General features: G+C 72.6%; 51 protein-coding genes and 3 pseudogenes (1 of these 54 only partly in view). 30 read left to right on the top strand and 24 right to left on the bottom strand.

The features are described 5' to 3' along the window. Positions 1 to 1,098, top strand: the 3' portion of a protein-coding gene (locus ACWDBB_RS22095) for a glycosyltransferase (protein ID WP_449791239.1). 105 nt of this gene lie to the left of the window's left edge; only the last 1,098 of its 1,203 coding nucleotides appear in the window; its start codon lies off the left edge, out of view; it ends in the stop codon at positions 1,096 to 1,098. Between the two features lie 101 nt (positions 1,099 to 1,199). Here ACWDBB_RS22095 and ACWDBB_RS22090 read toward each other — a convergent pair whose 3' ends face one another. Beyond that, positions 1,200 to 2,678, bottom strand: a complete 1,479-nt coding sequence (locus ACWDBB_RS22090; protein WP_449791238.1) for a purine-cytosine permease family protein — start codon at positions 2,676 to 2,678, stop codon at positions 1,200 to 1,202. Positions 2,679 to 2,887: 209 nt separating this feature from the next. Beyond that, complete coding sequence (locus tag ACWDBB_RS22085) at positions 2,888 to 4,411, bottom strand: S8 family serine peptidase (protein WP_449791237.1); 1,524 nt, start codon at positions 4,409 to 4,411, stop codon at positions 2,888 to 2,890. Between the two features lie 438 nt (positions 4,412 to 4,849). Here ACWDBB_RS22085 and ACWDBB_RS22080 point away from each other — a divergent pair, with 438 nt between their 5' ends. Beyond that, entirely contained in the window at positions 4,850 to 5,170 is a 321-nt protein-coding gene (locus tag ACWDBB_RS22080; protein ID WP_449791236.1) for a hypothetical protein, read from the top strand. A 202-nt stretch (positions 5,171 to 5,372) separates the two neighbouring features. On the opposite strand, the gene ACWDBB_RS22075 is transcribed toward ACWDBB_RS22080, so the two are convergent. From ACWDBB_RS22075 to ACWDBB_RS22065, 3 genes are all read right to left on the bottom strand, one after another. Continuing rightward, the gene (locus ACWDBB_RS22075; RefSeq protein WP_449791235.1) at positions 5,373 to 5,870 is read right to left on the bottom strand and encodes a phosphoribosyltransferase; all 498 of its coding nucleotides are present in this window, start codon (positions 5,868 to 5,870) and stop codon (positions 5,373 to 5,375) included. Positions 5,871 to 5,999: 129 nt separating this feature from the next. After that, positions 6,000 to 6,695, bottom strand: a complete 696-nt coding sequence (locus ACWDBB_RS22070; protein WP_449791234.1) for an alpha/beta fold hydrolase — start codon at positions 6,693 to 6,695, stop codon at positions 6,000 to 6,002. A gap of 245 nt (positions 6,696 to 6,940) precedes the next feature. Then, on the bottom strand, positions 6,941 to 7,705 hold the full coding sequence (locus ACWDBB_RS22065) for a sporulation protein (RefSeq protein WP_449791233.1): 765 nt from the start codon (positions 7,703 to 7,705) through the stop codon (positions 6,941 to 6,943). Between the two features lie 351 nt (positions 7,706 to 8,056). Here ACWDBB_RS22065 and ACWDBB_RS22060 point away from each other — a divergent pair, with 351 nt between their 5' ends. The 4 genes from ACWDBB_RS22060 (at position 8,057) to ACWDBB_RS22045 (ending at position 13,723) form a co-directional block, all read left to right on the top strand. Further along, positions 8,057 to 8,392 carry a helix-turn-helix domain-containing protein gene (locus ACWDBB_RS22060; protein ID WP_449791232.1) on the top strand — a complete coding sequence of 112 codons (336 nt, stop codon included), beginning with the start codon at positions 8,057 to 8,059 and terminating at the stop codon, positions 8,390 to 8,392. A 7-nt stretch (positions 8,393 to 8,399) separates the two neighbouring features. Then, positions 8,400 to 10,577 (top strand): hypothetical protein, encoded by a 2,178-nt coding sequence (locus ACWDBB_RS22055; protein WP_449791231.1) that lies wholly within the window; start codon positions 8,400 to 8,402, stop codon positions 10,575 to 10,577. Then, positions 10,574 to 11,281: a helix-turn-helix domain containing protein gene (locus tag ACWDBB_RS22050; RefSeq protein ID WP_449791230.1), complete on the top strand. Its 708-nt coding sequence runs from the start codon at positions 10,574 to 10,576 to the stop codon at positions 11,279 to 11,281. The genes ACWDBB_RS22055 and ACWDBB_RS22050 overlap by 4 nt, the downstream gene beginning before the upstream one ends. 72 nt (positions 11,282 to 11,353) lie before the next feature. After that, positions 11,354 to 13,723 (top strand): Helicase associated domain protein, encoded by a 2,370-nt coding sequence (locus tag ACWDBB_RS22045; protein WP_449791229.1) that lies wholly within the window; start codon positions 11,354 to 11,356, stop codon positions 13,721 to 13,723. Positions 13,724 to 13,933: 210 nt separating this feature from the next. Here the strand turns inward: ACWDBB_RS22045 and ACWDBB_RS22040 are convergent, their stop codons facing one another. After that, positions 13,934 to 14,314 carry a hypothetical protein gene (locus tag ACWDBB_RS22040; protein WP_449791228.1) on the bottom strand — a complete coding sequence of 127 codons (381 nt, stop codon included), beginning with the start codon at positions 14,312 to 14,314 and terminating at the stop codon, positions 13,934 to 13,936. Positions 14,315 to 14,567: 253 nt separating this feature from the next. Here ACWDBB_RS22040 and ACWDBB_RS22035 point away from each other — a divergent pair, with 253 nt between their 5' ends. Together ACWDBB_RS22035 and ACWDBB_RS22030 are read left to right on the top strand one after the other, a co-directional pair. Next, on the top strand, positions 14,568 to 15,158 hold the full coding sequence (locus tag ACWDBB_RS22035; protein ID WP_449791227.1) for a TetR/AcrR family transcriptional regulator: 591 nt from the start codon (positions 14,568 to 14,570) through the stop codon (positions 15,156 to 15,158). 26 nt (positions 15,159 to 15,184) lie between these two features. Further along, positions 15,185 to 15,550: a VOC family protein gene (locus ACWDBB_RS22030; RefSeq protein ID WP_449791226.1), complete on the top strand. Its 366-nt coding sequence runs from the start codon at positions 15,185 to 15,187 to the stop codon at positions 15,548 to 15,550. Between the two features lie 166 nt (positions 15,551 to 15,716). On the opposite strand, the gene ACWDBB_RS22025 is transcribed toward ACWDBB_RS22030, so the two are convergent. The 6 genes from ACWDBB_RS22025 to ACWDBB_RS22000 all read right to left on the bottom strand — a co-directional run bounded on the left by ACWDBB_RS22025 (position 15,717) and on the right by ACWDBB_RS22000 (position 25,092). Next, on the bottom strand, positions 15,717 to 17,345 hold the full coding sequence (locus ACWDBB_RS22025; RefSeq protein WP_449791225.1) for a thiopeptide-type bacteriocin biosynthesis protein: 1,629 nt from the start codon (positions 17,343 to 17,345) through the stop codon (positions 15,717 to 15,719). 62 nt (positions 17,346 to 17,407) lie between these two features. Continuing rightward, the gene (locus ACWDBB_RS22020; RefSeq protein WP_449791224.1) at positions 17,408 to 19,321 is read right to left on the bottom strand and encodes a TOMM precursor leader peptide-binding protein; all 1,914 of its coding nucleotides are present in this window, start codon (positions 19,319 to 19,321) and stop codon (positions 17,408 to 17,410) included. Continuing rightward, positions 19,318 to 20,976, bottom strand: coding sequence for a hypothetical protein (locus ACWDBB_RS22015; protein ID WP_449791223.1), 1,659 nt, complete (start codon positions 20,974 to 20,976; stop codon positions 19,318 to 19,320). The genes ACWDBB_RS22020 and ACWDBB_RS22015 overlap by 4 nt, the downstream gene beginning before the upstream one ends. Next, positions 20,973 to 22,151: a lantibiotic dehydratase C-terminal domain-containing protein gene (locus ACWDBB_RS22010; protein ID WP_449791222.1), complete on the bottom strand. Its 1,179-nt coding sequence runs from the start codon at positions 22,149 to 22,151 to the stop codon at positions 20,973 to 20,975. The genes ACWDBB_RS22015 and ACWDBB_RS22010 overlap by 4 nt, the downstream gene beginning before the upstream one ends. Then, the gene (locus tag ACWDBB_RS22005) at positions 22,144 to 24,780 is read right to left on the bottom strand and encodes a lantibiotic dehydratase (RefSeq protein ID WP_449791221.1); all 2,637 of its coding nucleotides are present in this window, start codon (positions 24,778 to 24,780) and stop codon (positions 22,144 to 22,146) included. Before ACWDBB_RS22005 ends, ACWDBB_RS22010 begins: the two co-directional genes overlap by 8 nt. Before the next feature lie 105 nt (positions 24,781 to 24,885). Then, entirely contained in the window at positions 24,886 to 25,092 is a 207-nt protein-coding gene (locus tag ACWDBB_RS22000; RefSeq protein ID WP_449791220.1) for a thiazolylpeptide-type bacteriocin, read from the bottom strand. A 766-nt stretch (positions 25,093 to 25,858) separates the two neighbouring features. Between ACWDBB_RS22000 and ACWDBB_RS21995 the strand changes: the two genes are divergently transcribed. Beyond that, the gene (locus ACWDBB_RS21995) at positions 25,859 to 27,676 is read left to right on the top strand and encodes a glycoside hydrolase family 15 protein (RefSeq protein WP_449791280.1); all 1,818 of its coding nucleotides are present in this window, start codon (positions 25,859 to 25,861) and stop codon (positions 27,674 to 27,676) included. Positions 27,677 to 27,722: 46 nt separating this feature from the next. Here the strand turns inward: ACWDBB_RS21995 and ACWDBB_RS21990 are convergent, their stop codons facing one another. After that, on the bottom strand, positions 27,723 to 28,529 hold the full coding sequence (locus ACWDBB_RS21990) for an SDR family oxidoreductase (RefSeq protein WP_449791279.1): 807 nt from the start codon (positions 28,527 to 28,529) through the stop codon (positions 27,723 to 27,725). Positions 28,530 to 28,987: 458 nt separating this feature from the next. Here ACWDBB_RS21990 and ACWDBB_RS21985 point away from each other — a divergent pair, with 458 nt between their 5' ends. Genes ACWDBB_RS21985 through ACWDBB_RS21975 form a run of 3 tightly spaced genes read left to right on the top strand, consistent with a single transcriptional unit; the run spans position 28,988 to position 31,840 of the window. Beyond that, positions 28,988 to 29,215: a ferredoxin gene (locus ACWDBB_RS21985; protein WP_449791219.1), complete on the top strand. Its 228-nt coding sequence runs from the start codon at positions 28,988 to 28,990 to the stop codon at positions 29,213 to 29,215. Beyond that, positions 29,212 to 30,603 carry an NAD(P)/FAD-dependent oxidoreductase gene (locus tag ACWDBB_RS21980; protein ID WP_449791218.1) on the top strand — a complete coding sequence of 464 codons (1,392 nt, stop codon included), beginning with the start codon at positions 29,212 to 29,214 and terminating at the stop codon, positions 30,601 to 30,603. Before ACWDBB_RS21985 ends, ACWDBB_RS21980 begins: the two co-directional genes overlap by 4 nt. Positions 30,604 to 30,616: 13 nt before the next feature. After that, the gene (locus ACWDBB_RS21975; RefSeq protein WP_449791217.1) at positions 30,617 to 31,840 is read left to right on the top strand and encodes a cytochrome P450; all 1,224 of its coding nucleotides are present in this window, start codon (positions 30,617 to 30,619) and stop codon (positions 31,838 to 31,840) included. Positions 31,841 to 31,850: 10 nt separating this feature from the next. On the opposite strand, the gene ACWDBB_RS21970 is transcribed toward ACWDBB_RS21975, so the two are convergent. From ACWDBB_RS21970 to ACWDBB_RS21955, 4 genes are all read right to left on the bottom strand, one after another. Beyond that, entirely contained in the window at positions 31,851 to 32,528 is a 678-nt protein-coding gene (locus ACWDBB_RS21970) for a GAP family protein (protein WP_449791216.1), read from the bottom strand. Between the two features lie 383 nt (positions 32,529 to 32,911). Continuing rightward, a complete protein-coding gene (locus ACWDBB_RS21965) occupies positions 32,912 to 33,703 on the bottom strand; it encodes a DUF3050 domain-containing protein (protein ID WP_449791215.1) in 792 nt (263 codons plus the stop codon). A 244-nt stretch (positions 33,704 to 33,947) separates the two neighbouring features. Next, positions 33,948 to 34,304 (bottom strand): hypothetical protein, encoded by a 357-nt coding sequence (locus ACWDBB_RS21960; protein ID WP_449791214.1) that lies wholly within the window; start codon positions 34,302 to 34,304, stop codon positions 33,948 to 33,950. After that, complete coding sequence (locus ACWDBB_RS21955) at positions 34,301 to 34,843, bottom strand: DUF6232 family protein (RefSeq protein WP_449791213.1); 543 nt, start codon at positions 34,841 to 34,843, stop codon at positions 34,301 to 34,303. Before ACWDBB_RS21955 ends, ACWDBB_RS21960 begins: the two co-directional genes overlap by 4 nt. 214 nt (positions 34,844 to 35,057) lie before the next feature. On the opposite strand from ACWDBB_RS21955, the gene ACWDBB_RS21950 reads away from it, so the two are divergent. Continuing rightward, the gene (locus ACWDBB_RS21950) at positions 35,058 to 36,119 is read left to right on the top strand and encodes an ATP-binding protein (RefSeq protein WP_449791212.1); all 1,062 of its coding nucleotides are present in this window, start codon (positions 35,058 to 35,060) and stop codon (positions 36,117 to 36,119) included. After that, complete coding sequence (locus ACWDBB_RS21945) at positions 36,050 to 36,787, top strand: hypothetical protein (protein ID WP_449791211.1); 738 nt, start codon at positions 36,050 to 36,052, stop codon at positions 36,785 to 36,787. Before ACWDBB_RS21950 ends, ACWDBB_RS21945 begins: the two co-directional genes overlap by 70 nt. A gap of 66 nt (positions 36,788 to 36,853) precedes the next feature. Here ACWDBB_RS21945 and ACWDBB_RS21940 read toward each other — a convergent pair whose 3' ends face one another. Then, complete coding sequence (locus ACWDBB_RS21940) at positions 36,854 to 38,305, bottom strand: alpha/beta hydrolase (protein WP_449791278.1); 1,452 nt, start codon at positions 38,303 to 38,305, stop codon at positions 36,854 to 36,856. 483 nt (positions 38,306 to 38,788) lie between these two features. After that, positions 38,789 to 38,929 (bottom strand): annotated as a pseudogene (locus ACWDBB_RS21935) (ATP-binding protein); the annotation flags it as partial. A 716-nt stretch (positions 38,930 to 39,645) separates the two neighbouring features. Here ACWDBB_RS21935 and ACWDBB_RS21930 point away from each other — a divergent pair. Then, positions 39,646 to 39,924, top strand: a complete 279-nt coding sequence (locus ACWDBB_RS21930) for a helix-turn-helix domain-containing protein (protein WP_449791277.1) — start codon at positions 39,646 to 39,648, stop codon at positions 39,922 to 39,924. Positions 39,925 to 40,587: 663 nt separating this feature from the next. On the opposite strand, the gene ACWDBB_RS21925 is transcribed toward ACWDBB_RS21930, so the two are convergent. Beyond that, positions 40,588 to 41,205: a TetR/AcrR family transcriptional regulator C-terminal domain-containing protein gene (locus ACWDBB_RS21925; RefSeq protein ID WP_449791210.1), complete on the bottom strand. Its 618-nt coding sequence runs from the start codon at positions 41,203 to 41,205 to the stop codon at positions 40,588 to 40,590. Positions 41,206 to 41,270: 65 nt separating this feature from the next. Between ACWDBB_RS21925 and ACWDBB_RS21920 the strand changes: the two genes are divergently transcribed. Beyond that, positions 41,271 to 42,533 carry a beta-ketoacyl-[acyl-carrier-protein] synthase family protein gene (locus ACWDBB_RS21920; protein WP_449791209.1) on the top strand — a complete coding sequence of 421 codons (1,263 nt, stop codon included), beginning with the start codon at positions 41,271 to 41,273 and terminating at the stop codon, positions 42,531 to 42,533. A gap of 38 nt (positions 42,534 to 42,571) precedes the next feature. Next, positions 42,572 to 42,853 (top strand): annotated as a pseudogene (locus ACWDBB_RS21915) (IS630 family transposase); the annotation flags it as partial. A gap of 93 nt (positions 42,854 to 42,946) precedes the next feature. On the opposite strand, the gene ACWDBB_RS21910 reads toward ACWDBB_RS21915, so the two are convergent. Both ACWDBB_RS21910 and ACWDBB_RS21905 read right to left on the bottom strand, forming a co-directional pair. Further along, positions 42,947 to 43,594 carry a response regulator transcription factor gene (locus ACWDBB_RS21910; RefSeq protein ID WP_449791208.1) on the bottom strand — a complete coding sequence of 216 codons (648 nt, stop codon included), beginning with the start codon at positions 43,592 to 43,594 and terminating at the stop codon, positions 42,947 to 42,949. After that, the gene (locus ACWDBB_RS21905) at positions 43,579 to 44,838 is read right to left on the bottom strand and encodes a sensor histidine kinase (protein WP_449791207.1); all 1,260 of its coding nucleotides are present in this window, start codon (positions 44,836 to 44,838) and stop codon (positions 43,579 to 43,581) included. Before ACWDBB_RS21905 ends, ACWDBB_RS21910 begins: the two co-directional genes overlap by 16 nt. Positions 44,839 to 44,988: 150 nt before the next feature. On the opposite strand from ACWDBB_RS21905, the gene ACWDBB_RS21900 reads away from it, so the two are divergent. After that, positions 44,989 to 45,429: a hypothetical protein gene (locus ACWDBB_RS21900; RefSeq protein WP_449791206.1), complete on the top strand. Its 441-nt coding sequence runs from the start codon at positions 44,989 to 44,991 to the stop codon at positions 45,427 to 45,429. Here the strand turns inward: ACWDBB_RS21900 and ACWDBB_RS21895 are convergent. Continuing rightward, on the bottom strand, positions 45,365 to 45,598 hold the full coding sequence (locus ACWDBB_RS21895) for a hypothetical protein (protein WP_449791276.1): 234 nt from the start codon (positions 45,596 to 45,598) through the stop codon (positions 45,365 to 45,367). The genes ACWDBB_RS21900 and ACWDBB_RS21895 overlap by 65 nt on opposite strands. A 200-nt stretch (positions 45,599 to 45,798) precedes the next feature. Here ACWDBB_RS21895 and ACWDBB_RS21890 point away from each other — a divergent pair, with 200 nt between their 5' ends. The 12 genes and pseudogenes from ACWDBB_RS21890 (at position 45,799) to ACWDBB_RS21835 (ending at position 54,629) form a co-directional block, all read left to right on the top strand. Then, positions 45,799 to 46,347, top strand: a complete 549-nt coding sequence (locus ACWDBB_RS21890) for a TetR/AcrR family transcriptional regulator (protein WP_449791205.1) — start codon at positions 45,799 to 45,801, stop codon at positions 46,345 to 46,347. Positions 46,348 to 46,375: 28 nt separating this feature from the next. Further along, positions 46,376 to 46,729: a hypothetical protein gene (locus tag ACWDBB_RS21885; RefSeq protein WP_449791204.1), complete on the top strand. Its 354-nt coding sequence runs from the start codon at positions 46,376 to 46,378 to the stop codon at positions 46,727 to 46,729. A 78-nt stretch (positions 46,730 to 46,807) separates the two neighbouring features. Next, a complete protein-coding gene (locus ACWDBB_RS21880) occupies positions 46,808 to 47,779 on the top strand; it encodes an alpha/beta hydrolase (protein WP_449791203.1) in 972 nt (323 codons plus the stop codon). Between the two features lie 490 nt (positions 47,780 to 48,269). Then, positions 48,270 to 48,674: a RidA family protein gene (locus ACWDBB_RS21875; RefSeq protein ID WP_449791202.1), complete on the top strand. Its 405-nt coding sequence runs from the start codon at positions 48,270 to 48,272 to the stop codon at positions 48,672 to 48,674. A gap of 74 nt (positions 48,675 to 48,748) precedes the next feature. After that, a pseudogene (locus ACWDBB_RS21870) lies at positions 48,749 to 49,066 on the top strand (helix-turn-helix domain-containing protein); the annotation flags it as partial. A gap of 328 nt (positions 49,067 to 49,394) precedes the next feature. Further along, a complete protein-coding gene (locus tag ACWDBB_RS21865) occupies positions 49,395 to 50,027 on the top strand; it encodes a TetR/AcrR family transcriptional regulator (RefSeq protein ID WP_449791201.1) in 633 nt (210 codons plus the stop codon). Further along, positions 50,017 to 50,634, top strand: a complete 618-nt coding sequence (locus ACWDBB_RS21860) for a hypothetical protein (RefSeq protein ID WP_449791200.1) — start codon at positions 50,017 to 50,019, stop codon at positions 50,632 to 50,634. The genes ACWDBB_RS21865 and ACWDBB_RS21860 overlap by 11 nt, the downstream gene beginning before the upstream one ends. After that, the gene (locus ACWDBB_RS21855) at positions 50,627 to 51,229 is read left to right on the top strand and encodes a GNAT family N-acetyltransferase (protein ID WP_449791199.1); all 603 of its coding nucleotides are present in this window, start codon (positions 50,627 to 50,629) and stop codon (positions 51,227 to 51,229) included. Before ACWDBB_RS21860 ends, ACWDBB_RS21855 begins: the two co-directional genes overlap by 8 nt. Before the next feature lie 386 nt (positions 51,230 to 51,615). Beyond that, complete coding sequence (locus ACWDBB_RS21850) at positions 51,616 to 51,741, top strand: hypothetical protein (protein ID WP_449791198.1); 126 nt, start codon at positions 51,616 to 51,618, stop codon at positions 51,739 to 51,741. 210 nt (positions 51,742 to 51,951) lie between these two features. Continuing rightward, a complete protein-coding gene (locus tag ACWDBB_RS21845; protein ID WP_449791197.1) occupies positions 51,952 to 52,134 on the top strand; it encodes a hypothetical protein in 183 nt (60 codons plus the stop codon). Between the two features lie 123 nt (positions 52,135 to 52,257). Further along, the gene (locus ACWDBB_RS21840; RefSeq protein ID WP_449791196.1) at positions 52,258 to 53,466 is read left to right on the top strand and encodes a hypothetical protein; all 1,209 of its coding nucleotides are present in this window, start codon (positions 52,258 to 52,260) and stop codon (positions 53,464 to 53,466) included. Positions 53,467 to 53,825: 359 nt separating this feature from the next. Then, positions 53,826 to 54,629 (top strand): hypothetical protein, encoded by an 804-nt coding sequence (locus tag ACWDBB_RS21835; RefSeq protein WP_449791195.1) that lies wholly within the window; start codon positions 53,826 to 53,828, stop codon positions 54,627 to 54,629. Positions 54,630 to 54,690: 61 nt separating this feature from the next. Here the strand turns inward: ACWDBB_RS21835 and ACWDBB_RS21830 are convergent, their stop codons facing one another. Next, positions 54,691 to 55,284: a transglutaminase domain-containing protein gene (locus ACWDBB_RS21830; protein ID WP_449791194.1), complete on the bottom strand. Its 594-nt coding sequence runs from the start codon at positions 55,282 to 55,284 to the stop codon at positions 54,691 to 54,693. Positions 55,285 to 55,773 lie beyond the last annotated feature (489 nt).

Raw genomic sequence — 55,773 nt, 5'->3', positions numbered from 1 at the left:
TGGGACTGGTCCGCCGACGCCCACCACGGCGCCGCGCACGCGCTCACCGCCATCGACGACGACCGCGTCCGCACCAGCACCGCCCGCCTCGCCGACGACCCCGCCGACGCCACCGCCGCCGCCCACCTCACCGCCGCCCTCACCGACCTGCTGCGCCGCCCCGAGGGAGCGGATGCGGCACTCGACGCGCTGCGCGCCGCCGCGGCCCGCACCGAGTCGCTGTCCCGACTGATCGTCCAGCCGGGCCCGCCCGCGGCGCCGGCCCCCGCGGCGGCCCCCGACACCGCCGAGCTGCTGGCCGCGCTCGCCCGCAAGCCGCACCGGGCCGCCCACCCCGTCGACGCGGCGGTGGTCATCCCCTTCCGCGCCCCCGACGACGCCACCGGCCGCGTCCGCAACCTGGCCGCCGTCCTCAACGCGCTCGCCGACCAGTCCCACCCGCGCGAGCGCTACCGCGTCGTGGTGGTCGAGAGCGACGAACGCCCGCGCTGGCGCGAGCTGTTCGCCGACGCCTGCGACACCTACCTGTTCGCGCCCGACCCCGGCCGGTTCAACAAGTCCTGGACCGTCAACGTCGGCGTGGTCCACGGTGCCAGGCCGGCCGAGCTGGTCTGCGTCCTGGACGGCGACATCCTCGTCGACCGCGACTTCGTCGCCCGGGCCGTCGAGCGCTTCCAACGGCCCGGCACCCAGGCCCACTGGCCGTTCGAGGACATGCTCTTCCTCGACCCCGCCTCCAGCGCCCGGGCGGTGCGCACCCGATGCCTCGACGCGGCCCCCGACCCCGGCCCGGACCGGCTGCGCGGGGTCCACCTGCGCCGGCCGCCGGGCGGCTGCGTCTGGCTGCGCGAGGACCTCTTCACCCGCATCGGCGGCATGGACGAGCGCTTCTGCGGCTGGGGCGGCGAGGACCAGGACTTCGTGTGGCGCGCCGAACGCTACGGCCCGATGGACCGCCACCGCGACCCCGTCGTGCACCTCCACCATGACCGGGCCGCGCACCGCGGCGACGACGGCACCCCCTTCTACGAGGAGGTCGAACGCGCCGGCTTCTGCAGCTGGCCCTGCGACTCCGACTTCGGCCGCCTCGACCGCTGACCGCCCTGCCGTCCGTCCGCTGCCGGCGGGCCCGGGAACGAACCCGCCCCGCCGGCTCGATCGAGCCGGCGGGGCGGGGGAGTGCGGGTCGCGCCGTGCGGTCAGACGGTGACCCGGTCGGTCCGCTCCGCCGGGGCGTCGGCGCCCTGCCGGCCGGCGGCGGGGGTGTTCTCCCGGGGAGTGGGGAGCACGGCCATGATCACGCCGGAGATCACGATGGTCGCCGCCCAGGCGAGCCCGTACTTGCCGACGAAGGTGCCGGAGAGCGGGCCGGCGAACCAGTCGCACTTGGTGAAGGCGAGGCCGAACAGCAGCGCGACGACCCAGGACACCATCGCCTGCCAGCAGAAGCCGCCCTTGTACCAGTACCGGCTGCCGCTGGTGGTGTCCATCAGCGCGGCGGCGTCGTAGCGCACCGCACGCGAGCGGCGACGGAACATGTCCACCGCGTAGACGCCGATCCAGGCCGAGAAGGAGACGGCGAGCAGGATCAGGAAGGTGATGAAGGAGCCCAGGAAGCTCTTGGCGACCAGCATCAGCAGCAGGCCGCCGACCAGCGAGATCACGGCGTTGATGCTGACGGCCATGGCGCGCGGCAGCTTGACGCCCATGGTCTGGGCGGTGAAGCCGGCCGAGTACATGGACAGGCTGTTGATCAGCAGCATGCCCACGATCGCGGTCAGCAGGTAGGGCACGGCCAGCCAGGTCGGCAGCAGGTCGCCGAGGAAGGAGACCGGGTCGGCGGCGTCGGCCAGGCCGGGGGAGGCCACCGCCATCACGGCGCCCATCAGCACCATCGGCACCATCACCAGGCCGGCGCCGGAGACCGTCACGCCGGCGATCTTGCGGCCGGAGGCGGCGTGCGGCAGGTAGCGGGTGAAGTCCGGGCCGGTGGGCACCCAGCTGATGCCGCCGGCGGCGATGGTCCCGATGCCGGCGATCATCATCGCGGTGGTGCCCGCGGGCTTGGCGAAGACCTCGCTCCAGTGGATGGTCGCGACCAGGTAGCCCAGCACCAGGACGCTGAAGACGCCGAAGAGGTACGTCGACCAGGTGTTGCAGACGTTCAGCGCCTTGCGGCCCATGCCGGAGACCAGGAAGGTGCAGGCGACGAAGGCGAAGAGCGTGATGACGATCAGCGCGGTGTTGCTCTTGACGCCGAAGAGCAGGTCGAGGACGGTCAGCACCGCGTACGCGCCGGTGACGGCGTTGATCGTCTCCCAGCCGAACCGGGCGATCCACAGGATCGCGCCGGGGAACAGGTTCCCGCGCACCCCGAAGGTGGCCCGCGAGAGCGTCGCGCCCGGCGCCCCGCCCCACTTCCCGGAGACCGACAGCACGCCGACCATGCCGAAGGAGGCGAGCGCGGCGCACGCGGCGACGACCAGGACCTGCCAGAAGTTCAACCGGTTGAACACCACCAGGGCCGCACCCATGGTGAGCAGCAGGACGCTGATGTTCGCCGCGACCCAGGTCGGGAAGAGCTCGCGGACTCTGCCCCGGCGCTCGTGGTCCGGAACGGGTTCGATACCGCGGGTCTCTATCGCGCCGTCGACGTCGACGGTGGACAGGTTGTCCATGAGGGTGGCTCCGTGCGTGTGAAGCGGGAGAAGAAAACAGACAAATAGAACATTTATGGAACTCTTCGCGCGTAGCGCGGGAGTTCGGCCATCCTACGTTGTCCAGTTCCCCGACCCCGAAAGCCCCCAGCACACCACCGGATACGGTGCGTGACCGCGAGCGCTCGGCGTACCCGGCCGGGACACCCCGGCCGGGTACCCCCCTACGCCTACTCGACCGCGCGCAGCGCGTCGACGACGCCGAAGCCGTAGAAGCCGTTGACGCGCCCGCCGCCCGCGCAGACGGCGTCCACGACGCCGTCGCCGTTCCAGTCGTACGGGTCGGCCGGGCACCCCGGGTTGGCGGCCTGGGCCTTGAGCAGCGTCTGCAACTGGGCCGGGGTCGCCTGCGGGTGGGCGGACTTCAGCAGCGCGGCCACCCCGGCGACGTGCGGCGTGGCCATGGACGTGCCCTGCTCGTAGCCGTACTGGTTGTTCGGCAGCGTCGACAGGATGCCGCCCGACCCCGACGGCGTGTCCGAGGCCACGTACTGGTCGCCGCCCGGCGCCGCGACGTCGATCACACCGAGGCCGTAGTTGGAGTAGTACGCCTTCGCGCCCTTGGCGCCGGTCGCGCTGACCGTGGCGACGCCCGGCAGCTGTGCGGGCAGGTCCCAGCACCTGTGCGGGTCGACCGTCCGGTTCACGGGGGTGGAGTCATTGGGGCTGCCGGCGTCGGTGAAGCCCCCGGAGGCCAGGTCGTGCCTGGCGTTGCCGGCCCCGGCGACGTTGAGGGTGCCCTTGCGCTGCGCGTAGAGCTGGGCGCGGTCGACCGCGTCGACGACGGCCTTCTGGTCGGGGTCGTCCAGGCAGTTGTACTGCCACGGGTCCACGTAGTAGCTGTTGTTGGTGATCTGCACACCGTGGTCGGCGGCGAACACGAAGGCGCAGACGACGCTCTCGGCGTAGATCAGCTGGCGCCCGGTGGGCTGGGAGACCGTGATGCCGGAGACCTTCACGCCGGGTGCCACGCCCGCGACGCCGACGCCGTTGCGGGCCGCGGCGATCGTGCCCGCCACGTGCGTGCCGTGGAAGTACTCCGGGTCCGCCGGCCGCCAGGAGCCGTACGTGGTGTCGGCCCTGCCGCTGGCGCAGTTCGCGGACTGCGCGGGGGAGAAGTTCGCGGCGAGGTCGGGGTGGGTGTCGTCGACGCCGGTGTCGATCACCGCGACCGTGACGTCCCGGCTGCCGGGGTTGACCTTCGCGGCCCTGTCCGCGCCGATCGCCCGCAGGTCCCACTGCTCGGCCTCGAGGGGCTCGCCGCCGTCGGACGCCTTCGCGATCCTCGCGGCCTCGGCCTCGGAGAGGCGGCGCACCGCGCCCTCCTCGGTCGTGCCCACCACGCTCAGCGCCGCGGTCCTGGTGGCCCCCGCCGACTCCACTCCGCGCACCGCGCGCATCCGCTTGCCGAAGTCGGGCTCCGCCGAGTGGGCGACGATCACGCCGATCGCGTCGTACGTGACGACGATGCTGCCGCCGGCCGCGGTGACGGCCCGCCGCACCTGCGCGATCGTGTGCCGGTCGGTCCCGGTGTTGACGACGTACGCCAGGGCGGGCGCGTCCCCGGCCCGCGCGGCGGAGGGTATTCGGGACGTCGCCGAGGCCGACGCGGGGAGGAACCCGAGCGAGGCGGTCAGCGACAGCACGACCGGTACGGCCAGGCCGAGCCGGGGCAGGGAACGTCGTCGAGCCATGTGGTCTCCACATCATCCGGGGGCAGGGCCCAGCCTCGTCCACCGACGCCTGCCGCGACTATCCGAAAAGTCCCCCGCGCCGGCGCACCGAAACGGCTTGCCCTCCACCCGCCCGTCACCCGTCTCCTCGGACCTTCCGGCCCCGGAGGCCGTGGATTCGCCCTGGCCCACGGCGCAGCGCGATGTCCTGCGCGACACGATCGCCCTGGACGGCTACGCGCCTTGCGCCACCGAGGAGTTGGAGTGCCGCCGGGGTGAGTGCCGAGGGGCCCGAACACCACCGACCTCCCCGGAACGCCGTGGTTCGGCCTGGTCCGAATCACGTTGAGCCCGGCCGGGGGCGCGGCGAACCTGATTGCGCGACGCACCCGGGAGCCATGTCTCGCGGAGAACCGACTTCCGAGGCTCCAGGGCGCGGACCGCGTCGAAAGGAACACCATGCGAGCAACGAAGTCCCGGATCCTCGCGGGCTCGGCCGCCCTCGTGCTGGCAGGTCTGGGCGGTGCCGTGCCGGCCCAGGCCGCTTCGGCGCCGCTGGCCGCCGGGGGTACGGCGCCGGCCTGCATCGACCGCAGCGGTGTCACGAACATGGCCGGCGGTGGGATCGCGGGCTATGTGTACAACAACTGCGGCAGGACGATGAACGTCAGGATCATCGTCAACTACTGGCGGGACACCTCGTGCCAGTCGATCCCGAACAGGCAGAGCCGGTACTTCCACACCGTCGGCGGGACCTACGACCGGACCGCGGTCTGCTGAGAAGCGGATGACGGCCGGCCCGAACAGCGGTTGGCACCGGCCGGGGCACGGCAACGTGCCCCGGCCACCCGACCGCCGCCCGGCAGGCCACCCGTCGCCGCCGCGCCCGAAGTCCCTTCGGCGACCGGCCCGTTCACATCACGGTGCCGCCCGGCCCGAGGGCGGCGGTCATGCCGCGTGCTCCCGCGCCCGCCGCCTCCGGTCAGGCGTCGAGCACCTGCCCGGCGCGCCTGACGACCGGTCCCTCCGTCGACCACGGGAACTCGATCCAGTCGTCGGTCCTCTTCCACACGTACTCGCACTTCACGAGGGAGTGCGACTTCTCGTAGATGACGGCGGACCGGACCTCGGCGACATGGTCGAGGCAGAAGTCGTGCACCAGCCTCAATGTCTTGCCGGTGTCGGCGACATCGTCGGTGATCAGGACCTTCTTGTCGGTGAAGTCGATCGCGGCGGGAACGGGCGCCAGCATGACGGGCATTTCGAGAGTCGTGCCCACGCCCGTGTAGAACTCGACGTTCACCAGGTGGATGTTCTTGCAGTCCAGCGCGTAGGCGAGACCGCCCGCCACGAACACCCCGCCGCGGGCGATGCTCAGGACGAGGTCGGGCTCGTAGCCGTCGTCGGCGATCGTCTGCGCGAGTTCGCGCACCGCCCGTCCGAAGGTCTGGTAATCCAAGGTCTCGCGCACATCAGTCACGGCGACCAGTGTCCTGGGCTGCCGCCCGGGCGGCGAGCACCGGCACGCCCAGGGCCGGAAGTGTGGCGTTTCCCACGCCGGCCGCCCCGTCGGTCAGGACCCTCGGCTCCCGGACCCCTCCGCCACCGGTCACCCCCCGGAGGCCGCGATCCGACCCAACAGGGCGGCGAGTCGCCGGGGCATCGAGAGGAACGGCGAGTGGCCGCTCGCCAGCCGATGGACGGTGCCGGCCCGGGTGGTGAGCTCGTGCTGCCGGGCCGGGGCGAGCGCCTGGTCGTGCTCGCAGACGACGTAGCTGGAGGGTACGGTGCGCCACCCCGCCGTGGTCACCGGCTCGGTGAGGGAACGGATGCTCTGCGGCCGCAGCCGGGCCACGGCCCGCTCCGCCTCGGCTTCGGGAACGTCGGCGAACAGAATGCGCCGCGCGTCCGGGTAGGGCGGGGCCTGGCCGCCGCCGTCGTCCGGCACGGGCGTGCCGAGAAAGGTGAACATGCTCTCGCCCACGTCCAGTTGGAACCCCGCCACGTACACCACCCGAACCACGTCGGCGGCATCCGCTACGGCCTCCGTCGCGGGCACCCCACCGTAGGAGTGGGCGACCACCACCACCGGTCCGCCGATGCGCCGCAGGCCGTCCCGGATGGCCTGCGCGTCATCCAGCATGCCGACCGACCGGCCGGCCGGGGAGTTGGCACTGGGCAGGTCGACGGCGTGCGACCGCCAACCGTCGCCCTCGAGCGCCTCGCGCACCGGGTCCCAGCACCAAGCCCCGTGCCAGGCCCCGTGAACCAGCAGGAAAGCCGGCCGGTCGGCGTCAACTCCCATGTGCAGCACCTCCGTTGCCCATCGATCATGTCCAGCGCTCCCGACGATACCTCCGGGACCGCGCCGATCGCGGGAACGGGCTGCCGCACAGCCGCCTTGCCGACCGATGACCGACGACCAACGACCGACGACCGATGACCGATGACCCGGTCCAACCGGACACCGGGTCCCCGCCGAGCCCACGGCGGCCGCACTGTCGGTCGGATCAGCCGTGTCCGTGAAGGCACCGCAGGCGCGGCGTGCGGTCAGTGGCCCAGCACGCCGCGGATCCAGCCGTCCACGGTGCCCGTCAGGTCGTGCTGCCCGGCCGCATGGTCCAGCACGAACGTGCGCACCGAGTCGCCGCCACGGAACATGCCGCGCTTGTCGAACTCCAGCACCACCTCGACCCGGTGCGGGTCGGTGACGAAGGACAGCTCGATCTCGTTGCAACGCCGGGCGAACTGCGGCGCCGCCTTGTACTCGATCTCCTGGTAGAACGGCAGCGTCTGGCCCGTGCCGTGGATCCGGCCGGCTTCCAGATCGGCCCGCTGGAAGTGGAAACCGAGCGCCGCCAGCGCCTCCAGCACCCGTTGCTGCACCGGCAGCGGCTGCACCGCGAGCGGATCGGTGTCCCCGCGGTCCAGCTGGCCGGCGATGTCCACGTCGGTGCGGACCCCGAGCACCATGCCCGCCAGGTGGTGGCCCCCGATCGCGGTCAGCGGCGTCTCCCACGGCACGGGCAGGGCGAACGGGACGGCCCGCTGCTCCTCGGCGGCCAGCCGCAGCGGGCCGCAGACCTGCGCCCGGGCGAACTCCTTGACGGTGTGGCTCTCGCCGTCCTCGTGCTCGACCTCGACCCGGGCGGCCAGGCAGAGCGTGATGCCGTTGATGTCGGCGTCCCGGCTGCCGCCGACCAGGTTGACCTGGCCGTGTACGGTGCCGCCGGGATGGACGGCCGGGGTGGACAGCACTGTGTCGACGGTGGGTCCACCGACGCCCAGGGCACCGAGAAGCCGCTTGAACACCATCCGAGGACACTCCTCACAGAACCGGGGGACCGAGCGCACCGATCCTACTTTGCCTGCGCTTTGCCACCGACCGGCCGCATCCGAGAGCACCTCGGCCTCCGCGAAGACCGGGTCATCGGCAGCAGGCATGGCCTCATCCCGCTCCGCCGGCGGACTCCTGTCCGGCGAACCGGTCACCGGATGGTGACGCCCCGTCATGCCCACGGAATCCGAGGGCGTACGCGACGTGCAGGCGCCGCGGCCCCAGCGCGCCCGGCGAAGTCCATGAGGTCATTGTGTTACCAACATGCGGCGAAAAGTGATGCGTATCAAGAGGTGATCTATGCTGCCTGTCTCGTCAGGAGGTGTGTGATGTCCGAGATCTACGCGGCAGTGGACGCGCTGCTGGCCAAGGCCCGGGACGGCGGCGACCTGCCGGAACCGGCCGAGCGGGAACGGCTGCGCAAGGCCGCCGGCCTGACCCAGATCGAGGTCGCCGAGGCCTTGAAGACCCGGCGCGAGACGTTCGCCAAGTGGGAGAACGGCGCCGCTCAGCCACGGGCCCCCAAGCGCGGTGCCTACGCCTTCCTGCTCGCGGGCCTGGCCGACATCCACGGCACCCGGGGCCCGGACGGCTGGCTCACTCTCGCCCGACAGGCCCGCCCCCTCGACACCGGCACCAGCACCGACGCCACGGAAGGGAAGTGACACCCTGATGGACCGCAAGACGTACACCGCGAAGGTCGCCGAGCTGCGCCCGCTGCGCGAGGAGATCGGCAAGGCCGAGAAGACGGTCGCGGCCGCGCAGGCCGCGCTCGACAAGCTCAACTTGCAGCGCGCCCGCCGGATCACCGAACTCGCGGGGTACGAGGGCGCGAAGGCCGATGCCATCGCGAAGGCCTCGGGCCTGTCGGTCGGCGACGTCGTGCGGATCGCCCCGCTGCTGGACCCGACCCCGGCCGCCGTCCGCGCCGCCAAGGCCGAGGACCAGGCCGCCGCCGCCGCTGCGCCCGCGCCCGCGCCGGTGGCCGAGTCCGCGCCGGTGCCGGTCGCCGAGCCCAGCGTCGCCGTGGCTCCGGCGCTGACCCGCCCGGCCGTCGTCGTCGAGCAGGCCACCCCGGCCGCGCCCGTCGCCGCTGCGTCGGCCGTCCCGACAGCTCCGGTCGCTGCCGTGCCGCGTCCGGTGGTCGAGGCCGGTCCGCGCGAGCTGCCCACCCTTCCCGAGGGTCCGGCCGGCGCACGGTTCGAAGCGGTGACGACCGGCCTGCTCTCCAAGCGCCCGAACTTCGTCCAGCAGGCCCGCTCCACGGTGTTCCTGGACGCCGCGACCGGCGACCTCGCGGTGCGCGACCGCGTGGTCCGCCTCGACCTCGGCGCCCGCACCCCGGGCGAGATCCTGGACGCCGTCCTCGCCACCGCGCCCGGCACCGAGCGGATCTACATCACCGCCGGCGCCCCCTGGCACGACGGCGCCGAGCGGTACAGCACGCTCAAGGACGCCGTCGCCGCCTGGCTGAACACCCCGTCGCAGCGGTGGACGACCGCCGTCGGCTCCGGCCGGGACAAGCTGGCCGGACACTTCGTCCACCAGCGCCAGCCGGTCGGCCGCTACGCCCCCGCGAGCGCGCCGGACAGCGGGACGACCGAGATCCGGAGCATGGGGGAGTGGTTCGACCCGGACGGCGCCGACGTCGTCACCTGCCGCCAGGCGTTCGCGCTGCTGTGGCAGGCGCTGCGCCGCCACTGGGACGACGCCGTGTTGATGGGCTCCCCGTCGCAGACCGGCCGGGACCTGTGGTCGCGCACCATCCCCACCACCGGGAAGTGGGCGGGCGGCTACCCGGTCCTCAGCGAGGAACTCCGGGGCCTCCTGCACGCGACCGGCGGCCAGGGCCGCACCGAGCTGATCCTTCCCCCGCGCGTGCCGGAGCAGCTGCCCGCGCTGGTGGAGTACGACCGCACCTTCGCCTACGCCAAGCACCTGTGGAAGTCCCCGGTCGGCACCCCACGCCGCATCACCGCGGCCGCGTTCGCGGCGATGACCGGGCAGGAGCAGACCAAGGCCCTGATGTCCTGCTCGCACTGGAACGTACGCGTGACCGTCCCGGACGGGTGGAAGCACGTCGGCCTGCTCCCCGCCCCGGTCACCGGTGACCGCGCCTGGATCTACCCGTCCGAGCCCGGCGCGACGTTCACCACGTGGGCGGGCGGGGCCGAGATCCACCTCGCGCTGTCCAACCACATCGCGCCGTGGCGGATCGAGATCCTCGGCGGCCTGCTCTTCGAGGACGGAAAGCCCCTGGACGAGTGGGGCAAACGGCTGAAGGCGGCCTGGGCGGACCTGACCAACCTCTCGAAGCTGCACGCGGACGAGCGGCAGCGGCAGGCCGCCTACCTCGCCTCCCGCGCCGTCCGGTCGGTGCTGCTGTTCGGCCTGGGCGGCTTCGCCCAGCGCCCGCGCCTGGTCTCCGGCACCACCCCGGTCGGCGAGGCGCTCCCGGCCGGGGTCGAGATCCTCGGCCAGGACGACCAGGTGGTGACCTGGCAGCGGCAGGCCGGCTTCTCCCGCGACCCGTACGCGCACCCGGAGTGGGCGGCGTACGTCTGGTCGGGAGCGCGGGCGGCGCTGCTGGACATGAAGTACCGCCAGGGCAAGGACATCATCGCCCACGCCGGCGCCCTCCACGCGAAGCCCGGCACGGTCGTGTACTTCGGCACCGACGGCATCGCCCTGACCGAGCGCCAGCCCTGGCCCTACCGGGGCGAGCCCGGCGACTACCTCCTCAAGGGCCACCTCACCGGCCCCATCGAGCACCCGACCAGCCAGGAGCAGTACCTCTCGCTGCGCGGCCTCGGCCGCGCCGAACTCGCGCAGACGGGGGCTGACCAGTGAGCCCGGCCGACCCGGACAACCCCAACGAGGCCGCGAGGCTGACCCAGGAGCTGATCGACCACGGCTACACCAAGCGCCAGGTTGCCAAGATGCTCGGCCGCGACGCCTCCCTCGTCTCCCAGTTCTTCACCAAGGGCAAGGGCGCGGCGTTCGTGAACGCGCTGCGCCAGGTCGTGCGCGCGGTGCGCGGCGGCGAACGCGACACCGAGACACTCGGCGCCGTCGCCCAGGAGAACATGGAGCGGCGCCGCACCAAGACCGGACAGAAGGCCCGGGTGCGCGGTAAGGACGTCGTGGGCGAGGCGGGCGGCAGCATGGCCGGCCGCGCCGGGAAGCAGGCCATCAAGTCCGGCGCCTCCCACCTCGCGCCCGTGGTCCACGCCACCGGCCAGGCCGGCGGCCGCCTCGCCTTCACCGTCCGGATGAAAGCCGACCAGTACGTCTACAGCGCGGGCTCGGAGAAGGACTCCGGCGGCATCCGCCGCGGCTTCATCCCCCGCTCCGACGGCACCGAGGAACGCACCTACGGCTCCGCCTCCACCGGCGGGTTCGACGCCGCCGAATGGTCCCAGCGGGTCGCCGACCACCACGGCGACGTCACCGAGGCCATGAAGGAGTGGCTGGTGGAGACCGGCCGCGCGGTCGAGGACGCCGACATCGCCTACCTGGAAGTCCGCGGCTGGATCCCCGAGGACCAGCAGTAGGTCCGGCCGGCCCCTCCCACAGCCCCGCCCGCCCCGCCGAGCCGCCTCAGCATCCGAAGGAGAAGCACCGCCGTGGAGACCACCACCGCCACCGCCGAGCAGAACGTGCCGGCCGCTCCGCGCGCCCAGCCCGAGCCGCCGCTCCCGGCCCGGCCGCTCGGCACCGCCGTGAACCCGCTGCCGCTGCACTGGTTCCAGAAGGACGCGGTCGCGGCCGCGGTGCGCGAGGTGAAGGACGGCGGCCGCGCCACCGTCATCGCGGCGACCGGCTCCGGCAAGACCCTCATCGCGGCCGGCTGTGCCCGGCGCCTGGCCGCTCGGGGCCGGGTGCTGGTGCTGGTGCCGACGATCGAGCTGCTGGAGCAGACCGCCGAAGCCTGGTCCCTGCGCGGCGGGCGCCGGGGCCTGGCGGTGGCGGCCTGCTCGCGGGAGGAGGCGCTGGAGAGCGCGGAGGCCGGCGGCCGCGTCCACGCCCAGGTGACCACGCAGGCCGCCCGGATCGCCGACCTGGTCGCCGCCGAGAAGGCCGGCGAGCCGGTCACCGTGTACGCGACCTACGCCAGCCTGGAGCGCATCGTCCAGGCCCACCGCGACTTCGGCCTCCCAGCCTGGGACCTGGTCGTCATCGACGAGGCCCACCGCACCGCCGGGGCGGAGGGCAAGGCCTGGGCGGCCGTCCACGACGACGCCCAGGTCCCCGCCGCGCGCCGGCTGTACTTCACCGCCACGCCCAGGATCGCGGACGACCGGCGCGCGAAGGACGGCCTGGCCGACCTCGCCGACACCGACGGAGAGGGCGTGGAGAAGCTGCCCGCGCTCTGCTCCATGGACGACGAGACGATCTACGGCAGAACCGTCTTCACCTGGACCCTCGGCCAGGGCATCGAACACGGCTACCTCGCCGACTACCGCGTCCTTGTGCCCGTCGTCACCGACGAAGAGCTGCGCGAACTCCTCAACCTCCCGGCCGTCGCCGACCTCCGCTCCCAGCGCACCAACGAGGAACTCCTGCGCCTGGCCCTGCAGATCGCGGTGCTGCGCGCCGTCGCCGACCTCGGCCTGCGCCGCGTCATCACCTTCCACTCCCGGGTAACCGCGGCGCGGGAGTTCGCGAACACCCTGCTGGACGCTTCCCAGCTGCTGGAGGACAAGGACCGTCCGGAGCGGATCTGGGCGAAGGCGGTGGCCGGCACCGACCGGCTCAAGGACCGCCGCGCCGCGTTCGCCGAGTTCAAGGCCCACACCGGCGAGGACGGCGAGGAGTGCGGGATCCTCTGCAACGCTCGGCTCCTGTCGGAAGGAATCGACGTCCGAGCCGTGGACGCGGTGTGCTTCGCGGACCCGAAGTCCTCGGTCATCGACATCGTCCAGGCCGTCGGCCGGGCGCTGCGCCAGTCCTACCGCCAGGGCAAGGTGTCCTGGGTCGTCATCCCGGTGTACCTCCCGACGCCGGAGGTCGGCGACGACACGGCGGCCGCCGACCCGGCCGAGGTCCACGACGCCGGAGAGGCCGTGAAGGCCGAGGCCGACGCCGAGATCGAGGCCGGCTCCTTCCGCACCATCTGGCGCGTCCTGCGCGCCCTGGCGGCCCACGACGCCCGGGTGGTCGGCCGGATCACCGAGCTGCGCGCCCACCGGACCCAGCCGGCCCTGCTCGCCACCACGGCCTCGCCGGAAGAGGAGGGCGCGGCCGCCGAGGCCGGAGAGGCCAGCCAGGGGGAGCCGCCGGCGGTGGCGGAGTCGCCAGTGGGCTGGCTGCGGATCGATGCCCGCCGCCACGCGGCGCGGATCCTGCAGACGGTGAAGCTGCGGGCGTTCAACCCGCGCGCGGTCGAGTGGCAGCGCATGCACGCGGTCGCCGCCGTGTTCCACCTCCAGCACGGCCACCTCGACCCGACCGACAAGACGAAGCACGCCGAGCTGATCTCCTGGCTCACCCGCCAGCGCCACCTCCACGGCCAGGGCCTCCTCGACCCGGCCCGCGTCAACGAGCTGGACGCGCTCGGCATGATCTGGTCGAAGAACGCCAACGCCTGGGAACGCGGCTACGCCTACGCCGCCGCGTTCCACCACCAGCACGGCCACCTCGCGATCCCCACCACGGCGAAGCTGGACGACTACGCCGTGGGCGCGTGGATGCGCCGCCAGCGCAAGGCCGCGGGCCTCACCACGGCCCAGGTCGCCAAGCTCGACGCCCTCGACGAGCTGTGGCGCCTGGAACCGGACTGGAACCGCTCCTACCGCCGCCTACTCGCCTACCTCGCCGCCGGCGGCACCCTCACCGGCCCCGTCAACCGCACCGGCGGCGAAGCCGACCCGACGTTCCGGCCCGGCACCTGGCTGCGCAAGCAGGACAAGGCCCGCACCGACGGCAAGCTGACCGAGCAGCAGAGCGCACTCCTGGACGCGCTCACCCGGCACGCCGAGACCGTCACCGGCTGAACCGACCGCACCGGCACCACCCGCTTCCGATCCCGGAGGCCACCACGGGATGACCGACGCCAACGGGGAAGGTCACATGGCTCACTCCGCGACGAACCTGCCAAGCGCCGTTCAGGGGGCACCGCTACCTGCTGCCCGCGGGGACACCCACCGGACCGCGGCCCAGGCCGTCACGGACCTCGCCGAGGCTGTTCCCGAGGCACCGGCCGGTCAGCGGCCGCTATCTGACTGGCCGGGTTCCTGCGGGTCCACACCCGTGCGGGCCTTCTGTGAATAGCCGCCGGCCGGACGCCCGGACGGGCCCTTGGTCCCGTGGTCGCGCCGGTGCTCCGAGGGGCCCTGCTCCTCACCGCGCGGGCCTGCGCTCTGCACGGCCTGCCCGGGCACCCCCTGCTCCTCCTCCTTCGAGGGCTCGCGCCCCTCACCGGGCTCCGGAGCGTACTTCTCGGGATGGAAGGAGCGGTGCGCGCTGTCGTTGCGCTGCTGCTCCTGCGCGTCGATGTCGCCGGACCAGCCGTGCTGCTCGCCGTCGAAGCGACTGGCCTGGCCCTCGTCCATGGACGTGTGCCGGGCGGGTTTGCTGGAAGTCATCACCGGTCTCCTTCCACATGTGGTTGCTGTCGGTTGGGCGTCTGTCCGGCTTCCGGCGTCTGACACCCGGATCAGGCCGCCGCCGACGCGACCACGGCCGGCGCGAGCGGGATCGACCGGGGGCCGGGCGGCTACACCGGCATGAGGACACGCTGATTCACGCCGCGCTTCCCGAACCACTTGACCGGAGTGAGCGCTCACTCCGATACTTGCGTCCATGCCAACAACACCCAGTCGGCGAAGAGCACCGGCGATGTCCCCCGGCAGCCGCCGGGAAATGATCGTCCGGGCAGCGCTTCCCCTCGTGATCGAGCACGGCAGCGCGGTGACGACACGCCAGATCGCTCGGGCCGCAGGCATCGGGGAGGGCACCATCTTCCGTGTCTTCGCGGACAAGGACGAACTCCTGGAGACGTGCGTGTCCGAGGCGCTGAGCCCGGCCCACGCCCTGGCCGAACTCGCCCTGGTGTCCATGGACCAGCCGCTCGCCGACCGGCTGACCGAGGCCGCCTCCGCGCTGCACGCCCACCTGGACCGGGTCGGCGCGGTGGTCGGGGCCCTTCATGCGGCGGGCAGGCGGGGACGAAGCGACCCATCTGGAAGCGCAGAGGCCCCGCCTGATCGTGCGGCCGGTTCCCTGCCCGTACAAGAGGCGCTGGCCGAACTCTTCGAGCCCGAGCGGGAGTCGCTGCGGTTGTCTCCCGAGCAGGCAGCGTTGATCTTCCTGGGTCTCCTGTTCGTCGGGGTCGGCGGGCCGCCCGCAGGGGGCGAGCCGGCGGATCCGGCGCTGCGCGTGGGTGTGCGTGACCTCGTTGACGTCTTCCTGAACGGCGTTCTGTCCTAGCCAGTCGAGATCTCAAGAGGCGGAGCATGTCCATCACGCTGAACCACACCATCGTCCCAGCCGTCGACAATGAGGCGGCAGCGCGCTTCTTCGCCTCCATCATGGGACTGGACTACCGAGGCGCTGATCGGCATTTCGCGCCGGTGCAGATCAACGAGTCCCTGACGCTGGACTTCATGTCCGTCGAGAATCCGGTGGGCCACCACCTGGCCTTCGACGTGGATCCGTCGACCTTCGACGGGATCCTCGCCCGGCTCCGCGCTGCCGGGGTGCCCTACGGCAACGACCCCAGTGAGCCCGACAACGGCCGGATCGACCACCCGTTGTGTGCACGGGGCCTGTACTTCGCCGATGAGGCCGCGAACCTCTACGAGGTCATGTCGCCCAGGTAGCCGTCACCCGGCAACTGCGATCGCACATCGGCATGTGGTGCCAACTGTTCTCAGCCATCGGCGGCTTGTCGGCGGTCATGGCTGGCCTGGGCTCGGGGCCTGGTGGCGGCGTCGCCCCGGTGCGGCCCGGGCGGCGCCCGACGGCGACGCCGCGCCCGAGAGCGCGTCAGGCCGTCGCCGGGCGGCCCAGCGGCAGCAGGTACTGGATCGGCTCGTCCAGGTCGTCGAGGCCGAGGAGTTCGTGGGCGAGGTCGTCGTAGAGGCCGCCGAGGGGGGTGGTGCCGAGGCCGAAGGCGGCGGCGGTGAGGAGGAGGTTCTGGGCCAGGTGCCCGGTCTCGACGAGCCCGAGGCGCAGCGCACGCAGGCCGTAGCGGCGGCGCAGGTGGGCGAGGTCCAGGTGCAGGGCGAGGACGGCGGGGGCCTCGTCGACGGCGATGTGCTGCGGGTCCGAGTCGGGGAGGGTGAGGTAGTAGGACAGCGCTCGGAGCTGGTCCGGATCGGGCGCCGGGCCGATCGGGCGCAGGGAGCGCAGCGCCGGCACGCACTGGTAGGTGCCGGAGGGCAGGCCGTCGACGGCGAGGGCGACCAGCCGGACCCGGGCGGCGTGCATGGCGCCCGCGCTGGGGTAGGGGCGGTGGCCCGAGCCGCCGTCCGGCGCGTACGCGGACCAGAGCAGGCCGCCCAGTTGACCGGCGGTGAGCGGACCGGTCAGCCGGCCCCGCGTGGAGCGGCGCGTGCGCAGCGCGTCGGCGAGGGTGACGGCCGGCAGCGGGTCGGCGGACAGGGGCAGGTCGCCGGGCCACGGCCGCGGGGGCTCGGCGGGCGGCACGTCCGGCAGCGCGGTGTCCTCGGGGCGTCCGACCTGGAACTTGCTGTCCTCCAGGTACTGGAGGTCCGGGGCGCGCCGGTCGTCGGGGAAGAAGGTGAAGGGCCGGTCGGTCTCCAGGAGCGTTCGGCCGGCGAGCCGGCAGACGGCCCGCTCCTCGTCGGGCCCGATCCCCAGGCGGTTGAACAGCATGTGCAGCTGTGAGGCCCACACCCAGCGCAGCCGCTCCTCGGCCCCGTCCGGCGCGGTGGCTCGCATCCGGGCGTCGGCGTCGGCGACGGCGGCCGACCAGTCGGTGAGCCAGGACGTGGCCGTCCCGGCGTCGAGTGCCTTCCGCAGGGCCCCGGCCCGGTGCGCGAGGGCCTGCCGCTGCCGGGCGAACACCGCGTTCACCTTGCTGTGCACCGCGAGCCCGGGCAGCGGCCGGAAGTCCGTCACCCAGCGCCAGGAGGCGGAGTGGCGCCGCAGCCAGCGGGCGGCGGCCAACTCGTCGAGTCCCAGGGCGTGGGCGGTGGTGTGCGCCAGGTCCAGGGCGAGGGGCAGCCGGGCGCCGGGGGAGGCGTCGAGGGAGCGCAGGGCGTGGACGGCCGTGCGGGTGGAGCGGGTGAAGAGTTCCTCGGCGATCGGCAGCAGCGCGGGACCGCCGTAGCGTTCGGTCTCGGGTTCGTACGGGACGGCGGTGACCTCCCCGTGGCGGGCCGTCCACGGGCCGTCGGGCGGAGTGTGCAGGGACGCGAGCCGGGTGAGCTCGCCGGCCAGGGCGCCGGGGTGCGTGTGCGCCCCCCGGAAGCGCACGCGCAGGTGCGGCCCGCCCTCGCCGTAGCGGATGAAGAACCAGTCCTCGCCCGCGAGTTCGTCCATCAGCGGCGCGAGGTCCGCCGTGACGAAGGCGTCGGTCCCGTGTGCGGGCAGTGGCAGGGTGAGGTGCAGGCTGTGCCAGGGGGCGGCCGGTGGCTGTCGGGTCGTCATCGCGTCCTTCCCGGACGGCAGGGGGAGTGGGGAGTGGGGCGGAACGGGGAGGGCCGAGGGGCTTACGGGAACGGGTGCGGGTACAGCGGCAGTTCGTCGTGGCGCAGCGGGCGCGGGGTGCGGCCGAGGCGGTACGGGACGTCCAGCAGGCGCGGCAGGCCGTGGGTGCGCCGGTTGGCCTCGCCGAAGGTCATCGGGAGCGTCCCGGGAACGATCACCTTGACGCAGTACAGTCCGAGCCGGTCGCGTACCCCCGGTTCGTCCTGGCGGACCACCACCACTTCCAGGCCCTCCCCGGCGAGTCGGTCGACCGTCCGCCCCAGAAGCCCCGTGAGGTCGCTCACCGGCTCGGGGGCGGCGGGCCAGCGCTCCTGCCAGGGCACGGGGGGCGGGCCCGCGAACAGGAAGTCCAGGCGCGGCTGAGCCTCGGGCAGGGTGTTGAGGCCGACGTGGTCGTCCAGCACGGCCACCAGCTCCGGCCGCTCCAGCATCGCCCGCAGGCGCCGCGGGTCGCGTGCGCCGCCGGGGGCGGTGGAGCGGCGGGGGGCGTCCTGGACGTTGGTGACCACCTCGGCGACGGCGGAGCGGATCGCCGTCCTCGGGTCGTGGTGGGCGCCGGCGGCGAGCAGGACGCGCGGGGCGTCGGGATGCGTGCCCCGGTAGCGGCAGACGGCGATCACGGCGGGGATGCCGAGGTCGTCGGTGGCGTCGAGCAGGGTGAGCCGGTAGCCGAGCAGGTGGGCGCGGTCGGCGAGGTCGGCCGTCTCCCGGTCCTCGGTGGGGACGGCGACGGCGGGCAGTGGGGTGCGCGCGTACCAGGCCATCAGGAAGGCGTCGCGTTCGGCGACTTCGAACAGGCCGTAGAGCGCGGCTTCCTGAGGGCTGTTGCCCAGCCCGCAGCCGTTGGAGGTCTCGTGCGCCACGCGGGGGCGGTCGCGGCCCGGCGGGTCCCAGTAGGCGAGGTGCTCGGGGACGGCGATCGGGCGGTCGTGGGTGAGGGACCATCCGTGCACCCAGTCGAGCACCAGGTCCGGGGTGTACGGGACGGTGGTGCGCGCGGGGTGGTCGCCGGGGTCGGGCAGGCCGAGCCGGACGGGGTCGAGGACGGCTCCGGGCCCGTGCTCGGCCACCAGGTCGGCGTAGGAGGACCGCAGGGTGCCGCGGCGGCCGAGCGGCCGCATCCCCGCGAGGCGCTCCACGCTCTCGAACAGGGCCACGCGCTCGCTGGAGCGGAAGTCCACCGCCCGCCCGTATCCGCCGTCGTCCTCCAGGCGGCCGTCGGTGACCAGGGCGGTGGTGAGGGCGAAGGCCGAGTCCTCGGTGCGGTAGAGGATGCGGACCGGGCCGAAGCGTTCGTCGTGGAGTTCGGCCCGCAGCCGCTCGGCGGTCGTACGGCCGTTGGCGCCGCGCAGTACCGCGGGGTCGGGGAGGGGGAGGGGCTCGGAGGGCAGGCGGGCGGCGTCGGGCGTGTCCTCGGGCAGCGGGTGGCAGACGGGGCAGCCGCCGACCGGGCGGACCCGGTGGGTGGACCAGGTGGCGCGGTCGCCGTGGACCAGGTGGACGGTGGCGTGGCTCGCGGCCTCGGGGGACCCGTCGCCGCCCGGCCCGTTGCCGCCCGGCCCGGCGGCGGCCTCGGCCAGGTCGGCCGCGAGGGCGACCACCGCCTCGGAGAAGGCCGGGGTGCCGGTGCCCGCGAGGGCCAGGACCGGGCTCTGCCAGGGCACCCTGCCGCCGGCGGTGGCGAGGCGCTGGTACTCGGTGCAGCTGAGGCAGGCGGGCGAACCACGGTGGAGGACGGGCCCGATGACGGTCAGCGCGCCGTCCTCGCGCACGGGCACCAGGCGGACGGGGTGCGCCAGCGCGTGGCGGCTGAGGCGTTCGGCCAGGCCGAGGGTCCAGCTGGTGAGGTGGACGACGGCGGTGCCGCTCGTGAGCGCCAGGGCCTGGTCGGGGTCGAGAACGGGGAGGTCGGTCATCGGTCGTGTCCCGCGGGTACGAGGACGGTGAAGCCGCAGCCCCCCAGGGCGTCGGCCAGAGGGCGGGCGGCGCTGGTGCCGGGCCTCCAGGGGGTGGTGCGCAGGCCGGTCAGGCGGTCCAGTGCGGCCCGCAAATCCGGTTCCCGGTCAGCGAGTCCGGCGAGCCAGCGGATCGTCCAGCCCTCCTCCACCCAGGCGGGGAGCTGCTGCCCGGTGGCGGCCAGCGGGGCGACGGCGCCGCTGGGAGTGGTGAGGTGGGCGGCGGACAGGCCGAGGTCACGGACCGTCAGCCGGGTGAGGGCGCCCAGGGCGGCGACGGACACCGCGTCGGCGGGCCCGGCCTCGACGGCCCGGGCTCCTTCCACGGTGGCCAGGAAGGCGTGACCGGCGAGTCGGCGGACCGTGACGCCGGCGTCACGGCCGAGGCGCCGCGCCAGCGCCGCCACCCAGTGCGCGGCCTGGGGATGCTCCCGCCACACCGCCTCGGGCAGCGCCTCACCGCCGCCGGGGACGGCGAGGGCGGCGCGCCGCAGGGCCCGGCCGAGGGCGTGCCCCGGGTCGGCGCCGACCGTCGCCGTGACTCCCGGATCGGCGGCCGCGAGGTGGAGTTCCGCGGACCGCAGGGCACCCGCCAGCCGCGCGAGGTCGGCGCGGGCGGCCCCGGCCACCAGGGCCCCGGACGGTGTGCGGCAGGCGGCCAGGGCGACGGGCGACTGCGGAAGTTCGCCGGGGGAGGGTGCGTCGAGCACGCCGAGCAGCGGGTCGCCGAGCGCGGCGGCGCGGCGCAGCGCCGTTTCGAGGTCCGCGGGCGGCTCGGCCGCGGGCCCGGGCGCCGCCGCCCAGGGATGGTGCTCGGCGCGGGGCGGGCGGGCCCGGGCGACGAGGACGGAGGGCCGACCGGCGAGCAGCCGGGGGTCGTCGTCCGGGTCACCCGGGTTCGGCAGCCCGGCGACGGCGCAGAGCAGGCGCTGGGCCGTCGCGGCGGCGAGCAGCAGCGGGAGCGTCCTCGGCGCGGAACCGCCGCCGCTCGGGCCTGGGCCGCCGCTCGGGCCGGGGCCGGAGCGCAGGCGGTCCGCGATCGCGGCGAGGTCCGCGCGGGTGCGGTCCGGATCGGCGGGCGCGGTGACGAAACCGCCGTCCGCGTCGCACTGCATGCCGACCGCCACGGGTGGATCACCCGCGACGACCAGCACCTGTCCGGCGGGCAGTGCGGCCCCGGTGACGACCGGTGCCGTCCCGCCCCGGGCCAGGGCGCGCGCCACCGCGCGGGCCGGTTCGCCGTCCGGGTCCGCCGAGGCCACGACCGGGCGCGCGGCGGCGAGCGCCCTCGCCGCGTCCCCCGGGCGTTCGGCCACCGAGCCCGGCCAGGGCGGCGGTTCCGCGCCGTCGGGGTGGTCGACCAGCAGGCCGTGCTCACGCAGGTGGGCGGTGACGGTCACCAGCGCCGCCTCCGTCCTCGGATGCCCGGCCTCCGCCGCGTCCTGCGCACCGGCGCCGAGCCGCGCCGACAGGACGTCCCACAGCGCCGGCAGCGAGCGGCTGCCCTCCAGGGTGAGGCTGGTGCCGCGCCCGCGCAGGTGCAGCCCCTCCAGCAGCGGGGTCACCGCCACGCCCGGACGCAACCGGGTGCGCCCGGTGACCGGTTCGGCCGTCACGCCGCCCCCTCGACCCGGGCGATCACCTGGCCGAGGTAGTCCCGCCACCGGTGCCCGGTGAGCTCGGGCACGCTGCGCACGACGAGGTGGGCGGCCAGATAGCGCTCCACCGGGCGGACGCCGCAGACCGCGAAGAGCCGGTACAGGGCGTTGGTACTGGTCCGGTAGACCAGGTAGTCGGCGCGGTCGAACAGCGTCCCGGTGGGATCGCTGCGCGTCACCATCCGGTGGAACTCGCTGTAACGGGTGCGCAGTTCGAAGTCCCAGCGTTCGGCGGTGGCCCGGTCGCCGAGGGCGGCCGCGCGGGCCCGGTACTCCTCGCCGCGGCCGGACAGGTCCGCACCGGCCGCCAGCAGCCGCTCCGCCCGGTTCCAGGCCGTGGCCGACCAGTGCGCCCAGTCCTGCTCCCAGCCGCGCGCACCCCCGGCCGCGATGCGGCCGACCAGTTCCGTGGCCGCGGGACCGCCGCGCTCCCAGCGCTGCTCGAAGGCGGAGCGCAGCCGGCCGTCCGGGTCCTCGTGGGCGAGGAAGTCCTCCAGATGGGAGAGGAAGGAGTAGTGCCCGCCGACCAGCCCGTCCGTGTGCGTGCTCGCGTGCGCCGCCAGTGCCGTGACCACCAGCTGCACCCGGGCCTGAGCCGTGTCGCCGTGCTCCCCGAGGAACTCACAGGCCGACGTGATCGCGGGCAGCCCGAGCCGCATCAACTCGTCGCGCAGGGCGGCTGGTTCGGCTCCGAGCAGCGCGTGCAAGGCGGCGGTCGCGGCCGGGTCGGCGGGCGTGACCCGGACGGTGTTGTCCGGCACCAGCGGGCCGTACGGCGGCGCGATCAGCTCGGCCCGCCCGGCGACGACGGCCTCGGCGAGCAGCTGCTCCTCCGTGCGGTCGGCGACGGACGGGTGCGCGGCCGACCACGCCCGCAGCTCCTCGGCGGACTCCCGCGCCACGACGGCCACCCGCTCGGCCGGTCCCTCCAGCCGCAACCGCAGGTGCGGTCCGAACCGCCAGTGCCGCTCGACGTGGGCGTTCAGCCCGCCCGCCGCCGCACGCCGCGCCAGCGGCAGGACGGCCTCACGAAGGGCGCGCGCCTTGTCGGGCTGGTAGTGGTACAGGGTCACGTCCACAGCGGTCGCGGCCGCGGGGTGGTCGGTCGGATCGTTCGTCATCGGCTCACTCATGGGGCGACTCCTCGGCTCCGCGCCGGTGGAGCGGGCGGGGGACGGGCAGGGGTGCGGGCGGGGCGGTGGCCGGGCGGCGGGCCGGACGGTAGGTCTCCGTGACGAGTTCGACCGTCCGGGTCGGTTCCGCCCGTCCGCCGATGGCGGGCAGGGCCTCCTCCAGCAGGACGCCGTCCGGGTGGCGGCCGAGCCACCGGCCCAGGTGCCGGAGGTGGAGCGGGTTGCCGAGGTCGACGGGCTGGGGCTTGGGCGCGCGGAGCTGGATGAGGATGGCCTCGGAGGCCGTGGTCTCCGGGTCCGGGGCCGGCGCGGGGTGGAGGAAGAGCTGCTCGGGCAGGCCGAGGCGGGCGCGCCAGCGGGCGACGGTCGCGACGGGGACGCCGAGCGGGCCGGGATCGGCGCCGAGTTCGGCCCGCAGGGCGCCGAGGACCTCGGACGGGAGGTGCCAGCGGCGGCGGGCGAGGACGACGTGCCGGTGGCGCAGCCGCGGCGTGTGGGTGACGGTGCCGCCGGGGGCGGGCAGGGGCGTGCGGCGCAGCAGCGGGTGGAAGCCCACGATGCCGTTCGAGTGGTCGCAGAGGAGGGGCGCGAGCCGCCGCGGAAGCATGATCGGGGAGAGGAAGCCCAGGTAGAGGACGTCGAGGTACTCGCCGGTGGAGCGCAGGCGGACCCTGAGCTGGTCGGTGTCGACGTCGTGGACCAGGTCGAGGTCGGCCTCGGCGAGGCTGGACCAGCGACGGTCGGGCCCGATCTCGTCGGCGACCAGCAGCGGGTGCAGGTTGGCGTTGAAGCCGCCCAGCGGGCGGATCTGGGCGGCCCGCGCGCCCTCGTCGAGCCCGGCGCGGATCTGCCGGGCGACCTCGGCCGCGGCCTGCGGGGCGGTGGCGTCGAGGAAGCGGCTGGTGAAGCGCCCCCAGCCGTAGTAGACGTGGTTGACGCACAACAGGCCCTCGGCCGGTTCCCGTTGGACGAACCAGGAGTAGCTGAGCGGCCGGGCGGCCGTCCAGTCGGGCAGCCGCTCGGCCAGTGCGCACACCCGGTCAGCCGGTAGCACGATCTCGCCGTCCACCTCGGGCAGGTCGATGAACTCCTTCCGCAGGGAAGCGAGTTCCTCGGGAACCCGGACATCCGCCCAGACGTCGCCGGCGTCGTCGCCGAACTCCCACGGCGTGGAGCAGACGCCGCCGACGCCGTACCGGGCCACGAAGCGGTCCCGGGCGTCCCTGCGGGTCAGGTGGCCGTGGTCGAACAGCTCGGCCACGGCCGTGAGTTCGGCGAGCGCGGCGCGGTCGGCGGCGCCCAGCCGCGGCTGCGGCGGTGCGGGCGCGTGGACGTCCTCGCTGAGGACGTTGAGCGACGCGGGCTCCTCGGGGAGGGGCCGGCCCGCGTCGGCGAGCACCTGGCGCCAGTCGGCCGCCAGGGCGCGGAGCGCGGCCGGCCGGCGCTCGGCGGGCTCGGCCGGGTACGCGGCCGTGTCGTCGGCGAGTTTGCGCACCCTGCGGGCCAACTCGGTGTCCTGCGGCCACTGGTGGAGCCAGTCGGCGAGCCGTCGCAGCGGCTCCGGGCCCTGCGGGTCCACCGGCTCGGTCGGCACCAGGAGCCCGGCGTCGAGGAGTCGGTCGACGAAGCGCCGTACCGCCGGGTCCTCGCCGGGGCGCCCGAGGGCCTCGGCGAGCCGTGCGGCGAGTCGGCCCGGCGGGTCGGGGGTCTCGGTGAGGGAGGCCATCACCGCCAGTTCCGGCCGGGCGCCGAGTTCGACCTCGTCCTCGCGGGCGACGAGGTAGCGGCCCCCGACGAACACCGCCCGGGTGCGCCGGTAGTGGGCCCGCCCGGCGTCGACGCGGGCGGCGCTGGTCATCCGGTGCGGCAGGCTCCGGGCGCGCCGGGGTTCGTCGAGCAGGGCGTCGACCAGCGCCGCGACGAGGGCCCGGTTCTCCCGGACGACCGCGCGCGGGGCGCTCTGCGTCCCGTTCCCGCGCAGCTCGTCCGAGGCCCAGCCGACCGCCGTGAACCAGGACAGCGGGCTCGTCTTGCCGGTCGCCCGCAGCGCGTGGCGCAGGACGGCGGCCTCCTCCTTGTGCGCCCTGCCGCCCCGTTCCGGGTTCGCCTCCGAGGCGTTGACCACCGCGCGCAGCAGGTCGGCGCTGCCCAGGGCGACGGCGCGCCGGAACGCGGGCTCGCGACACACCTCGGCCAGCGCGGCCCGTTCGGCCGCCAGTGCCGGCGGCACCGCCGCCGTGAGCTCGGTCAGCAGCAGGGCGTGTCGCCGCCTCAGCTCCAGCCAGTGCGCGAGCCGGGGGACCCGCACGGGCAGGTCCGCGAGCCGGTCGAGCAGCGCGGGGCGCGGCGCACGGCCGCTGTGCAGGGCCCGGCGCAGTGGGAGCACGACCCGCCGGTGGAACTCCTCGCCGTGTTCGGCCCGGCTGGCGTACAGATCGTCGCCGAGGGCGGGCCGCAGAGCGGCGTCGGCGGCCTCCACGGCGGTGAGCCGGGCCAGCAGGTCCCGTACGAGGCCGGACGGGGCGGACTGCGCGGCCCGGGTCAGCACCGTGGCGCGCACCAGCGCGTAGGCCGCGGTGACCGGTGGCGCGGGTGCCGATGCGGCCGGGGCCGGGGCGCGGTTGGGCACGGCGGAGGACCTCCGATGGGCGGGCGGACGGGGGAGGAACCCGGCGCGTCCGCACCGGAACGCGCCGGGTCCCGTGGGTGGTTCAGCGGTTCAGTCGCACGATCCTCAGAAGGCCGACGCCGACGGGTGGAGGACGCTGGTCGCCGGCGGGTGGACGATGCTGGTGTTGGAGGAGGAGTTGCAGGAGCTGGAGGCGGGGCTGCTGGAGGCGCCACCCTCCGGCAGCGCGATGCTGTCACGCAGCGCGGTGACGGTCAGCTCGCCCAGGTCGAGGTCGTCGAGCGCGAGGGCGTCCTGCAGCTGTTCGGACATGGAGGTCTCCCAGTTCTCGAAATGATGATGATGACGCGTCGTCAATTCGGCACGTTTTGGAGCGAGTTGGACTGAGCGTACGAGGGCGGACCCCGACAGGGCGGGCGTACGGGCCAAGGCCGCGACCGGCAGGCCCGAGCGGATGCCGCGGACGTGCGAGGTCCCCCCTGGGCACGCGGCTCGGATCGCTGCGACCCCCGCCTCTTCCCGCCTTCGCGCCGCCCCGTGGGCCGAGTCTAGGTCGCGGCGGGCGCCGCCGAGCCGGACGGCCGGGACATTGGCCGGTAATCCGTTCCCGGCCCCGCCCGCGGCCGCACCCCCGGCGGGACGTTGCGGCGCCCGGTTCGCCCGCATGCGTACGGTCGTCCGCTCCGACCGGATCCGGCCCGCACACCGTCGGTGTGAGGCCCGGTCGGGGAGGCCCGCCGTCGCAGTCCTGTCGAACGGGCCAGCTCGGCGAGCCGCGCCGGGCCGTCGGCTCCTCCGTCACGCGGTGCCCCCGCCGGTCCCCGGGGCGGAGCCGGAGCGCGCGCGCCCCGAGAGCCGGGCCACCGGAACGGCACCGCTCGAATCCGGCCAGCCCCTCGTGACACCGGCCTCACGCTCCACTGGAACTCCGGCCCGGGTAGTGGTCCAACTCCAGTCGGCAGCTGCCCTCGGCGATCAGCCGTCCGTGCCGGGCCACCTCCACGTTCCCCGCATTCCGTGGCGGCCCCGTCGAACAGGGCGGACAGTGGGATCAGGGGCACAGGGAAGCGAGATGATCATGGACCGTTACCCGCCCATTGCCGACCACGGCCTCGTTGGCGACCTGCAGACCGCTGCTCTGATCTCGTCTCGGGGAGTCGTCGACTGGTTCGCGGCTCCCCGGTTCGACTCGCCCAGTGTCTTCGCCGCCCTCCTCGATCACGACCGCGGTGGGTACTTCCTCTTCGCGCCGGACGACCGGAACGCCACCTGCAAGCAGCTCTACTACCCCGACACCGCAGTCCTGGTCACGCGGTTCATGTCGCCGGACGGCGTCGGCGAGGTCTTCGACTGCATGCCACCGGATCGCACCGGCACCCCGACGGACAGGCACGTGCTGATCCGCGGTGTGCGGGCGGTGCGCGGAACGGTGCACTTCGAACTGGAGTGCCGCCCGCGCTTCGACTACGGCCGGGCCACCCACGATCTCGACGTGCAGGACGGTACCGCCACCTTCCGGGCACCGGACGTCACCGCCTGTCTGCAGAGCACCTTCCCCCTGCAGCAGGACGGTACGGACATGCGGGGTTCGGTAACCCTGGAGCCGGGTGAGGTGGCCGCGGTGGTGTTCACCGTCGGAGGGTCCGATGGCGACAGCCCGCCGCCAGTCACCCCGGAAAGCGCGATGGAGCGGTTCTGGGACGTGGTGGACTTCTGGCAGCGCTGGGTGCGCCACTCCAGCTACCGCGGCCGGTGGCCGGGTATGGTGCACCGCTCGGCCATCACGCTCAAGCTGCTCACCTATGCGCCCACCGGCGCGCCTGTCGCCGCGGCCACCATGGGTCTGCCCGAGCAGATCGGGGGTGAACGCAACTGGGACTACCGCTACACCTGGGTCCGCGACGGCTCCCTGTCCGTGCGTGCCCTGCTCGATCTGGGCTTCGCCGAGGAGGCGGCGCAGTTCGCGCACTGGCTGAGCGACCGCCTGCAGGCCCGGCAGGGCATCGAGGGCGAGCCGCTGCAGATCATGTACCGCGTCGACGGCGATCCCGAGCTGTCGGAAGAGGTTCTCCCGCACTTCGAGGGCTACCGGGGTTCGTATCCGGTGCGTGCGGGGAACGCGGCCGCCGATCAGCTGCAGCTGGACATCTACGGGGAGGCACTCTACGGCTTGTCGGAGGCGAATGAGGTTGCCATGGGAGGTAGTTATCACGGCTGGAAGAACGTCGCCCGGATGCTGGACTGGCTGGCTGATTCCTGGGATCGCCCCGACGAGGGCGTCTGGGAGACCCGTGGCGGGCGCAAGGACTTCACCTTCAGCCGGGTGATGATGTGGGTTGCTTTCGACCGGGGGCTGCGCCTGGCGCGAGAGACCAGCCGGCCCGCCGACGCTCCTCGTTGGACCGCGGCTCGCGACGCGATCCTCGAACAGGTGATGGAGCGAGGCTGGAACGAGGAGGAACAGGCCCTCGTGCAGCACTACGGAAGCGACGTCCTCGACGCTTCGCTGCTGCTCATTCCGCGTGTCGGGTTCCTGGCTCCCAAAACGGTGAGCTGGCTGTCAACGCTGGACGCGATGGAGCGCACGCTGGTTTCGGACAGCCTCGTGTATCGCTACGACCCTGCGGCCTCCCCGGACGGTCTGCGAGGCTCCGAAGGCACTTTCAGCCTCTGCACGTTCCTCTACGTGGACGCTCTTGCCCGCGCCGGGCGGATCCGTCCCGCGCGCTACGCCTTCGAGAAGATGCAGACCTACGCCAACCACGTCGGCCTGTTCGGCGAGGAGGTCGGTCCCAGTGGCGAGCAGTTGGGCAACTTCCCGCAGGCTTTCACGCATCTGTCGCTGATCATGGCAGCCACTACCCTGGACGATGCCCTCGATCAGCAGCGCGACTGAGGGCCGGCCAGGGTCCCCGCCTGCCGGCCGGGGAGTCGCCCAGCGGTCAGCCTCCGGTGGCGAAGCCGGGGAAGAGGGTCATGCCGCCGTCCACATAGAGGGTGGTGCCCACCACGTAGTCCATGAGGTCCGAGGCAAGGCCGACGACCGCGCGGGCGATGTCCTCCGGATCGCCGACACGCCCGTAAGGAATCAGCTGCAACAGGTCCTTCTCCGCGTCGGGAGTCTCCCAGGCATCGCGGTTGATGGGTGTCCTGATGGCTCCCGGAGCAATCGCGTTGACCCTGACCCCGTGGGGCGCGAGCTCCTGGGCGAGTGTCGCCATCATCATCTGCACGCCGCCCTTGGAGGCCGCGTAGTTGACGTGGCCGGCCCAGGGGATGAGCTGGTGCACCGAGCTCATGCAGATGATCTTCCCGGCGGCTCGCGACACCTCCGGGACGATCCCCCGCCGGAGGAACTCCTTGGCCGCCTCCCGAGCGCACAGGAACTGGCCTGTGAGGTTGACGTCCAACACCTTCTGCCACTGGGCCGTCGTCATCTCGGTGAACGGAGCGTCGCGCTGCAGCCCGGCGTTGGCCACGAGGATGTCGATGGTCCCGAACTCCTTGACCATCCACTCGATCATCGCGACGACCTGATCCTCCTGCGACACATCCGCCTCGTACGCCGCCGCGCGCACTCCCGACCCGGAGATCTCCTCGACCACCTGCTCGGCCTCCTCACGCCCGGCGACGTAGTTCACCACCACGTCGGCTCCGGCACGGCCCAGGCCGATGGCCGTCGCCTTGCCGATGCCCGAGTTCGCTCCGGTGACGAGCGCCTTCTGGTTTCGCAACAGATGTGCGGGCATAACGCCCTGCGAGGCTCCCTGGGCTACGCTCACGCTGGTTCTCCTCCAAGACCGGCCGACCCTGGAACCTCGGGTGAGTCCTGTCGGCTCCTGTCGCCACCGAACCATCCGGAAGCCAGGCCCACACGCCGGCCGTGCGCGCACTGCGCCGCTCGGGCGAACACCGCCAGGCCTCGACATGGGCTCCACGCCAGCCCGTAGGAACTGCCGGGTGCGGGCGATATGCGCACGGGATAGGCTACTCAGTAGGTCATGATCTCTGAGCGGCACTACCCGCCCGTCGCCTCGTAGGCGACAACCGGATTCTTCCTGCGGCGACCCGACGGGCGCGGCGCGCACCCCTGCAGTCCGCGGAGGTGGGCAACGGCCGACGCCTTTTCTCCTCAGCCTTGCCGCGCCTTGCGCCGAGATGGCGCAGGCTTCCGGGCCCGCAGCTTGCAGCCCCTGTGGAGGTCGGGATGCGAGTTGTCGTTGATCTTTCCCGATGCGAAGGGTACGCCCAGTGCGCCTTCCTCGCTCCGGACGCGTTCCGGATGCACGGCGAGGAAGCCCTGATGTACGACCCGAACCCCGACGACGCCCGACGTGACCAGGTGCTGCGCGCCGCGGCGGCCTGCCCCGTCCAGGCGATCCTGGTCGACCGGTTGGAGGGACGGGACGCACGGGCGAAGGCATCGCCGTCATGACCAGCGCCGAGAACCTGCAAGCCTTCAAGCGCGAGGGCCGCATCGTGGTCGTCGGGGCGTCCCTGGCGGGACTGCGGGCAGCGGAGGCGCTGCGCGGCGAGGGTTTCACCGGATCGCTGACCATGATCGGCGACGAGACGGGCGAGCCCTACGACCGGCCTCCCCTCTCCAAGCAGGTACTGACCGGGTGGGTGCCGGCCGAGAACACCAAGCTGCCGCGCCGCCGCGAGATCGATGCGGAGTGGCTGTTGGGCGTGCCCGCCAGTGGGCTGGACCTGGCGACCAACCACGTGCGCCTCGCCGACGGCCGTGAGGTGCCCTTCGACCGGGTGCTGATCTCCACCGGGGTCCGGGCCCGGCCGTGGTTCGTCGAGAGCGAGGCGGCTCTGGACGGCGTGTTCGTCGTGCGAACGCGCGAGCACGCGGCGGCCCTCCGGCGAGCACTCGCCGCCGGACCCTCCCGGGTACTGGTCATCGGCGCGGGATTCACCGGCTCCGAGATCGCCTCCGTCTGCCGGGAAAGGGAGATCCCGGTGACCGTCGCCGAACTCGCGCCGGCGCCGCTGGTCGGGGCGCTCGGCGCCATGATCGGTGAGGTCGCCGCGGACCTGCAGCGCGCTCACGGCGTGGACCTGCGCTGCGGTGTCAAGGTCACCGGGCTGGAGGGCGACGCGCAGGGACGGCTGCGCCGGGCCCACTTCGACGACGGCAGCACGATCGACACCGACGTGGCGGTCGTGGCACTCGGGGGCATCCGCAACACCGAGTGGTTGCAGGGCTCGGGGCTGGCGGCGGGGGTCTGGGGCATTGCCTGCGACACGGGCTGCCGCGCCCTCGACCTCAACGGCCTGGTCACCGACGACGTCTTCGCCGCCGGAGACGTGGCACGCTGCCCGAACCCGGTCTACGAGTACCGGCTCATCTCGCTGGAGCACTGGGCCAACGCCGTGGAGCAGGCCGAGGTCGCGGCGCACAACATGGTCAGCGGCCAGGCGGACCGCTGGCCCCACCTGTCGATCCCGCGGTTCTGGTCGATCCAGTTCGGGGTCAACATCAAGTCCGTCGGCGTGCCGACCTTCGCCGACGAGGTGGTCGTCACCCAGGGATCGGTGCCCGACCGCCGCTTCGTCGCCGCATACGGCTACCGGGGACGTGTCACCGCGGCAGTGAGCTTCGACAACGCGAAGTGGTTGGACCACTACCAAACACTCATCGAGACGGCCGCGCCCTTCCCGCCTCCCTGCCCCGCCCCCGACCAGCCCGCCGACGAGAAACCGGCGCCCGTCGACTTCCCCGGCCCCACTCTGCTCGCCCAGGGCGCCACCGTGGTCGTCACCGGCCACGACCCGAGCGAGCGCCGCGTCACGGCCGCGTACCAGCACCGCTAGGAGGGAGAGCGAGATGACCACGACCGAGACGCCCAGCACGCTGCAACGGATCCTCGACCACTCCTCCCGAGCCGACCCGTACCCGCTGTACGCCGAACTGCGCGAAACGCCCGTGGCACGGCAGGAGGACGGCAGCTACGTCATCAGCACTTACCGCGAGATCGCCGACATCCTGCACGACCCGCACCTGAGCTCGGACACCCGCAACCTCTCGCACCCGACGCCCGGAGCCGAAGAGCAGACCACCCCGGCGTTCATCAGCCTCGACCCACCCGCGCACGACCGCCTGCGGCGCATGGCGATGCGCCATTTCGGCCCCCCGCACACCCCACGACTGGTGACCGGCATGGAGGGCGACCTGGCCGGCATCGTCGGCAGCCTGATCGACGACTTCGCGGGCAAAGAGCAGATCGACCTCGTCGACGACTTCGCCTACCCGTTCCCCGTGACCGTCATCTGTCGTCTGCTCGGCGTGCCATACGAGGACGAGCCGCGGTTCCACCTCTGGGTGGACGACGTCATCAACGCGATCGACTACAACCCCAAGACCGACCCGAAGGAAAAACTGGAAAAGGGCATACAGGCCCGCAAAGACCTGCGCCAGTACATCGGCGGGCTGGTGGACCAGCGCCACGGGCGACCCGGCGAAGACCTGCTCGCCCGGCTGGCGAACGATGACGGCCCCGACGGGCGGATGACCGACGAGGAGATCGTCGCCACCGCCAACCTGCTGCTCATCGCCGGCCACGAGACCACCGTCAACCTCATCACCAACGGCATGCTGACGCTGCTGCGCCACCCGCAGGTGCTGCAGCGACTGCGCGACGAACCCGACCTCGTCATACCGCTGGTCGAGGAGTTGCTGCGGTACGAGCCGCCCGTGCACATCATCCCCTGGCGGGCGGCGTACAGCGACATCTCGGTCGCCGACACCGTCATCCCCAAGGGCTCGCAGATCATGCTGATGCTGGCCTCGGGCAGCCGCGATCCGAACCGCTTCCACGAGCCCGACCGCTTCGACCCTGACCGGCGTGACAACCAGCACCTGGGATTCGGCAGCGGTATCCACCTGTGCTTCGGCGGCCCACTGGCCCGGCGGGAGACCCAGATCGCGCTGACCGAGCTGGCACGCCGGCTCGACCGCCCCAGGCTCGTCGCCGACCCGCCACCGTACCGGCGCAGTCCCGTTCTCCGCGGGCCGATCCATCTGCACATCGAGCAGGGCGACGGTCACTAGCGCGGCAGCCTCAGGTGGCGAGGATGCTGATGCCGTCGCCCAGGAGCTTGAGGCCGAGCACGAAGAACAGGACGGCCAGGACAGCGATGTTGTGCTGCGCGGCCCAGTCTCGCCAGCTCCCCAGGATGCTCTTGGCGCGCTCGCCCATGACCAGGTAGACGACGAGTGGCGCAAGCACGCCCAGAGAAGCGATGGCCACGAAGATCACGAGCGTTCCGACTTGCTGCGGCACGGGGAGCCCCGAAGAACTGATCGAGGCGCCGGCAGCGATGGTCAGGGGCGCGTTCTTGAGATTGCCCGCCGAGAACAGCAGCGCCAGGCCGAAGATCTTGATCGGAGTGAAGCCGTCGATCGCCGCCATCCACTTCGGGAGCTGCGCCTGGGAGGCGTCTTTGGGGCGGCGCCGCCACTGACGAGCGCCGAAGACGACGAGGAGTGCGCCCAGAGCGAGCTTGAGTGCTCCGACCCAGGTGGCCGGATTCTTGTGGGCCGAGGCTCCTCCTGTGCCGCCGACGGCCAGCATGAGCCCCCCGAGCGCCGCGAGCCCCACAACCCAGCCCAGGGCGAACAGCAGCCCGTTGAGGCGACCCCGTGGGGTGGCCAGGATGAGGATGATCGCCACGATCGGCAGCGGGCTGACCGCGATACCCGCGGCCAGGCCCAGCACATCACCGACAGCGTGTCCCACTACGGCCTCCGGGGAAGAGAGACGGATGGTCCGGAGCGGACTGCCCGGGTCGGCTCGAAGCCGACATGACTGGGCCCGGTACGGGCACAGCCCACTTCGTCATCGTGAGGGGTGCCGGGCCCGGCATCCATCGGCCGGTGGTGAACGGGTGACCTGGCCGCCGGGCTCGGAGGCCCCGAAAGCCAGAGCGGCTCACCCCGCGGCCGTCCCGGTGTCGGCGGCCGCGCTCGAGCCGGGGCCGGGGACCGATCACCCCGGCCCCGTCGGCGGGCCCGCGCCGGTCGAGCCATGGGCGAAACCCGGCCCGCCCCGCAGCGGGCCACCGCGGCGCCGCCGGGCAGCTGACGATGAAAGCCGCCCGGCGGGAACGAGCCGCCCCTGCGTCAGTCGCCGCAGTCCGCGAGGATCCCGTCCCACAGCGCGACCCGGGCCGACAGCGCGCGGCGGACGGTGTCAGCGCACTCGGTCCAGCGTTCCCGGTCGTCACCGCACAGGTCGATCAGCATCTGCATGGCCATCGGCGTGTGCTGCTCGCCGTCCACCTCGATGTGCCGCGCCAGATAGTCCTTGAACACGGTCAGCCGGTTGTTCGCATCCTCGATCCGGATCACCTGCTCGAACATCTCCGGGATCAGGTCCTCACGGCCGAACGCGAAGGCCGCGGCCTGGCAGTGCACCGGCGCGTTCTCGATGATGTCCCAGGTGACCGCCATGAACTCGGCAGCCGCAGAAGGGATCTCGGCCGCCTTCGCCGCCTCGGCGACACCGGTCCCGGTGCCGAGCAGCCGCAGGAAACCGTCCACCGGGCCGGTGTCGGCCCCGGCCCGGGCCATGCCGTCGAGGTAGAGCTCGAAGTGGCTGATGTAGCCGTCGCCGAGCTCGTCGCTCTCCTCGACCAGCACGATCTCGTTGATCAGCCGGCGACTCGCGGTCGGTCCGCTCGGCAGCCACGGGAGCTCCACGCAGGTCAGCTGCCGCTGCAGGCACTTGAGCAGCGACATGAAGTCCCAGACCGCGAACACATGGCGCTCCTGGAACGTCCGAACCCGCTCCAGGGAGTTCAGCTCCCGGTAGACCGGGTGGCGGAGGACCTCCTGGCGCACGGGCTCGATCGCCTCGCGCAGCGCCGTCAGGCCCGGGTGCGAGCGATCCCAGTGGTAACGGTCGGAACTCATGGCGGCTCCAGGGAAACGGGCCAGCAACTGCTGACTACCTGTCAGGCAAGGGACGCGTGTGTTCGATTGCGCGGTCAGGCTATGGGACGGCGCGCCAAATTCCGATACCTCGAACCCCGGGTTTTAGCGGAGTCGCGTCAAGTCGCTGGTGGTGGCCAGGAGTCCGGGTTCGTGCTTCGGCGAGGAGCACGCGTACCGCGGCTCTCGCTCGGTTCACCCAGGTGGCACCGGCTCGACTCGCCGCCTACTGGCCGCCGAGCAGTCCCAGGACTCGCTGCACCGCCTCGACGACAGGCGTACCGACGGCCCCGACGGTGGCGGCGATCCCCGCCACCGCCATCAGTGCCCGGTGCCGTTCGCGCGGCACCGCTCGCGGGCCGACGGTGATGGCCGGCAGCGCCTCGTCGATCGACTCCGCGGCCATCGGTGCCACGCCCGCCCGGAGTTCGCGCAGCATGGCGACCAGTTCCTCGACCGCCCGCGTCAGTTCCGTGGTGGTCCGGTCGCCGTCCGCGGCCGGCGCGTGGTGGTGCACGATGCCCTTGTTGCCGCTGCCGCCGTACATGTTCACCACGTCGCCGTGGAAGTGGTCGCCGCTCATTCCGTCACCTTCCCCGTGTTGCCGCTGCCGCCGTACATGTTCACGTTGTCGCCGATGTGGTAGTTCCCGGTGTTGACGGTCACCGACCGGATCCTCAGGGTGGCCTCGGCCTCCGGGTTCTCCAGCGCGTGCGAGAGGATCCGGACCGCCTCCGCGAGCCGGGCCCGGTCGGCGGTCCCGATCAGGGCCGTCGCGTTACCCGCCGTGTCCACCGCCAGCACCGGTAGCGCGGGCGAGGTGAGGACGACGAGCATCTCCACGAACCCGTACCCCGCCCAGAGCAGGGCCGCCGTCAGGGCCGCTCCCTTGAACATCTCCACGCCCTTCCCGATGTCTGACGGGAGTCCGGCGCCGATCACGGCCAGCAGGGCCAGCGTCAGTGCCTGCACCACCTGCCGCGCGAACCGCCGCAGTGCCTCCTTGCGCTTCGGCAACAGCACGAAGGCGTAGACCCGCACGATGTTGTGCAGCGGGTAGGCGGCCCCGCCGACCCATAGCAGACGCTTGCTGACCCGCAGGTCGACCGAGGCTGTCAGCACCGCTGACGGTCCGGTCGCGAGGGGCATACCGCCCCGGTCCCCGATCGTCGGCGGCCGAGGCGGCTGCGGCGGCACCTGGCGGGCCGGTTCCCGCCAGGGACGGTCCGGCTGATCGTTCCTGTCCACGCTTCCCCCTCACGTGTCCGGCCCCGGTCGGGGCCCGGTTCCTTCGTCGAGTCCCCCCAAGGATGGCCAATCGGAACCTCCCTGACGAGTGGTCACATATGGCGGACAGTCCGCCGCCGCGTCCGTTCGATGGCCGGCCCCGCCTCCCGCGGGGTTCCCGGCCGGGCGGGCGGCACTACCCCTTCGGCTCACCGCCCTGGTCGGCCGCGACGAGGCGCTGGCAGCAGTTGAGGAAAGCCTGCACCGCTTCCGCCTGGTGACGCTGACCGGGCCAGGCGGGGTCGGAAAGACCCGGCTGGCCATTGCGGCCGCGAGCGCCGCCCCGCCCGCCACGGACGTACGGTTCGCCGAACTCGCGGGCGTCAACGGGCCGGACGCGGTGACGCAGGCCGTGCTGACCGCTGTCTGCCGCCCGGCGGAGGCCGGCGTGCTGGCCGGCGGCCTGCCCGCCGCCGATCAGGCCGGGGAACCCGTCGACCGGATCATCCGGGCCCTGGAGGGCCGTGAGGTCCTGCTCGTCCTGGACAACTGCGAGCACCTGATCGAGGACGCGGCCCGGTTGACCCTTCGCCTGCTGGCCGCCGCGCCCCGGCTCACCGTGCTGGCCACCAGCCGCGAACCGCTCGGAATCACCGGCGAGGCGATCTGGCCGGTACCACCGCTCGCCGTGCCCGAACCCGGCTCCACCGCCCAGGAAGCGCTCGCGCACCCGGCCGTCGCCCTCTTCACGCAACGGGCAGCCGCAGCCTGCCCCGGCTTCACCCTGGACCACGACACCGTCGAGCCGGTCGTCCGGATCTGCCGCGAGCTGGACGGCCTGCCGCTGGCCCTCGAACTGGCGGCGGCCCGGCTGCGGGCCCTGAGCCCCGGGCAGGTCGCGGCGCGACTGCACGACCGGCTCCGGCTGCTGGACCGCGGCTCACGCACCGCTCCCGACCGGCACCGCACGCTGCGCGGGCCGCCGCCCATCTGGTGCTCGGCCGAATCGAGCTGGGCGCGGGCCGGATCGCGCACGCCGAGCACTGCCTGCGGACCTCGGTCGACGGCTTCCGCGCCGTGGGCGACCGCTGGGGGACGGCCATGGCGCTGGTCACGCTGGCCGCGCTGCTGGCCGTCACCGGCGCCGCCGACGAGGCCCTCGCGGCGCTGACGGAGGCCGGTGAACGGGACACCGAGATGGGCGGCTCCGGCGAGGCGCCGCTGTCCCTGCTGCTGTCGGGCCGACTGCGGGCGCGCTGCGGAGAGCCGACCGCGGCCCGGGCCGACCTGGAGCGCGCGCTGGCCGCGGCAGAACGGGCCCAGGACCCGCACCTGCAGGTCGCCGCCCGCTATGCGCTCGGCGAACTCGCCCGGCGCGAAGGGGACTTGGCGGCGGCGCTGCACGGCCAGCAGGAGACGCTGCGGCGCCTGGAGCAGCTGCCCGCGACCGGCCTCGCCGCCCCCGGACGCCTGCACCTGCTCGCCCTGCTGCACACCAGCCTGGCCCGCACCCGGCAGCGGCTCGGCGCGCCGCACGCGGCCGGCCCGCTGCACCGCCGGGCCCTGGAGCTGGCCGCGGACAGCGGCGACCAGCCAGTGCGGGCGGACGTGCTGGAAGGGTTCGCCGAGTACTGCCTCGCGCTCGGCGAGGCGGCACGCGGGGCGGCGGCACTGGGCGCGGCGTACGGCCTGCGCGGGACCCACGACGCGGGCGATCCGGAGCTCCGGGCCGTCCTGAACGGCTGCGCCGAGGCCCTCGGGGAGGTCGGCTTCCGGGCCGCCTGGGAACGCGGCCGGGCGCTGTCGCGACCGGAGTCGCTGGCCCTGGAGACGGGCTGACCGACCCCCCGGGGGGGGGTGCGTCGGCCGCGCCCCCGGGGGTGGGTGGCGCGGCCGGGCTTGCGATCAGCCGCTGAACGGCGGCTTGGTGGGGGCGCAGACCGTATCGGGGGCGGGCAGCATGCCGTCGATCAGGTAACGGGTCTCGTGCTCGGCGGCGCAGTCGCTGGGATTGGCCAGCACGGTGTGGCCGTAGCCGTCGACGGTCAGCAGCCGCGCGCGGGCGAGCGAGCGGGCCATCGCGCGGGACCCCTCGTACGGCATGGCCGGGTCCCCGGTGTTGGCGACCACCAGGACCGGCCGGGCGGTCGGGCGGTTCCACGGGCCGTCGTACCGGTCGCGGTCCCGGGCGGGCCAGTCGGCGCAGCGCTCGTCGGCCCAGACGAAGTACGGGCCGGCCTCGCCGGAGCGGGCCCGGGCGTCCGCGGCCAGGGCGGGGTAGTCGGCCCCGGCGGGCGGGGTGGCGCTGTCCGAGCAGACCACCGCCAGCGGCTGGTCCGGTGACTGGCGGGGGACGGGCGGCAGCGGGGTGCCCGGCGCGGAGGGGGTCTCGGTGGCGGTCCACAACGTCTGGAGCCTGTTGCCGAGCCGGCTCCAGCCGATGGGCAGCTTCGCGACGGGGTTGGTGGCGTACAGGGAGATGATCGTCTCCTCCACGGCCGAGCCGGCGGTGACGGTCGCCCCGTCGACCACGACCGGCCGGGTGCGCAGCCGCTGGAGCAGCTCCCCGTACCTGGCCCGGGTCGCGGCAGCCGTCCCGGCGGAGAAGGCGCAGGTCCGGGGGCCGGCCTGGCCGCACTGGTCGAGGAAGGCGTCCAGGACGCGGGCGGCGGCCACGTCGTTGCCGTTGCGCAGCAGGCCGCCTGCGGTGGTGGCCTGGTCTCCGTGGCCGGTCGACCAGGCCACCGGGTCCGGGGCGCTGTCGAGGACCATGGCGCGCACCCGGCCGGGGAACAGGTTGGCGTAGGTGGCGCCGAGGTAGCTGCCGTACGAGGTGCCCAGGTAGCTGAGCTGCCGGTCGCCGACCGCGCGGCGGAGCAGGTCCATGTCCCGGGCCACGTTCGCGGTGGAGATGTGCGGCAGCAAGGCGGGGTTGCGGGCCGCGCACTGCCGGGCGAGGCGCTGGTAGGCGTCGGCCCAGGCGTTCTGCTGGTCCGTGCCCTCGGGATAGCCGGCGGCCGTGCCCGCCAGCAGGGCCTGCTCGTCCGCCGGGCCGTCGAAGCACTGGACCGGAGCACTGCCACCAGTGCCGCGCGGATCGAAGCTGACGATGTCGAACCGCCGGCGCACCTCCTCGGGGAACCGGCCGAGCATCATGGGCAACGCCACCGTGCCGGCCACGGCCGGGCCGCCGGGGTTGTAGAACAGCGAGCCGATCCGGTGGGCCCGGTCCTGCGGCGGGTGCCGGATGACCGCAAGGTCGATCCCGGCGCCGCGCGGGTCGTGGTGATCCAGCGGGACGCGGGCGGTCGCACACTCGAAGCCGTCCGCGCACGCCGCCCACGCGATTCGCGGCACCGGGACAGGGTCCGGCGCGGCCACCGCGGTCGCCGGGCACACCGCGGCCAGCACCGTGGCCGCGGCGGCACCGGCGACGAGCCGCCAGGAGACTGCCTTCCGCCGGTCCGCGGTGCGGGAGGCCCTGGGCCGGCGCGGTCCTGCGGCCGGGCCGGTGGGAGGGGAGGTGCGAGTCACGCGGGTGCCCTTTCGTCGACGGTCCGGGCAGTCGTGGGCGCTCGTCGGTTGCGGCGCACCGCCCGGCACCTGCGACAGTTCCGCACCACGCCGGCAGACCGCCGGCAGACCGCTGGCAGACCGCTGGCAGCGGCTCAGACGCCGTCCGGCAGGGAGGTGGAAGGCGCACCGCCGATACGGGGCGTGCTCCACGCGAAGCTCTACCCGGCGAAGGAGCGCCGGGTGTGACCCGGCCGTCTCGGTCGCCGTCGCTGCTCGCCGTCTCGGTCGTTGACCAGGGTGGCTTCGTTCCTCCGGTTGCCTCGCGAACGACTCGTTGGAGGCGATGGCGACGCTGCTCTTCTCCTCCCGCTCGGTGAGGACCTGAAACGGCAACTCGGCGCCGTGGCGGTCGAGTTCCATGTAGCCGGGCTCGTCGATGCAGAGCACGTCGACGCGACCGTGGCGGGAGAATACCTCACTCGTGGTCGCCCCAAAATCTATGTGCGCCGGAGTAGACAATGCTCGCGGGTGGGTCTAGCGTTTCTCTCGTAGACAGCAGTCGGCGATACCGGCCAGACACGAACTGGCCGGGGTTGTTGGACAGAGGTTCGCAGTTCGGTCCGGCAGCGGAGTTCCGAAGCCAGGCAAGCGCAGGACGGCGACGGGACTGGCTGCCGGACCGGGCGGCCCGCAGGTATCGGGGGCCGCCACCAGCAGTACCGGTAGTACGCAGTTCAGTGAGTTGAGTACCGGCAGTCGCAAGACAGGCAGGACCTCGGCAAAGGCGCCCAGACTGCGGGCGCGCGTGCCGAGTGAGTGCAGTACCAGCAGTACGAAAAGTGACAGTTCAGTACAGAGGATGAATGGAGGGCGCAAGCGCCATCAGGATCGCCCGGCCCGTGAACACTCGCCCGGGCGGACACCGCAGACCCCAACCCAAGGACGGTGGTTTCCGGTCACGCATACGCGATCCCCGCACACCGCTTTTTTGGGGCAGTGCGGAAGTAACAGGACCGGCCCAGGCCGGTAGATGGTGTTGTTCCCCTTCGGGGCCCTGGAGCCGACACGGCCCCGGGGCCCCTCGACGCGTTCTCCTCGAGAACCAGAGAGGTGCAGTGACTACAACGGCCAGCCCCGACACACCCGACAAGCTCGACGACGACGACTACCCCGCCTACACCATGGGCCGCGCCGCCGAGATGACCGGCACCACCCCCGGCTTCCTTCGAGCCCTCGGCGAGCACCGCCTCATCACCCCCCTGCGCTCCGACGGCGGACACCGCCGCTACTCCCGCTACCAACTGCGCATCGCCATGCGCGCCCGCGACCTCGTCAACCAGGGCACCCCCATCGAAGCCGCCTGCCGCATCGTCATCCTCGAAGACCAACTCGAGGAAGCCCTGCGGATCAACGAACAACTCCGCAGCTCCCAGCGCGCTCAGGAGCCGGCGGACAACTGACCTGCAATCCGCCCTGCAGCCGCAGGCGAAGCCGGGGCGGCCCGCGCTCGGGCCGCCCCTTCGCCGTTCCCGCCCGCCGCCTACGGCTCCGTCCACCCGCACGCCCCCACCCCGGGAGCCGAGCAGGTGCCGGATCGGTGCGGCCGGTCCGCGCTGGAACAGGTCCTCGCTCCGGGCGGCGCCGGCCGGGACGGCGGCCAGCATCTCGGCGACGGCCGGGTTCTCCTCGGCGGCCAACCGCAGGTCCGCCACCGCCGCGCGCACCCCGGCCGCCGCGCCGACCAGGACCACCAGCGGCCGCAGGAAGGACCGCCGGCGCCGCTCCCACGCGTGCCCCGCCCCGGTCCTCACCCGCCTGCTCCCAGACCCGGGCGCAGGCCGGACGTGATGGGCGGAGACGTCAACGAAGCGCTGCAGCAGGTGCGCGACACGGTCGCACGGGCCCCCGGCTCGGCGGTCAGGCCCTTCCGGCAGTGGGTGGCGGAGAACGCCATAGCCTTCCGCCAGTTTTCGCGAACTCGCGGGGCTCAAGGCCCTGTTCTCCCGAAGCTGCGGCGAAGTGACAAGTAGCTCTGCGTAGCGGATCCGGGCAAACACGCCGACCGCGACAAAGCCACCGTCGCGCGGGAACCGCGCACGTTGTCGCCGGCCTGTTCGACTGGGCTAACCGGGATCGGGTTCGTCGTGGATGGTCAGTGCTCCGGCGAGGTCGAGTTCGGCGACGGTGCCATGGGCCCCGGCGCGGACGAGCAGCACTGCGCCGAGCGCGGTGCTCCAGAACGTCCTGGCTTCCACGTTGAGCGGTCGACGGGTCCTCCAGCCGCGACTGTCGATGAGCTGGCTCACGAAACGCTCGGATTGCCGGAACAGCAACTGGAGGTGCTGGTCGACCACGGAGGCGAGTTCGGGCTTGGAGATCCCGGCGGCGAGCGCTCGCGTGACTGACGGGAGCGAGGGCATGGCCAGTACGGCGCGGGCGATGTTGCGCCGAAATGTCGCCGCATCGGGGGCTTGGCGACCGATGCGTTCGATCCGTCGGGCGTCGTGCAGCAAGCCGAGAAAGGCGGCGTGCACGAGGAGGGAGTCCTTGGAGCCGAAGTGGTAGGTGACCTGATTGGGGAAGACGCCTGCCGCGTTCGCGATCTCCGCGACGCTCACTTCAGCGCCGGGCCGTTCCTTGCAGAGCCGTGCAGTTGCCTCGATCAGCCGACGCCTCGTCGCGCGACCGCGGTCACGCGACCGGGCCGACGTCGATCGGTCTTCGGTTCGCTTCTTCTCCACAGCGAAATTGTATGTGATACAACAGGGGCGTTCGCTTGTATCGCATACAAGAAAGGTTGAGGGGCATGCACCGGACTGAAGTCGTCGTGACCGGACTCGGCGCGATCACACCACTCGGGGCAGACGTGGCGTCCACCTGGGAGGCCCTGCTTGCCGGCGAATCGGGCATCCGCGGGTGCGTCCTGCCCGGCCACGAGGACGTCCGTCTTCCCGACACCGTCGCGGGGACGATGGCGATCGACCCCGCCGAGTTGCTGCTGCCGGTAAAGGCCAGGCGGCTCGACCGCTCGCAGCAGGCGGCCCTCATCGCGGCGGCCGAAGCCTGGGCCGACGCCGGCGCCCCAGAGGTGGACCCGGACCGGCTCGCCTCGGCGATCGGCACGGGCATCGGCGGGATAGGGACGCTGCTGAAGGAGGACGACGTACTGGAAGCGGCCGGGACCCGGCGCGTCTCGCCACGCACGGTCCCGATGCTCATGCCCAATGCGGCAGCAGCGCTGATCGGCATCGAATACGGCGCACGGGCCGGGGTCTACACGCCGGTCTCGGCGTGCTCTTCCGGTGCCGAGGCGATCGCTCTGGGGGCCAGGCTCATCCGTGCCGGCGAGGCGGACGTGGTCATCGCGGGCGGGACCGAGGCCGCGACCACCCCGATCACCGTCGCCGGCTTCGCCCAGGCACAAGCACTGTCGAGGCACACCGCCGAACACGCCTCCGCGTCACGGCCGTTCGCCGCGGACCGCAGCGGATTCGTCCTCAGCGAGGGCGCCGCCGTCATGGTGCTCGAAAGCGCCGAGCATGCCAGGGCCCGAGGCGCGCGCGTCCACGCGGTGCTCGCGGGCGCCGGCATCGCCGCCGACGCCCACCACATCACGGCGCCCGCTCCCGACGGCTCCGGTCAGATCTCCGCCATGCGCAAGGCCCTCGCGCAAGCCGGTCTGGCTCCCGAGCGGATCAGCCACATCAACGCCCACGCCACCGGAACTCCGGTCGGCGACGTCGCCGAGGCACGCGCGATCAGGGAGGTCTTCGGCCACGCCACCGTGACAGCCCCCAAGGCCGCGCTCGGTCATCTCTTCGGCGCAGCCGGCGCGATCGAAGCACTCATCGCCGTCCTCAGTGTGGAGCACGGTGTCATCCCACCGACCCGCAACCTCACCGAGGCCGGCGTCGATCCCGACATCGATCTCGATGTCGTCGCAGAGCGACGAGACGTCCCCCAGGAGGCCGTGCTCAGCAACTCCTTCGGCTTCGGTGGGCAGAACGTTTCGCTCATCGTCACCGGCACGCGGCACCACGCGTCCCGTACGGCCTCGACGACACCATGACCGACGCGAACGCGCCGTTGAACCGGCGACACGGCGAAACAGCGACCGTCAGCGGCCGCCGCTCGGGACGCCTGTCCGTGGCGGGACCGATCGCCATGCGGCCGGGCTCGCGCACCAGGCTGGGCCACCGCCTGCGCACCCACCCCGCGGGCGGGGGTCAGCGCCGCAGAACGGGCGAGCGCGACTTCATCGCCCTGGTCGACGGTGGCCACCACCTCGTCAAGGCGCCGATCGTGCTGGTCCGGGACCGTCTGATCACCCACGTCTCCCACACCATGCGCGAGTTGATCGACCAGCGCGCCTGGCTGAGGGCGTTCCTGACCCGCGGCCGGGCCGGCATCATGCGGGTCTGACGGAGCACGAGGCCGACGAGTACGGGGGGGTACCGGTGAGCTGCCAGCGGCTGGATCAAGCTAGGGCTTGTTCAGGTAGGTGAGGACGGCGCGGACGCGGCGGTTGGTGTCGTCATCGTCGGAGATGCCCAGCTTGCCGAACAAGGAGGTGGTGTACTTGCTGATGGCGCTCTCGCTGAGAAAGAGCCGGCGGCCGATGGCCTGGTTGGACAGCCCCTCGGCCATCAGGGCCAGCACGGAGTACTCGCGTTCGGTGAGCCGCTTGAGTCCCCGGTTCGGGGAACTGTTGGTCAGCAGTTTCGCGATGACAGCCGGGTCCATGGCGGTCCCGCCGCCCGCGACGCGTTCCAGGGCGCCGATGAACTGGTCGGCCTCGAACACGCTCTCCTTGAGGAGGTAGCCGACGCCGCCGGAGCCGTCGGCCAGGAGCTCGCGGGCGTACAACTGCTCGACGTGCTGGGAGAGGATGAGGACCGGCAGACCGGGCATCTCGCTGCGGGCGGCGAGGGCCGCCCGCAGGCCCTCGTCCGACTGGTCCGGTGGCATGCGGACGTCGATGACGGACACATCCGGGCGCCACGTCCGCAGCGCGTCGAGCGTTTCGGGTCCGGTGGTCGCTGTCGCCACCACCTGGTGCCCGTACGCCTCGATCAGGCGGACCATCCCGTCGCGCAGGAGGTAGAGGTCTTCGGCTACAACGATTCGCATGGCAGCGCCATCCTGACACAGGTCGGGCCGCCCGGTGGGCTGGTGATCTCCAGGGTGCCGTCGAAGACCGCGAGGCGGCGGCGCAGACCGGCGAGCCCGCCGCCGGGTCGCTCGTCGGCCCCGCCCCGGCCGTCGTCCTCAACCTCGACGACGAGGTCGTCCTCGTCCCTGGCGAGGCAGACGCGCGCCCGCGACGCGTGGGAATGCCGGACCGCGTTGGTCAGCAGCTCGGCGACGCCGAAGTAGACGGCCGACTCGATCGGCGCATCCAGGGTCAGCCGGGCGTCAGCGCTGACGGCCACGTCGAGCGGGATGTCCAGAGCGAGGGCGCGCACTGCGTCGACGAGCCCGCGCTCGTTCAGCACGGGTGGACTGATCCCACGGATCAGCTCGCGGAGCTCGGCCAGCGAGGCGGTGGCGCCGACCCGCGCGTCCCGCATCAGTGCCTTGGCCCGTTCCGGGTCGGTCTCCATCAGCTTCTCCGCGGTCGCCAGGGAGAGCCCGAGTGCAACCAGGCGGGCCTGCGCCCCGTCGTGCAGGTCCCTTTCGATCCGGCGGATCTCGGCAGCCTGCGCGATCGTCGAGTCCGCGCGCTGGGCGGTCAACTCGTCCACCCGGTCCGCCAGCACCATCGCGGGCGACGGACGCAGGAAGCGGACGGCCACCGGCTCGACGAGCCGCCAGGCGTACGGGGCGGAGGCGACAGCCCCGACCAGGCCGAGCGCCCCGACGAGGCGCGTGGCGAGCCCCGGCCGGCCGAGCCCGAGGACCGCCGCGGCCACCCCGGCCGGCGGTAGGGCGGCGACCACGCCAGCGGTGAGCGGCACGATCCCCGTGAACCGCAGGTCGCGCCAGGTGGCGGGGTCTTTCCACCGGAGCCGCCACTTCTGATCCAGGAGGGCGTCCCGGCGGGTGCGCTCGTAGGAGAAGCCGTTCCACCAGTACCCGGTGGACATCCGCGTCACCACTCCGGCCTGCCGGTATCCGGCGGGGATGACGGTGGCGCTCCACCTCGCGACGAGGAAGCGGACCATCCGGCAGACCGGGCGGGACAACGCGAGCGTCCCCGCACACACCAGCACGAGCGGCGCTACCCACGACCACGGGTTTCCCGCCCCCCACCAGATCCCCAGCGCCACGGCGGCGGCCCACACGGCCGGGACCAGCATGCCGACGACCGCGACGACGCATCCCCGCACGAAACCCACGCCGACGCGCGCCACCCACGAACCCAGCTGCCTCATGACCCATCCTTCGCTTGCCGTTCGGTGCTCCCACTGTGCACCGCGCGGAGCCCGCTACTTCCCTGTTCAGGCAGGGAGTGGGGCTACCCCCACCCGCCTGTGTGTCCAGACGGATACCGCGTCAGCCAAGCACTTCATAGCGTCGTGAGCATGGAAACCAGCGCGCACTCCACGGCCGAGGCAGCACTCCTCAACACCCCCCGCACCCAAGGGGCCTTCGGCACAGCGAAGAGCAGCATCAAGGTTTACGGCGCACTGAGCGCCGCCGCCCTCTTCGCGGTCATCGCGGTATCGGTCAGCGGACACACGGTGAACACGTTCATGTGGGTCCGGGCAGTCCTGCTGCCCGTAGTCGCCGTGCTGGTCCACCGGATGACCGGATCCGCTTCCCGGGGATCTCGACGGGCCTTCGAGCGCGTGAGGGCTCTCACCGTCATCATGCCGATCGCGATCATCGGCGTCGACCTGATCCCCGGTGTCTGTCCGCCGTGGTACGCCGTGATGCAGGTCGTCTGCATGCTGCCCGTCATCCGAGTCGCGTTCCTGACCCGTGGCTCCGCACTGCGCGCCGCCTTCCCCCGGGGGCGCTGATCGGGCGTCGGGCGCCGCTCCGTGCAGCCTCACCCAGGGACCCGCGGGCCACTCGGGCCGCATCCTTCCAGGGCCTGTAGCACGGCGCGCCGGTCCGGGTTCGCCACCGTATCCCGTCGATCAGCTGCCGACGGGCCCGGGTCCGCGACCGGCCCGGCTTCCTGCCCACCGGCAGCAACGTCTCCAGCCGCTCCCACCGGCCGTTCGTCGGATCACGACGCCCCACGGACCGTGGTCATCCACGACCTTCGGACCGTGCTGCTGTGCGGCCTGTGCGCGCCGCTGCTGGACCGGCCCGCCTGCGACGCCCGGACAGAAAAGGAACGATCGTTCTTGACTAACTGTTCCTAAATTGAATACGGTCCTCCCATGGGACGACCGAGAGGATTCGATGAGGCCGACGTGGTCCGGTCGGCGGCGAAGCTGTTCGCCGTCCGGACCTATGACGGCACATCCGTGGACGACCTGGTCTCACACCTCGGTGTGCACCGGAACAGCCTGTACAAGACGTTCGGGAGCAAACGCGGGCTCTACCTGACCGCGCTGAAGTGGATGGTGGACCATCAAGTCGCCGGGCTGGCCGCACGGATCGCCGAAACGGCCGGCCGCGCGGAGGGGACGCAGCAGGTCCTCGCTGACGCGGTCACCGGAACGGACCTCGACCTGCTCCTGCTGGCGGCAGTCGAACGGGCACCGGTGGACGCCGAGGTGGCACGACTGGTCGGCGAGGCGTTCGCCGCCCTGGACCGCGCGGTCGCCACAGCGGCCCCCGCGGGCGGGGACGACGACGCCCTCACCCTCCCCCCGGCGGCCACCGCCCTGCTCATCGGGCTGCGCACCCGGTCCAGGTCCGGGACGGCCGACGGGGACGACATCCGCGCCGGCGCCGCTCTCGCGCAGCACCTCGGCCGCTCCTGAGACACCCACCCACTGCAAAGGACACACCATGGCACATGTCAGCGTCGACGGCGGCAACCTGATCGTGGAGATCGAGGGACTGGACAAACTCTGGGCGCTCAAGAGCCGCCTGACCATTCCGCTGGCACACGTGCGCGGCGCCACCGAGGACCCCGGGATCGCCAAGGAGCCCAAGGGGACGCGGGCGCCCGGCACCCACGTTCCGGGCGTCGTGACCGCCGGCACCTTCCACGTCGACGGCGAACGGATCTTCTGGGACGTCCGCGACCCGGCGAAGGCGGTGGTCATCCAACTGGCCGACGAGCGGTACGCCCGCCTCGTGATCCAGGTCAGCGACCCGCGGGCGACGGTGGCGCTCGTCGAGCACGCCCTGACGAGCTGACTGGCGCCCGCGCGCGGTTTCACGCCGATGCCCGCGGTGACGGGCATCGGCGGCCACGAGGAAACAACGGAGGGGACCATGACAGCTGAGGCAGTACGCATCAGCAGCAACGACTGTTCACTGGCCGGGACGTTCACCGAGGCAGCCGACTCCGTCGCCGCCGCGCTGTTGATCCCGGGATCCGGCAAGGTGAACCGCGATTCGGACGTACGGCTGCCCGGTGGGCCGATGCTCAGGACCGGGGTCACCCGTGCCGTTGCGGACACCCTGGCCGAGGCCCGGGTGTCGACACTGCGCTACGACAAACGCGGCGTCGGAGGCAGCGGCGGGGACTTCCTGCGAAGCGGGATGGGCGACGGGCTCGCCGATGCCCAGGCGGCGCTCGCCTGGCTCGCCGACCGGGCCGCCGGACTGCCCCTCCTGGTCATCGGACACAGCGAGGGCGCCTGGTACGCGGCACGGCTCGCCGCCGACGACCAAGTGGCCGGAGCGGTCCTGCTCTCCGCCGCCGCACGCCCCGGTGCCGACGTCCTCGCCTGGCAGGCGGAGCAGCTGGCCACCAGGCTGCCACTGCCGGTCACACTCCTCCTGCGGGTGATGCGCACGGACGTCCACCGCCTCCAGCGTAGGAACCTTGAGAGGATCACCGCCTCCGACGGCGCCGAGCTGCGCCTCCAGGGACAACGGGTGAACGCACTGTGGACGCGTGACTTCATCGCCCACGATCCCGTGCCGGACCTCGCCCGGATCACGGTTCCGCTCCTCGCGGTCACGGGCGGCGCCGATCTGCAGGTCCCACCGGGGGACGTGGACGCCATCGGCCGCCTGGTACCCGGTCCCTTCGAAGGGCACGTCCTGGCCGACCTCAGCCACCTCTTCCGCCCGGACCCGCGATCCTTGGGCCCCAAGGGCTACCGGCGCGCGGTCCGGCAGCCGGTGAGCGCCCACGTCCTGGACCTGATCGGCGGATGGGTCGAACGCCACTGGGGCACCGCACCCGGTGGAGGCACCCCTGACGGATCGCCCTCCGCGATGGCGGGAGACCGGTGAGCGGTGCCGGCCCGATCGCGAAGCATCGGCCGGCCGGTCCGGTTCCGCACGGCCCCGCGCTGTCCCGTTGCGGTTCAGCCCAGGGCGCAGGCGAGCCGCGCCGCGTCGCGAGGTCCTCCCGGGCACGGTGGTCGGCTCCAGGCAGACAGGCGGCGACGGCCTGCTCCTGACGGTTCTTCCGCTCGCGCTGGTGGGTGTCCCGTTCCCACGCGCCGGGCGATGACGAGGGGGCGGTGAACGCCCACTCGGCCCGGCCTGGGCTCGACGGTGACCTCCGACACGGACACCGAGCCGCCGGTCCGGACGCAGGTGTGCGCCGACAAGGCGATCCTCGACGAGGGCTTGGCTGCGTTCACCGCCCGTCTGTGCGTGCAGAGAATAATTCGACTTCGCGGCCGGGCAATTGAAATTTCAGAGAACCTGTAACTTCTGCCCGTAAGGCTCCCGTCTGCAACTGGCAGCACCGGGTGCTGTATCGAAGGAGTGATTCGTGAGTTCTCAGGTGAAGGCATACGGGTTCGGTATGCCGTGGGAATCGCTGTACGGTTACAGTCAGGCCATTCAGGTAGGTGAAACCGTCTATGTGTCAGGTCAGTTGTCCCATGACCGGAATGGAGACTTCGTAGGTGCTGGCGACTTCGAACTGCAGGTTCGAACCACGCTGGAGAACCTTGACCTGGTCCTGAGGAAGTTCGGAGCTGAACGGAGCCAGATCGTGGAAACCACGGTACTGGTGAGGAATCTGCGGGAGAACTTCGAAGCGGCAGCACGCCTTCATGCCGGGTACTTCGGGGAGCACCGGCCGACCAGCACGGTCATGGGCATATCGGACTTGGCGTTGCCCGACCAGCTCGTGGAAATCGGTGCCCTTGTGCGTCTTGATGTGAAGCCCTAAAGGTTGTCCCGTAACTGCCGCCTTGCTTCCGCCTTGGTCACGGCAGGGGTGGGGTGATCTCGGCGAGTGATCCGATGTGGATCGAGCCGTTCTCGGGGTCGCACGAGTCGCAGTTCCGCAAGCTGGTCGCACTGGTCCGCCGTCACGGCGGTGACATCCAGCGCGGCCGGCCGTGGCGGCTCTGCCTGGAGGACCGGGTGCTGCTGGTTGCCACGTACTGGCGGACCCATCTGACGTTGCGGCAGGTCGCGCCGTTGTTCGGCATCTCGAAGTCAGCCGCGGACCGAGGGCTGGAGCACCTTGCACCGCTGCTGGCGATCTCGCCCGCGCGGCGGCCGCGGCAGGACATCGTGCTGATCGGTCCCGTACCGGCCGGCGACCCCACCATGGCCGCTGGCGCGACGCCGTCATCGTCCCGCGCGAAGTCACCGGCCCACCGATCCCAGTGCTGGCGTGGTGTGGGCGGTGGAGGCATCGCGCGAAGGGCGGTGGCGAGGGGAGGTGGGGTGTGGCGGGTTCGGACCCGTGGCTCAGGTCTCCGGCGACGGCCGAGCTGCTGACCCTCATAGACGGCTGCCTCACCGAGACCGGCCTGACCATCAGGCTGGCCTGAGTAACCCCGCGATTTCACGAGTTCAACCTCAGTGACCGCGGCTCGCCCTCCACAATAACCGGTGGGGTGTACTAGCAGTACACCCCACTAGTGCGTATCATGCGTTCATGCCCCTTCCTCGTTTCGACCGCCTGCCCGCAGAACGCCGGGAGCACATCCTGGGAGTCGCGCGTCGGCACTTCGCCGAGCACGGCGCCGAAGGCGCCTCCTACAACAAGATCATCGAGGCGGCAGAAGTCTCCAAGACCGCCGCCTACCACTACTTCGACGGCCGGGAGGACCTGCTCACCGCGGTCCTCGACGGAGTCCTCGACCGACTGCTGGACGCCCTCGGACCCTGGGACCCGGCCCGCGACGAGGAGGACTTCGGCGCCCGGTTCACCGCTGGATCCGCCGCCCTCGCCGCCCATCTGAGGGACCACCCCGAGGACCTGGCCCTCGCCGACGCTGCCATCGGGCGCAGCGACGGAAGCCTGTGGCTCGACTGGTTCGGCGCCCTGGTCACGGACGGCCGTCGGCTCGGGATGATCCGTACCGATGTGGACCACGCACTGATGGTGTCGGCGACCGCCGCCGTCGTCCGGGCCGCGGACGCCTGGGCCGTGGCCCTGATGACGAGCGGATCCCTCGAAGGCCTCCCGGAGGGTGCCCCCCCGGACCAGCTGTGGACCCTCCTGCGCGGCCTGTGGGGTGCAGCGGTGACCGCGGCCCCCGGACAGGAGCCGAACGATGCGCACTGACCTGAGGATCTCCTGGGAGATACCGGCCACCCCATCCGGCCTCGCCGGCCGCCTGGAACGGTTCATGGGCCCGGGCAAGTCCCGCTCCGAGTCCGCGGTGGAGACCATCGGCCTCCTCGGCTGTGCCCTGCTGCTGGCCGCCGGACTGTGGAGCTCGGGAGCCGCACGCGACTGGTCGACAGGGCAACTCGTCGTGGTCGCCCTGGCCGGGCTCGACCTGATCGGCGGGGTCCTGACCAACGCCACCAACGCCGCGAAGCGTTGGTACCACCGGGCCGACCCGGCGGCGCGGCGCGCCCGGCTGCTGTTCGTCTCGGCGCACCTGATCCACCTCGCCGCGATGGGGCTGTACGTCCTCTCCGGCGACCTCGCCTGGACCTCGGCGAATGCCGCGCTGCTCCTCGGCGGGGCGGTGGCGGTGGAGTTCGCGCCCGTCCACCTCAGGCGGCCCGTGGCGATGGCGGTGTTGATGGCAGCCGTCCTGGTCAACCTGTTCTGGCTGCCGGTGCCGGCCGCGCTTGCCTGGTTTGCACCACTGTTCTTCCTCAAGCTGCTCGTCTGCCACCTCGTGCCCGAGGCGCCCCTGGAGCGGGGTCGGGATGTCTGAGGACCTCGCTGCCGCAGCCTCCCGCCGGATCGACACCGACCCCGACCCGGCCGCCTGCGCCGATCTGCTGGCCGCCGCGTTCGCCCGGGAGCCGGCCGTCTCCTGGATCTGCGGCGGCGCGCACTCCGCCCGCGCTCGCTGGTTCCGCGCCACCCTGCGCACCCACGCCGGCCTCGCCGGGGCCCGCCGTACGGCTCTGGTGGACACCGACGGACGGCTCCTGGCGGCAGCCGTCCTGACCCCGCCGGGCGCGACCCCGTCCGCCGGCGCCCGCGCGCTCTGGGCGGCCAGGACCCTGCTGAGCAGTGGGCCGTACGCCCTCGGCCGGACCCTGCGTTATCTGGACGCCACCGAGGGCGGGGCCCCCGCGGGGGCCTGGACCCTGGAGTTCGTCGGAGTCCGCCCGGACCTCACCGGCCGTGGAGCGGGCCGCACCCTCCTGGACCACGTCCTGACGACGACGCCGGGAGCAGTCCACCTGACCACGGCGGACCCGGCGAATGTCCCCCTTTACCGCCACTTCGACTTCACCACGCTCGGCGAGACCCCGCTGGGACCGCTGACCGTCACGTCGATGGTCCGCGTACCGAGCTAGGTGTACTGACCGCGGAGGTTGGTGCCAGGGCTCACGACGTGGTGATCTTGAAGTGAGTGAGGGCCTTCTGGCTCGGTGTGGATTGCGACATCTGCACCTACGGCCAGAAAGGCCCTCATGCCACATGGACGAGGGCGTGGGCGAGGTCGGAGCCGTCGAGCATGGCGAGATCGGCGCCCAGCCCGACCGGCCGCGGCTCGGGGCCCCGTCCGGCATTCCCCGTCCCGTATTCCCCGTCCCGCCTCCCCGGTGGACATGACATACCCCACAGGAAAAATGTACAAGTTTCAACATGTTTCCCGGTAGCGTCGTTCTTGCCCCACCACAGCGGGGCGCCGCCCGGGGCCATCACCCCACGGCTCCGGGCCGATCAAGGAGGAAAGATCATGAAGAGCGATGACCACGGCCACCGGTGCCGCTACGACGGCCACCGGTTCTACCGGTGGGACAACGGCTGGCAGATCATCCAGGTCATCAACGTGTACGGGTTCAACCCGCACGTCTTCCGCTGACCTGCGACGACTCGGGGCGGGGGAGCGCGCCCAGTTCGGTGCCGGCACACCGCGGCTCCCAGTCGCCCTCTCGCGTCGCCGCCCGGCCGGACACCGGCGTCCGGCCGGGCGGCGGCGCCCACGGCCGGGGCGCTCGCATCCGCCGTTCAGGGGGACGCCACCCACACCGGGAGTCATGCCGTGAACGGCTGTGCAGATCAAATGCTCGACATGGAACTCCGGCTCCCCTCGGGAGAACCGGGCACATTGCCGACCCTCCTGTCCTACCGCTCCCACGACCCGCTCGCCGTACGCATCGTCTTCCACACCGACGAGCTGGTACCCGCCGGCCGGGAAGCCGACGGACACGACCTGGACGCCGAACTGTCGCGGCTGCTGCCGGGTACTGCCTGAGGCCCCGGCCCCGGCCCTGGCCGCTTCCCTCCAGCGGCCCGACCGACCCCGGCGGGGCACACCGCCGCAACACGGGGCACACCGCCGCAACAAGTGAGCAGCAGACGGAGTAGGAGGACAGAGATGAGAGCCCCGGCCTTCGTGTCGCGTCCGGCCGCCATCGTCCGGTGGCGGGAGGCACCAAGCCGCGCCCTGCGGCTGCCGCGCGCGCCCTGGTTGTCGCTCCCGGAATGGTCGACCACCGCCCTCACCCGCAGTGTCAAGGGACTCATGGCGGCCCTCCTCGCCTGGCAGACCGCGTCGTGGTGGCTCCCCGGGCAACAGCAGTACCTCGCCGTGGCCACCGCCCTGGCCATGGTCAACGCCCCGACCATCTACCGATCGGTGACGCAGGCGCTGCGCAGCGTAGCCGCCCGGGCCGCGGGGCTGTCACTGGCCGTGGTCGTCGTGTGGCTGCTCGGCCCGGCCGCGGGAAGCATCGCCGCGATCCCGGCCATCGCACTGGTCGCCGGAGGCCGCCGGGGCTCCGACAGCCGCCTGCAGATCGCCTCGACGGCGACGCTCACCCTGGCGGCGGCGACGGCCTTCCCCGTGGGCCACGTCATCACCCTGACCCTGGCCGCCCTCACCGGCGCGGCCGCCGGCATCGCGGTCAACGCCCTCATCCTTCCGCCCGTACACCTCGGCGCCTCCGACGCCTCGGTACGCGAACTCGCCGCGGCCATGGGAGAACTGCTCGGCGACATGGGCCGCGGACTGCGTGAACGGCAGCACACCGACCGCGCCCACCTGTGGCTCGAGCGGGGCAGACACCTCGACGACCTGGTACTCCAGGCGGAGGAGGACCTACGCCAGAGCCAGGAGAGCCTGCGCTGGAACACGCGGTGCATCGTCCACGGACAACAGGAGCCGACGGACCACAGCAAGGCGCTGCGCGCCCTGCACCGGGTCTCCTTCCAGGTCCGGGGCATCGCACGGACACTGGCCGACGCCGTCGACGACCGGCCCACCGGCCACCACCTGAACCGACTCTTCCTCGACCGGTACGCGGCGACCCTGGAAACGGCGGAACGGGCGATGGAGTCGTTCGCCGCCCCCGGGCATGCCGCCGGCCCTGGTCTCGACAGCTTCTGCGGGCCGCTGCGCCGCGCGATCGACGACGCCACGACCTGGCACAGGACGATGACCGAAGAGATCACGCACGGCACGCTGGCCGAACCGGGCGCCTGGCACGTCTACGGATCGCTGATCACCGACATCGAACGCCTGCTCGTCGACCTGGAACGCGCGAACCGACCCGCCCCGACCACGCCCGGGCCCCGCCCCTCGTGAAGCGCCCGGCTCGAATTCGTTCGAGCTCGCCCTGGTCCATCACGACTACTTCACTTCATCGACTTCGTTCCATCACTTGACGCTCGAATTCGCGGCCAATACGGTGGTTCGTGTTGGTTGAAGTTTCAACATTGCTTTTCGGTCGACGTCTGGCAGTTCTGACCCGCCGCCCACGCCGACCGCCCACGCCGGCCGGTGTGGGCGCGGCCCGGGAAGCCGGCCGCACCGCCGCCCTCCGCCAGGTCGGCAACCGGCCCGTCGGCATCCGGCCGCTGAGCGGGGGACGGAGATCGGCGCGCCGTGCCCCTCCCATAGACTCTCCGGCGATCTTGGCAGACCGAGAAGCAGGGGGACGACAATTGACCGGCGGGCGTGAGCGTTGGCTCAGCGACAGGCTGACCGTGAGGTCGTTCCGCAATCCCAAGAACGTGGCGAAGGCGGTCTTCCACCCGGCGTGGGTGCCCGAGTCGGTCGATCCCGCCGTGGATTCCCTCAAACGCGTCCGAGTCATCTGCGGCGTGGTCGCGGCGATCGGTGTCTACAGCTTCGTGGAGGGCGGTTTCTCCTTCGACGGGATGCTGGAGAAGGTGCTGACGGCGAGTCTCGTCCTCCTGCTGATCACGCCGCTGACGGTCGGTGTGATGCTCTACGTGTGGCGGCGTACCGGAACCGTCCGCCAGCTGCGCACCCCGCTGGTGAACTCGCTCAAACTGCTGCTGCTGTTCATCGGTTCGGTCGTGGTGATGGTGCTGACGTGGACGCTGGCGAACGGCGCTTCCCCGCTCCGTATGCTGCTGTGCCTCATGGCGGCGCTCTGGCTCACCTGGTTCGTGGGCGCCGGGGGTCTTTGCGTGTCCGACAACTTCTTCGGCACCGCAGGAGTGCACCGCTGTCTGCCGCCCCTGCTCGCCACCGTGACGACGTGGCTGATGGCTGTCCCGGACCTGCTCTCCGGTGACCTGCACGGCCTCGGCCTCGCTCTGGGCGTCGTCTTCATCCTGGGCGCGCCGGTGACGGTCACGGGGATAGCCCTGCTGGAGATGAACCGCCTTCGGCGCCGGTACGGAATTCGGCTGGGCACGCATCCGGCGATCCTGCCCCTGCACGGACACGTGCCTCCGGACGGCAATCCCGTCGGCAACCCCTACCCGCCGGCTTCGTAGCTCCGTACGGCGCCGGTCAGGGCGGCCCCTCGTGTCCGCTCATGTGTGGCGGTCGCCCGCTTCACCCGAGGCCGGCCGACGCGTCACCCGGAAGTTCGGCCGGCAGGTAGTCGTGGCCGAACCGGCCCGGCACTGCCCGGGCGAGCGCCCGGACCAGCGAGGCGGGCGGTGCGACGAAGACCACGGGGTAGTCGCGCTCGCCCCGCTCCGGCCGGACCGGCCAGGCCAGCCGTTCCCGACTGAGGTCGAACTGCGCGTCCACCCCCTCGCGGTTGCCCCGGGCGTCCAGGCGGGACCAGCGGCCGTCCAGGTGCACGGCGTTGAGGGCGTGCAGCACGAATCCGCCCTCGCCGTCCTCCAGCCGTTGGTAGCACAGGCCGGTCGGCACGCCCTGCGCCCGTAGCAGTGCGGCCAGCAGGAGGGACTTGCCGTGGCAGATCGCATTGCGCGCGGCCAGCACCTCGGAGGCGCGGAACGCCCCGCTGTACGAGCCGGCGTCCGCGGAGTGCGCCACCTGGTCGCGGACGTAGTGGAACGCCGCCTCCGGCGTGGCCAGCCCGGCGGCCGCCCGCCGCAGCTCCGGGTGCGTGTGGTCGATCACTTCGTCCGCCGTGAGGTAGGCGGCGAGGTCGTCGGTCTCCGGTTGCAGAATCATGCCGTCCACGGTGCCGCGCGCGCCGTCCACCGCGCGCGGAATTCCACCCCCTGGACAGGGCTCCGACCCCGCCGCGTCCTGCGACGGCTTCGCACCGTGCCCGGCTGCCGTCGTGCCGGCCGGTGTGGTGGCGGTCTCACTGGCGGCCGCCCGGTGTTGACTCAGCGTGGTGGCGGTGGGCCGGTCGGTGATGTTGCCGGGGCCTGTGGGGTGAGTGCGCTCACACGGGAATGCGGTATACGACGACGGATAGTGGTGTCCGTTTTGCGCCATTTTGAGACTATTTGGCGAGTGGTCGGGGAGTGTTTGCGCAGGCCGCGAGGGGTCGGCGGGGGCCGCCGCGCTCCGGGCGTCCACTCCTCGGATCAACCGCCGTTCACCCATGGCTGCGACGGGGGGTCGTAGCGAGGGGGTCTTGTCGGTGACCGGCCCCGCCTGGCAACAATTGCTGCATCAAGCCACACCGGCACCTGTCCCGCCGGTGAACGG

This window comes from Kitasatospora sp. NPDC001095 (genome assembly GCF_053598615.1).
Note: the sequence above shows the minus strand (reverse complement) of the source record. Positions and strands in the feature narration are given on the sequence as shown.

Bases quoted from the DNA above. Each gene is read 5' to 3' on its own strand.
- ACWDBB_RS22090 (WP_449791238.1), bottom strand. From the start codon at position 2,678: ATGGACAACCTGTCCACCGTCGACGTCGACGGCGCGATAGAGACCCGC.
- ACWDBB_RS22085 (WP_449791237.1), bottom strand. From the start codon at position 4,411: ATGGCTCGACGACGTTCCCTGCCCCGGCTCGGCCTGGCCGTACCGGTC.
- ACWDBB_RS22080 (WP_449791236.1), top strand. From the start codon at position 4,850: ATGCGAGCAACGAAGTCCCGGATCCTCGCGGGCTCGGCCGCCCTCGTG.
- ACWDBB_RS22070 (WP_449791234.1), bottom strand. From the start codon at position 6,695: ATGGGAGTTGACGCCGACCGGCCGGCTTTCCTGCTGGTTCACGGGGCC.
- ACWDBB_RS22065 (WP_449791233.1), bottom strand. From the start codon at position 7,705: ATGGTGTTCAAGCGGCTTCTCGGTGCCCTGGGCGTCGGTGGACCCACC.
- ACWDBB_RS22060 (WP_449791232.1), top strand. From the start codon at position 8,057: ATGTCCGAGATCTACGCGGCAGTGGACGCGCTGCTGGCCAAGGCCCGG.
- ACWDBB_RS22055 (WP_449791231.1), top strand. From the start codon at position 8,400: ATGGACCGCAAGACGTACACCGCGAAGGTCGCCGAGCTGCGCCCGCTG.
- ACWDBB_RS22040 (WP_449791228.1), bottom strand. From the start codon at position 14,314: ATGACTTCCAGCAAACCCGCCCGGCACACGTCCATGGACGAGGGCCAG.
- ACWDBB_RS22035 (WP_449791227.1), top strand. From the start codon at position 14,568: ATGTCCCCCGGCAGCCGCCGGGAAATGATCGTCCGGGCAGCGCTTCCC.
- ACWDBB_RS22030 (WP_449791226.1), top strand. From the start codon at position 15,185: ATGTCCATCACGCTGAACCACACCATCGTCCCAGCCGTCGACAATGAG.
- ACWDBB_RS22025 (WP_449791225.1), bottom strand. From the start codon at position 17,345: ATGACGACCCGACAGCCACCGGCCGCCCCCTGGCACAGCCTGCACCTC.
- ACWDBB_RS22020 (WP_449791224.1), bottom strand. From the start codon at position 19,321: ATGACCGACCTCCCCGTTCTCGACCCCGACCAGGCCCTGGCGCTCACG.
- ACWDBB_RS22010 (WP_449791222.1), bottom strand. From the start codon at position 22,151: ATGAGTGAGCCGATGACGAACGATCCGACCGACCACCCCGCGGCCGCG.
- ACWDBB_RS22000 (WP_449791220.1), bottom strand. From the start codon at position 25,092: ATGTCCGAACAGCTGCAGGACGCCCTCGCGCTCGACGACCTCGACCTG.
- ACWDBB_RS21995 (WP_449791280.1), top strand. From the start codon at position 25,859: ATGGACCGTTACCCGCCCATTGCCGACCACGGCCTCGTTGGCGACCTG.
- ACWDBB_RS21990 (WP_449791279.1), bottom strand. From the start codon at position 28,529: ATGCCCGCACATCTGTTGCGAAACCAGAAGGCGCTCGTCACCGGAGCG.
- ACWDBB_RS21985 (WP_449791219.1), top strand. From the start codon at position 28,988: ATGCGAGTTGTCGTTGATCTTTCCCGATGCGAAGGGTACGCCCAGTGC.
- ACWDBB_RS21980 (WP_449791218.1), top strand. From the start codon at position 29,212: ATGACCAGCGCCGAGAACCTGCAAGCCTTCAAGCGCGAGGGCCGCATC.
- ACWDBB_RS21975 (WP_449791217.1), top strand. From the start codon at position 30,617: ATGACCACGACCGAGACGCCCAGCACGCTGCAACGGATCCTCGACCAC.
- ACWDBB_RS21965 (WP_449791215.1), bottom strand. From the start codon at position 33,703: ATGAGTTCCGACCGTTACCACTGGGATCGCTCGCACCCGGGCCTGACG.
- ACWDBB_RS21960 (WP_449791214.1), bottom strand. From the start codon at position 34,304: ATGAGCGGCGACCACTTCCACGGCGACGTGGTGAACATGTACGGCGGC.
- ACWDBB_RS21945 (WP_449791211.1), top strand. From the start codon at position 36,050: ATGGCGCTGGTCACGCTGGCCGCGCTGCTGGCCGTCACCGGCGCCGCC.
- ACWDBB_RS21930 (WP_449791277.1), top strand. From the start codon at position 39,646: ATGGGCCGCGCCGCCGAGATGACCGGCACCACCCCCGGCTTCCTTCGA.
- ACWDBB_RS21920 (WP_449791209.1), top strand. From the start codon at position 41,271: ATGCACCGGACTGAAGTCGTCGTGACCGGACTCGGCGCGATCACACCA.
- ACWDBB_RS21910 (WP_449791208.1), bottom strand. From the start codon at position 43,594: ATGCGAATCGTTGTAGCCGAAGACCTCTACCTCCTGCGCGACGGGATG.
- ACWDBB_RS21905 (WP_449791207.1), bottom strand. From the start codon at position 44,838: ATGAGGCAGCTGGGTTCGTGGGTGGCGCGCGTCGGCGTGGGTTTCGTG.
- ACWDBB_RS21900 (WP_449791206.1), top strand. From the start codon at position 44,989: ATGGAAACCAGCGCGCACTCCACGGCCGAGGCAGCACTCCTCAACACC.
- ACWDBB_RS21890 (WP_449791205.1), top strand. From the start codon at position 45,799: ATGGGACGACCGAGAGGATTCGATGAGGCCGACGTGGTCCGGTCGGCG.
- ACWDBB_RS21885 (WP_449791204.1), top strand. From the start codon at position 46,376: ATGGCACATGTCAGCGTCGACGGCGGCAACCTGATCGTGGAGATCGAG.
- ACWDBB_RS21880 (WP_449791203.1), top strand. From the start codon at position 46,808: ATGACAGCTGAGGCAGTACGCATCAGCAGCAACGACTGTTCACTGGCC.
- ACWDBB_RS21865 (WP_449791201.1), top strand. From the start codon at position 49,395: ATGCCCCTTCCTCGTTTCGACCGCCTGCCCGCAGAACGCCGGGAGCAC.
- ACWDBB_RS21860 (WP_449791200.1), top strand. From the start codon at position 50,017: ATGCGCACTGACCTGAGGATCTCCTGGGAGATACCGGCCACCCCATCC.
- ACWDBB_RS21855 (WP_449791199.1), top strand. From the start codon at position 50,627: ATGTCTGAGGACCTCGCTGCCGCAGCCTCCCGCCGGATCGACACCGAC.
- ACWDBB_RS21850 (WP_449791198.1), top strand. From the start codon at position 51,616: ATGAAGAGCGATGACCACGGCCACCGGTGCCGCTACGACGGCCACCGG.
- ACWDBB_RS21845 (WP_449791197.1), top strand. From the start codon at position 51,952: ATGGAACTCCGGCTCCCCTCGGGAGAACCGGGCACATTGCCGACCCTC.
- ACWDBB_RS21840 (WP_449791196.1), top strand. From the start codon at position 52,258: ATGAGAGCCCCGGCCTTCGTGTCGCGTCCGGCCGCCATCGTCCGGTGG.
- ACWDBB_RS21830 (WP_449791194.1), bottom strand. From the start codon at position 55,284: ATGATTCTGCAACCGGAGACCGACGACCTCGCCGCCTACCTCACGGCG.